The following is a 42,697-nucleotide window of genomic DNA, read 5'->3' as shown; positions in this document are numbered from 1 at the left end:
TACGACGAGCTCACTGGCATCGCAGACCCATCGGCTGACCGGGGCACCCGGGCTGATTTTCCTGTCTCCGAGGTGATCAGCGCAGCGTTTCCGGCGTCCCTGTACGGTCTTCGGCTCTGTCCCGTAATCGGTGGTAGCGCTGTGTGGTCACTGGAGAAGGATGCGGTGGCGGAGCAGGGCGAACCCGGCTCGGCCATGCATCTGCCTCATGATCCTCTTGGTCCGCGTGTTGACGCCTTCGGTGCGGCCGTTGTGGTGGGGAAGGGTGAGGCCGGCGTTGACGGCGGCGCGGTCGAGCTCGAGGCCGCCTGCGAAGCCGTGCAGGTGGGGCAGGTCGCAGGCGCGGACGGCTGCGATCCACTCGGTGAGCCTGGTGTCGTTTCCCTCTGCCGGGGTGAGAAGTTGAGCGAAAGCCCTGATGAGCTGCGAGAGTTCGGTTATCTCGGGGCAAGCGGCCAGCAGTTCCCGAAGGAGCTCGGTGTCCTTGGTCCGCAGGTTGTCGGGGCGGGTGAGGAGGAGGCGGGTGAACCGGCGCGGGGTGGTGACGGGCCGGTCGCCCTCGGCCCGGCCCTGCGTGATGTAGCGGTAGAGCAGGTTGAGGCTGCCGGTGTAGCCCTGCTCCTGGATCTCGCGGAACAACTGGAGCACGGGGACGGCAGGGTCTGCGGCCCGGCGTACGCGCAGATGGTCGCGGTAGGGGTCGACCAGGGTGGGCCGGTAGCGCGGCGCCCTGCGCAGGACCTCGGGCTCGCGGGTCCGGGCATAGCGTTTGACGGTGTTGAGTGCGAGGTTCAGGCGGCGGGCGCATTCGAGCAGGCCGACGCCCTTGCCGAGCAGGTCGTGGACCTGGTGCCAGCGCTCGTGGGTGGTCAGCTCGCGCATTCCCGCGGGTCGGGGCGGGTTGGCAGTCACCCAGCATGCACTGTGGGAGCGGACCTCGGCCAGCGTCTTGTCGCACAGGTTCTTCCACAGGTGCCACCGGTCACTGACCTGCACCGCACCGGGCAGGGCCCGGCGGACGGCCTCGCCGTACGGGCCCGAGCCGTCCCGACAGACGATCTTCACCCCGGGGTGCTCACGCAGCCAGCGCTCAAGCGTGTCGGCGCTACGGCCGGGAAGCACGTCGATCCGCTCGCCGGTCTCGGCGTCGGTCAGGACGATCGCATAGCGGTGGCGGCGCTTGAGCGCGAAGTCGTCCACGCCCAGCACCCGCGGCACCCGCAGCGGGGGAAGCGGCAGCCGCATCAGCAGCCGCAGAGCCGTCGAACGCGACATCCTGGCAGCAAGAGCGCAGGTCAGGCGGGCGCTTGCTCGGCCCGCTAACTCTTTGACGACCATGCCGAGCTGGTCGGTGAGGCGGTTGGTGCGGCGCTGGTAGCGCTCCAGGAGTCCGGGAACCTGCTCGCGGAACGTCTGCCGCCGGCAGTCGAGCACCGAGCAGACCAGGCGCCGCAGCCGCACGAAGACGACGACCCGCCGCCCGTCCACCGGCACGTCCGCGACCGTCCGCTGGTGAAAGCCGTGGACCTTCGCCGTCAGCGCCCCGCACGCCGGACACGACACTGGCCCGCCCTGCGTCCGGACCGTCACCCGGATGGCCCTGCCTTCCTCCGTCACATCCTCGACGACCAGCGCCGATAACCCCGAGAACACCAGGTCCACAAGCTCGTTGACATCTCGCACACCATGCCAACGACGCTCGTCACCGTTCGTTACCACCGATTACGGGACAGAGCCGCTGGCTGTACAGACCCGGCGTACATCGACGCAAACACCGTGCAGCCGGTGACCATGGGCCGGAACCGGATGGGGAGGGTTGCCTGATGCCGAACGAGCGAGGAAGGCGCCGCCGTTTCGGGTCGGTCCGCAAGCTGCCGTCGGGCCGCTGGCAGGTGCGGTTCCCGGATCCGGAGACGGGACTCACCCGCACGGCTGACCGCACCTTCGGCACGAAGAGGGATGCCGAGGTGGCCCTGTCGCAGGTCGAGGCGGACGTGAGCCGGGGCCGGTGGGTGAATCCGGACTCGGGGAAGGTGAATTTCGGCGAGTACGCCGCGGCCTGGCTGCGGGAGCGGGAACTGGCCGTGAGCAGGCGGGAGCGTCACGAGGTGGCCCTGCGGCTGCATGTCCTCCCGGCCCTCGGACGGCTGTCGGTCGACGAGATCACCACGTAGCGGGTGCGGTCCTAGCGGTCCGGTTTGCTGGAGGCCGGGGTGGGTGAGCCGACCGTGGTTCGCTCGTACCAGGTGCTCCGCGCGATCATGCACACCGCAGTCGACGACGAGCTGGTGCAGCGCAACCCCTGCCGGATCAAGGGCGCCGGGACGACGCGGAGCCCGGAACGGCCGGTGCTGACAGTCGACGAGGTGTTCCGGGTGTCCGACGCGATCCCGCACCGGTACCGGGCCCTGGTGCTACTGGCCGGGTTCTCCGGGCTGCGGTTCGGGGAGCTGGCTGCGCTGCAGCGCAGCGACGTGGACCTGGAGCGCCACCGGGTGCAGGTGCGGCGGGCGCAGGTGGAGACGCGGGCCGGCCTGCTGGTGAAGGCGCCCAAGAGTGCGGCGGGCGTCCGGACGGTGGTCTTCCCGGTCTCGCTCGTCGCCGTGCTCGGCGAGCACCTGGGGCGGTACTCGCAGCCGGGGCGGTCGGGGCTGGTCTTCGTCGGGCCCCGGGGCGGCGCACTTCGGCGGAGCAACTTCCGGGACACCTGGACGGCCGCGGTCGCTGCGGCGGGGCTCGATGGGGTGCACTTCCACGACCTGCGGTACACCGGGAACACCCTGGCAGCGTCGAGTGGGGCCAGCACGCGGGAGCTGATGCAACGCATGGGCCACTCGTCGACCCGGGCGGCGCTGGTCTACCAGCACCTCCTGGCCGGCCGTGACGAGGAGATCGCCGCGCACGTCGACGGGCTGATCCGCCGCGTCGGCGACGGGGGCCCCGGGGCGGCATCTGGCACGTGACTGGCACGACGGCCGCCGACCGCTCACGGCGTCCGGAACGGCAAAGGCCCAGCGCCTCGGCGAAACCGCCGGTGGCCTGGGCCTTCGTCGTGATCGGATCGGGTGGGCGCAGACGGTTTCGAACCGCCGACCCCTGCTTTGTAAGAGCAGTGCTCTACCACTGAGCTATGCGCCCGCGCGGACGTGGGCTCCGGGGAGCGGCACGATCGCAGCGAGAGGTCAGCGTACCTGCTCCGGGGGGTGGAGCGCTGCAGTGCCGGGCGGGCGGGACGGGGGCGGCGGGCGGGGTTGACGGGGGGCGGCGGGTGGGAGGATGGGTTCGGCGACAATGGGGAGCCGATCAGCGGACCGACGGCCGAACTGCCGTACGGGCGGGGGCCGCGCCGGGCGTGGGCGAGCTTGGAGTGCGATGTGACGGCGGGAATCACGCGGGGGCGCCGCAGGTCCGTGCTGGGCGGGCTGGTCGCGCCGCTGCCCCTGCTGGCGGGGTTCGCCGCGGTGGCGGTGGCGGCCGCGCCGATGTCGCACCCGGGCGGGGGGACGCGTTCGTGGTGGCGGCGCAACGAGAACATGCGGGCCGACGCGCAGGCCGCCCGGGACGCCGCCGCGCAGGCCTTCTACGAGCTGGACTCGGCCCAGCGCGACGTGCGGATCTCGGTCGAGACCGTGAAGGCCGTCGACACCTCGCCGCTCGCGCGGCGGGCGGTCGGCGAGTTCGACGACCTGTCGCGGCGGGTGGACGAGGTGAGCAGCGCGTACATCGCCGCCCTGGACGCGCACGACCTGGACGCCGACGGCCTGGAGACGGGAGCAGCGGCCCGGGCCCGTCGCGAGCTGGACCAGGCACGGCAGCAGCTGCAGCGGACGAAGGGCGAGCTGGAGGCGTACCACCGCACGCTGGAGCCGCTGCTGGGCCGGGCCGAGAGCGAGCTGGCGCGGGTGGTCCCGGCGGTGGAGCGGGCGAAGCAGGCGCTGCTGGCGGCGACGGCCGCCCTGGACGCGGTCCGGGAGGCCGGGTTGCGGGCGGACGACATGGCGGCGCGGCTGGCGGCGCTGGCCCCGGAGCTGACCCGACTGAACGAGGGCGCGGGCCGGCACGGCGTGCAGGAGACGCTGCGGCGGGCCGACGACGTGCTGCGCCGGGCGGAGGCGGTGCGGGGAGAAGCCGAGCACCTGCCGGAGCGGGCGCGTGAGGTCGACCGCCGGGTGGTGAGCCTGCGGACCCGGATGCAGGCGCTGGAGACCAGGGCGGGCACGCTGGACCCGACGCTGAGCGAGCTGCGGCGCCGGTTCAGCGCGGAGTGCTGGCAGGACCTGCAGCGGGTGCCGCGGCAGACCGCGGAGTCGGTGGCGGCGGCACGGGCCAGGGTGGACGAGGCCGCGGTCGCGCGCGACGAGCAGCGGTGGGCGGACGCGACGGCGGCGCTGGCCACCGCCCGGGCGCTGCTCAACACCTCGGACGGGGCGGTGGCGGCGGTCGGCGAGCGGCTGCGGCAGCTGACCGAGGTGGAGCGGGACCCGAAGGCGGAGATCGAGCGGACCCGGTTCACGGTGCGGGACGCGCAGCGGCTGGCGATGACGGGCCGCAGCGCACCGGACCCGCGGCACGCGGCTCCGCTGGACGCGGCGGTGGAGCGGCTGGACCGGGCGGTGGCCGGGCTCACGGGCCGGCATCCGGACTACTGGCACTTCCTGCAGGAGACGGCGGCGGTGCGGGAGACCGCGGCCCGGGTGGTGCAGCGGATCCGGGAGGACATGGGCACCGGCGGCCGCTGACGCGGACCGGTGGCGGGAACGGGAACGGGAGCGGGAGCCTGCGGGGTCGGGCGTCGGGCTCTGCGGCGGGCGGCGGAGCAGGACCGTGCAGCAGGGGCGGACTGCGGGGCCGTGCCGGTTGCGGGCGGGGCCGTGCGGCGGGCGGGGGACGGATCCCGGTGCGGGTCGGGCGGCGGGGCGGGGGCGTCTGGGTACGCTGTCGCCATGCCTCGCTACGACTTCCGGTGCCGCTCCTGCGGCGCCACCTTCGAGCTCCGCCGTCCCATGTCGCAGTCCGGTGCGCCGGCCGTCTGCCCCGAGGGGCACGAGGACACGGTGAAGCTGCTCTCCACCGTCGCGGTGACCGGCACGGCCTCCGGCGGCGCGGCCGCCGCCCCGTCCGGGGGCGGGGGCGGCTGCTGCGGCGGGGGCTGCTGCGGGTGACGCGCTCCTCGGGCTGAGGAGCGGCGGTCCCGCCCGTGACTGCGGCCGACCCGGGGGCTTCCCGTCCCGCCGGGACCGGCCGGGGCGGCCTCCGGCCCCGCGGTCCGTGCGCGGGTGGTTCCGTGTGCAGCTGGTCCCGCGTGCGGGGGGCCCGCGTGCGGGAGGTCCGCGTGCGGGGGTCCCGTGCGCGGGTGCTGCACGCCTCGGCCCGTTCGGCGGCTGCCGGGCCGTGCCGCCGCCCTGACGGCCCAAGCCGGCTTCCGGTGCCTTCACGGCCTCTGCGCGTCCGCTCGGCGACCGGCCTCAGGCGCAGCGCGGCGAGCGCCCGGCGCTGCGTGCTCCCGGGGACCGGGGCCGCGCTTCCCGGCCGGACGGTGGACGGTGGACGGTGGGCGGATCCGGGCGGCGTTCAGCGCGACGCGTCGGCGGACGGCAGGGGGACGGCGGCCGGGCCGTGGGCACGGCCGGTGGCCGCAGGGCGGCCCGGGGCGGCGAGCCAGTCGTGCCAGCCGCCCGTGAGGACGAGGTCGGCCAGGCGGTCGTAGCCCCGCTCGCCCGGGTGGGCTCCGTCGCCGGCCGCCGCCTCGGCCTGCCAGTCCGGGTCCCCGGCGAGCAGCCGGGCCACGGGGATCCACGGCACGCCGGCCCGGCCGCAGACGTCGCGGAGCCGCTCCTCCAGGTCGAGGAGCCGTCGCAGGTGCGCGGCGCCGCGGTCGTGGACGGGCGGCGGGCCGACGACGAGGACGCCCGTGCCGCGGTCGGCGGCCCCGGCGAGCAGCCGGCCGAGGTGGCCGGCGGTGTCGGCGGTGTCGGCGGGCCGGACACGTGGTGCGCCGCCTTCCTCCACCGCGTCGTTGCTGCCGAAGGAGACGACGAGCCGGTGGTCGGCCCCGGGTGCGGTGCGACGGCGGGTCTCGTCCCAGCAGCGGGCGAGGACGTCGGCCGAGGTGTCGCGGCGGACGCCCAGGTTGAAGCCCGTGACGTCGCGGGCGGGGTCCGCCGCGGCGGTGGCGGCGAGCACCCGGCCCACCCAGCCGCGGTACTGGGGGTCGCCGACGCCCTGGACGAAGGAGTCGCCGAGGAAGCAGATCCGCAGGGGCCCGCCGCCCGGGACCGGCGTCCCGGCGGCGGCCTGCGCCGGTGCGGCGGCCTGCGCCCCGGCGGCGGACGGACCGGTCACCGGCGCCCGGCGGCCGGGGCGAGGCCGCCGTCGCGGACGGGCACGCCCTCCCGCACGTGCTCCAGCAGGCGGCGGACGATCTCCTCGCCGGCCGCGGCGCCCACCTGCGGGAGCGCGGTGACGCCGGGGCCGGTCCAGCCGGTCTCGGCGAGTTCGCCGTGGCCGGGGCGGTAGCCGGCGTCGGCGGCGAGGAGGAGTTCGGCGTCGAGGAGGGAGTCGCCGGCGGTGAGGACGGTGGCGGCGCCGGTGCGGCGCTCCACCTCGGCGAGGGCGGCGCTCTTGGTGAGCGGCGCGGGGACGGCGTAGACCTTGCGCCCCTGGAGGGAGACGGTCCAGCCGCGTTCGGCGGCCCAGGCGGTGAGTTCGCCCAGCCAGTGCTCGGGGAGCTGCTCGCGCTCGACGACGAGGTAGGCGAAGAGGTCCTCGGCGACGCGGCGCTTGAGGGTCCACTCGGGGTCGGCGGTGAGGGCCAGGTGGTGGACGACCTCCTCCAGCGGGGCGGAGGCGTCGGCGAGGCGGCCGCGCATGTCGGCGTGCCAGTCGTGGTCGGTCTCGCCGTCGACGAGGAGGTGGCCGCCGTTGGCGCAGATCGCGTAGCGGGGGGTCCAGCCGGGGTGCGGGCCGGGCAGGTTGATCCGCCCGTACTGGGCGCGGGTGCGGGTGGTCGCGGGGACGAAGACGCAGGAGCGGGCCAGCTCGACGAGGAGTTCCGCCGCGTGCTCGGTCATGAAGGAGAGCGGCCTGCCGTTGTGGACCTCGACGGCGAGCAGCCGGGGGGCCTCCTCGTCGGGGACGCCGAGGGCGAGGGCGCGCGGCGAGTAGACGAGGGTGCGGTCGAGGTCGCTGGCGACCAGGAAGCGGGCGGCGGACTGGCGGGGGGCGGTCACCGGGCGGCGCCTTCCGGGGTGGGGCGGACGGCGGCCGGGGGTGCGGGGGTCGCCCCCCGGGACGGCGCCGCGGCGGGGGTGCGGTCGGGGCCGCCGGCGGACGGCGGGCGGGCGGCCGGGAGGCGGGCGGCGGGGAAGCGGGCGGCGGGGCGTCGACGGGCAGGGGCGGTCACCGGGCGTCACCTGCCGGGGATGGTGCGGGCAGGGCGGTGGCGGTGACGCCGGCGGTGGCGGCGGTGCCGTCGTCGCCGGTGGCGCCGCGGGTGTACCGGGGGTGGATGAGGCCGACGCAGGAGTACGGCAGGTCGTCGACCTCCTCGACCGGGACGCCGCGCTGGGCGGCGAGCAGGCGCACGTGGTCGAGGTCGGACCCGGCTCCGCGGCGGGCGAGGACCCGCCAGGGCACCCGGCGCAGCAGGACGCGGGTGGTCTCGCCGACGCCGGGCTTGACCAGGTTGACGCTGCCGATGCCGTACTCCTCGCTGATCCGCTCGACGGCGGCCCAGCCCTCCCAGGTGGGGGCCCGGTCGGCGGGGTCGGCCTCGACGAGGTCGGCGGCGTCGCGGACGGCGTCGTCGCGGACGGCCGGGAAGTGGTCGGCGACGGTGTCGAGGAAGGCGCGGGAGACGTCGGCGGCGGCGAGTTCGCGGTAGTACTTGGCGCCGTGGAAGTCGTCGGGCCCGATGAGGTCGGTGCGCAGCACGGTGCGGGAGACCAGGCCGGAGACGGTGGAGTTGAGGCAGGCGGAGGGGATGAGGAAGTCCTCGCGGGTGCCGTAGGTGGAGACGCAGCGGCCGGGGTCGGCGAGGACGGCGAGGCCGGGGTCGAAGCCGGTGCCGTCGAGGGCGTCGTGGAGTTCGCGGGTGATGGCGCCCTTGCCGGTCCAGCCGTCGACGAAGACGACGTCGAGCGGGTCGTGGTGGGCGGCGAGGTAGCGCAGGGCGACGGGGTCGATGCCGCGGCCGCGGACGATGGAGACGGCGTAGTGGGGCAGGTCGACCCCGTGGGCGTAGGCGGCCCAGCGCCGCATGAGGACGCCGACCGGGGTGCCCGCGCGGGCGAGGGAGGCGAGGACGACGCCGCCGCTGTCGGAGCGGGTGCCGCGCTCGGCGAGGAGGGTCTCGGTGACGGCGCCGACGGCGCGGGCGATGCGGGGCGCGGAGGCGCGCAGCGCCTGGTGGAAGAGCTCCTGGTAGTCGGGGCTCGGCTGGTACTCCACCGGCAGCATCTCGGCGTAGTGGGCGCCGCCGGACTGGATGGCCTCCTCCCGTTCCTCGGTGGGGGCCTCCAGGGGTACGTCGGAGAGGTCGGTGAGCAGCCAGGAGACCTCGTGGGCGGCGTAGGAGGAGAACCGGGGCCCGTGCAGGGGCCCGGGCAGCACTCCCGCGGCCCGGGACTGGGCCGGGACGGCGGTGCTCGGCATCGTGGTCATGCTCGCCTTCGGTGTGGGCGCCGAATGGTTCGGGCGGGTGGCCGGGGTCGCTGCCGCCGGTGCGTGCGGGGTCGGTGGGCCGGGGGCCGGAGGTCGGGTGCCGGAGGTCGGGGGCTGGGGGCTCGGGGCGGAGGGGGCCCGGCGGGTCAGGTACCGGCGGGCCCGGTACGGGCGGGCCCGGTACGGAGGGGCTCGGGGCCCGGGTGGGTCCGGTGTGTTCCAACGTCCCGGGGGGCCGTTCCGGTTCCCCGCGGGGTGCGGGGGCCGGGCAGGCGGGAGGGGACGACGGCCAGGACGACCTGGTCGGTGACCTGCGTGAGGAGGGCGGCGAGGCCGTCGCCGGAGCGGTGGAGCTCGGCGGTGTCGGCGGTGTCGTCGACGACGAGGACGACGGCGTCGAAGCGCCGGGAGGGGTCGGCGCCGGGCGCCACGTTGTAGGCGTAGCGGGTGCCGGGGCCGTCGGCGGGGCGGTCGTGGGCGGGGAACGCCAGCCGGGTGCGGATGGCGTAGCCGGGGTCGTCGACGGCGAGGACGGGTGAGCGCGTGGTGGTGGAGAAGCGGACCTCGGCGCGGTCGCCGAGGGCGTGGCCGAGGGCCTCGGCGAGGCGCAGCGGGACGTACATCAGCTCCTCGGAGCCGAGGACGAGGACGCGGCGGGGAGTGCCGGTGAGGGCGGCGGCGAGGCGGCGGCCGAGGCCGGGCAGGGCGGCCTCCAGGCGGCGGCGGTGCTCGGGGGTGAAGCCGTGGCGGCCGCCGTCGGGGAGGCCGGCGGGCCAGTCGAGGCCGGCGCGGACGAGGGGGGCGGGGCCGGTGCCGGCGGCGGCCCCGTCACGGGTCCTGCCGTGGGCCCCGCCGTGGGCCTCATCGTGCGCCTCGACCAGCGCCTGGGCGCGGGGCAGGACGTCGGCGGGCAGGTGGACGGTGCCGGAGGCCGCGGCGACCAGGTCGAGGCGGGCGCCGAGTGCGGCGGCGGCCTCGGCGAGGTGCCCGCGCTGCCCGGGGTCGCGCATGTCGACGAGGGACACGACGACGTAGCGGTCGCGGGGGTGCGCGGCGTGCAGGGCGCGGATGGTGTTGAGGACGGTCCGGCCGGTGGAGAACTCGTCGTCGACCAGCACCAGCGGCCCGCCGCCGGAGAGGAGGTGCGGGTCCTCGGGGAGCAGCAGGTGGGAGGTGGCGTGGGAGTGCTCCTCCTCGAACCCGCCCACCGGTTCGACGCCGGCCACGGGGCGGCGGGTGGAGTGCAGGTAGGGCGCGCTGCCGAGGCGGTCGGCGACGCTGTGGCCGAGGGCGGTGGCCGTCTCGGCGTAGCCGAGGACGACGGCGCGGCGGGCCTCGTCCGGTCCGAGGAGGTCGCGGACCCGGGCGCCGAGGGCCAGGCCGGCGCCGTGGACGGCGGCGGGGAGCTGGGGGACGTGCTTGCCGAGGACGGTGGAGACCAGGAGGTGGGCGCGGCGGGGGTTGCGGCGCAGGGCGAGGCCGAGGAGGCCGCGCAGGGCGGGGTCGCCGTCCACGCGCACGCCGAGGCGGTCGGCCACCCACTGGCCGGTCCAGGTGTCCTGGTGGGTCAAGGTCCCTGCTCTCTGTCGTCTCTGTCGTCTCTGCGGTCTCTGTCGTCCCTGCCGTCCGCGGTTCCCCGTCGTCCGCGGCGGGGCGCCGTCCGCGGTGGCGGGGGTGTCCGGCGGTGCGCCCCGGGGTCCGTCCGGGGCCGGGCGGCCCCGCGGGGCGCACGCCGGCCGCGGGCGGCCGGCCGGGAACGCCCGTACGACGGTACGTGCCCCGCCGCGGGGACCGTCACCGAGGTCGGGGCCCAGGTGACCATGCGGCGGTGACGGCGGGGTGTCGCCGGGCCGTCCGGCGGGTGTCCGGAGCGGTGGCGGCCCGGGGGCGTGCGGACGGGGGCGCCCGGCGCGCGGGCGGGGCGTTCAGGAGCACAGGCACGCGGAGAGGAGCTCGGCGAAGGTGACGTCCTCGCGGGCGACGCCGAAGGCGGAGGCGCGCAGCATGACGCGCTGCGCCCAGGCGCGGTGCGGCTTCACCTCGTTCATCTTGTTGGTGTACGCGGACCTCAGGACGCCGCCGCCGGACCGGTCCTCGTGGAGGATGTCGGCGGCGTCGGAGAACTCCTCGTGGGTGACCACGGAGAGGGCGTGCACGGCGGGCACGTGGCTGGGGTGGATGCAGGTCTTGCCGAGCAGGCCGTTGGCGCGGTCGAGTTCGATCTCGCGGATGAGGCCGTCGAGGTCGTGCTCGATGATCCTGCGGCGGACCGCCTCGCCGGGCGGGTCGGTCTGCAGGAGGAAGGGCGAGCGGCGCAGCTGCGGCTTGAACATCCGCTCGTGGACGGGGAAGTACTCCCACACCGGGCCGGTGACGGTGAACCCGGTGCCGTCGGCGCGGCCGAGGACGTTGACCACGTCGCCGATCACGGAGGCGACGAGGGCGACGTCGTAGGCGGTGAGGTCCGGGGAGCGGCGCAGGCCGTAGGCGGAGCACAGGTCGGTGACGCCGAGGCGCACGGCGAGGACCCGGTCGCGGTACTTCTCCAGGACGCGGGCGACGCCGGTCAGCACGTCGCGGCGGGTCTCCAGGTGGGCGAGCTCGGGGGACTCCAGGACCGGCATGGCGAGGAGGCGGTGGCCGGAGGCGGCCTCGGCGGCGGCGAGCGCCTCCAGGAAGGCCGCACCGGAGTCCTCGGTGAACTTCGGCAGCACGAAGCCGGAGAGCACCCGCAGGGCGGGGCCGAGGCGGCGGGTGAGGTCGCCTATCTGCTCGGGGGTGCGGACCCGTATGAAGAGCAGCGGCCAGTCGCCGTCGTCCTCGGGAGTGGCGTCCGCCGGGCCGCCGTGGTGCGGGGTGCCGTCCGCCGGGCCGCCGTGCTCCGCGGCGTCGGCGAGTGCGCGGAGCTGGGCGACGAGGTTGGCCTCGCCGGCGGGGACGTCGCGGTCGTCGATGGCGTCCTCCAGGCAGAGCACCATCGAGACGACGCCGCGGGCGGCCTGCCTGCGGACGTCCTCCAGGAGGCGGGGGCGGGTGGCGGGGCTGTAGAGGGTGGCGCCGAGGGCGGTGGCGAGGACGGCGGGGTCGGCGCCGCGGGTGAAGTGCTCGGGTTCGCGGTGGAAGAGCCTCTGCCGGACGTCGTCGTCCAGGTGCCCGAAGTGGCGCATGTGCTCTCCCTTGGTGGTCCGTCCCGCGGGTCGCGGGGGTGATGGCCGGTGGCGGTCGGTCGGTGTGCGGGCGTGCGGGCGTGCGTCGGTGCGGACGCGCGGAGGGGTGGGACCCGGCGGCCGGGACGGGGCAGGACGGCTGCGGCGGCGCCCTGCGGTGTGCACCACGGCGGCGGCCGCGACCGCACGACTCCCCCGCTACCCCCTGGCAGCCGTTCCATGGGTCCGCCGTGCGCCCCGCGGGCCGGAGGCCGTTGGCCGACCATCGTACGTACCCCGGGTCCGGAATCCAGACCCGCACCATCGAATTATCGGAGCATTGCCTTCCGGTTCACAGGCGGAGCCGTCCCCCGGCCGCCGCGCGGCGTCCCGGGGGCCGCCGGGAGGCCCCTCGGGACGGGGAGGGAGCGCCGACGGGAGGGCGCGTTGTCCGCGGGGCCCCGCACCGGGCAGGATGGTGCGCCATGACGCAGGTCATGGTGAAGGGTTCCAACATCCCGCTGTCCGCCGCCGCGGTGCGCGCCGTGCTGCGCTGGGGCGCGGCGTCCGGCGCGCCCGACGTGGACGCCTCAGCGCTGCTCCTGGGGGCCGACGGCAGCGTCCGCTCCGACGAGGACTTCGTCTTCTACAACCAGCCGCACCACCCGTCAGGCCTGGTGCGCCACCGTGCCAAGCAGCGGGTCGGCGGCGCGGTCGCCGACACCGTCGAGGTGGACCTGGCGCAGCTCCCGGCGGACGTGGACCGGGTGGTGCTCGCCGGCTCCGCCGAGGAGGGCCCCTTCGGCGCCGTGCCGGACCTGCAGGTGCTGCTGTACGACGCCGCGGCGCCCGAGGACGGCGAGCCCCTGGCGCGGTTCGACATCGCGGACGCCGGCGAGGAGACCGCGCTGCTCTGCGCCGAGCTCTACCGGAGGGGCGACGGCTGGAAGTTCCGGGCCATCGGCCAGGGCTACGCCAGCGGACTGGCGGGGCTCGCGACGGACTTCGGGATCGCGGTGGAGGAGGACGGGCCGGTACCGGCGGGGGCGGCCTCGGCCGCCCCCGCGCAGGCGGCCACCGCGCCGGCGCCACCCGGGCCCGCGCCGGCGCCGCCCTCGGAGCGGGAGGACCCGGCGGCCCCGCCGCAGCAGCCCGCCGTGGCCGGGTCCCCCGACGGACCCTCCGCGCCCGCCTGGGAGCCGCCCCGGCCGGATCCGGCCACGGCGTACCCTCCCCCGCCGCCGCGGGCGCCGTCCGCACCCCCGCAGCAGCCGTTCCAGCCCCTCCGGCCCCAGGCGCTGCAGCCGCAGCCGCAGCCGCCGCAGCCCCCGCAGCCCGACCCGGCGGTGTTCACGCTGCCGCCGCAGGGCCCCCAGTTCCAGCCGCGCTGAGCGGGTCCGGCCCGCCCGGCGGCACCGGGCGGCCGCCCCGGGGCAGCCGGGGTGTCCGGGGCAGCCGGGGCGGCTCCCTCACTCGGGTGTGCCCTGCGGCGTCTTGTAGCCCCGCTGCCACTGCATGCCGAAGCCGTACAGCCGGTCCAGTTCGGCCTGGAACCCGTAGACGTAGCGCACCTCGCGGCGGACCGTCAGGTTGCCGTCCTTGTTCTCGATCATGACGACCGCGCACGAGCGTGCCTGGGGGGCGCGCTCGTCGAGCGCCACCTCGATCCGCGGCCCGACGTAGGGGAAGAGCGTCACCACCGCGTGGGTGCGGTCGAAGGCGGGCGTGCCGTCGTAGATGTACACGAAGACCAGCAGGCGCTTGAAGCTGTCCCGCTTGTCCAGGTTGATGTACATGGTCTCGCCGGACGGGGCGCCGTAGCGGTCGTCGCCGCTGATCTTGATGTACGGGGGCCGCCGGAGGTCGCCGAGGAGGTTGCCCAGGGGCTGGACCACCCCCCGGCTGCCGTCGGCCAGTTCGTACATGCAGGCCAGGTCGAGGTCGACGTTGACCATGGGCCGGGTGGAGACCTGGGGCTGCGTCGGGCGGAAGAGCCCGGGCCGCAGCAGGCCGCCGCGCTGCTGCACCAGGTCGGCCTGACGCATCGTCCAGTGCAGGTTGATCTGCAGGTGTCCGGTGACCGCCCCCTGGTCCGTCAGCGAGACCAGGGGCGACGCCTTCGTCAGCGTCACCTTGTGCAGGCCGGCCGCCTCCACGGCCTGCCGAGACCGCCGCAGGTAGTCCCACAGCGCAGTCACCGATGCCACCCCCCACACCCGTAAGCCCGTACAGCCGTCGTCCGTACACGTCGCACCCGCCCCGCCCTGCGGCGGGCCGGCGGTGCGCCGCCACCCAGGGACTACCCGCGCGACGTGCCCGGGGCACCAGCTTTCCGTACTCGGCCGGAAAACGCCCGACCGCCCCCGCCGCCCTCCGCCTCACCGCTTACTATGCGGCCCCCCGGACGCGATATCGTCATGCCGCACAGGTGTCCCCCGCCGCCCCGGGCGGCGCGACCGCACGTCAGGACACCCTCCTCACCTGCCCGTTGCACGGCCGGAAAGCCGAGGCTCACTCCGCACATGACTCTCTCCTCCATACAGTTGGTCTGGGCCGTCGTCGGCGGCGCCGCGCTGCTCTTCACGGCCATCCTCCTCGTCATGCTCCGCACCAAGCGGACTCCCGCCGAGGCGCAGAACCAGGACTCCTGGGAGCGCAGCGAGGAGCGCCGCCGCCGCAAGGAGATGGTGTACGGCATCGCCTCCTACGTGCTGCTGTTCTGCTGTGCGGCGGTGGCCGCGGCGCTCTCCTTCCACGGGCTGGTCGGCTTCGGACGGGAGAACCTCAACCTGTCCGGCGGCTGGGAGTACCTGGTGCCGTTCGGGCTGGACGGCGCCGCGATGTTCTGCTCGGTGCTGGCGGTCCGCGAGGCCAGCCACGGCGACGCCGCCCTGGGCTCCCGGCTGCTGGTGTGGCTCTTCGCCTTCGCCTCGGCCTGGTTCAACTGGGTCCACGCCCCGCGAGGCGGCGGCCACGACGGCGCCCCGCAGTTCTTCTCCGGCATGTCCATCTCGGCCGCGATCCTCTTCGACCGGGCGCTGAAGCAGACCCGCAAGGCCGCCCTGCGCGAGCAGGGCCTGGTGCCGCGCCCGCTCCCCCAGATCCGCATGGTCCGCTGGCTGCGGGCCCCCCGCGAGACCTACGCCGCCTGGTCGCTGATGCTGCTGGAGGGCGTGCGCAGCCTGGACGAGGCCGTCGAGGAGGTCCGCGACGAGCGGCAGCAGAAGCTGGACTCCAAGGTCCGGGCCCGGGCCGCGGACCGGCGCGAGCGCGCCGAGCTCAAGGCCATCGCCCGCCAGGGCCGGGTGTGGAGCGGCCGCCGCGGCGGGCGCCAGGTTCCGGCGCTGACCGCCGGGGAGCAGCAGCCCGTTACGGAGCCTGCCCCAGGAGCGGCGGAGAGCGCGGTCGGCGCGGCCGCCCTGGAGCCGGCCTCGGTGACCGGGCGGCGGGCCGTCACGGCCGCCCCCGAGTCGGCGGCGCTGCCGGCGGGCCGCACGGTGGACCTCACCGCCGACGACGACACCCTGGCGATGCCGCGGCTGGACTCCCTGGAGCGCAAGCTGCGGGCGATCGAGCAGACCCTGGGCTGACGGACGACCCGGGCCTCCCGGCCCAGGCGCCTCCACGCACGCCCCTCCGCCCCCGGGGCGGCCGCGCCCGGCACACGCCGGCCGGCCGCCCCGGGGGCGTTTCCGGGGCCCTCCCGGGGGCCTGCGGTGGCTGCCCGCGTCCGCGGGGGACCCGGGCCGGCTGCGGGGGCGGGCCGGGCGGGCCGCCCCGGACACGGCACCGCCCCGCCGCCCGGTTCGGGCGGCGGGGCGGTGCGCAGGGCGCGGGCGGTGCTCGGGGAGCGGGCGGCGGTCCGGCTGCCGCCGGGCCGCCGGTGCACGCGTCAGACCTCGGAGGTCACCCTCTCGGGCTCCGACGGCCCCCCTGCCGCCTCCAGGCGGCGGTTGCGCAGGATCGAGGAGGCCAGCGACGCCAGGATGAAGGCGACGCCGATCAGGCCGGTGACGATCTCCGGGATCTCGTGCTTGATGGAGACCATCAGGATGATCGCCAGGGCGCCGATCGCGTAGTGCGCGCCGTGCTCCAGGTAGACGTAGTCGTCCAGGGTGCCCTTGCGGACCAGGTACACGGTCAGCGACCGGATGTACATGGCGCCGATGCCGAGGCCGAGCGCGATCTGGAAGATGTCGCTGGTGATGGCGAAGGCGCCGACGACGCCGTCGAAGGAGAACGACGCGTCCAGGACCTCGAGGTAGAGGAAGAGGAAGAAGGCGGCCTTGCCGACCACGCCCGCGACAGACGCGTTGGCGCCCGCGGACGCGGGGGCCTTCTCCGCCGCCTCGCCCTCCTCGGCCTCGTCCTCGCCCTCGTCCTCGTCCTCGTCCTCCAGGGTGCCCTCGAAGACGTTGGCGAGGCCGTTGACCGCGAGGTAGGTGACGAGGCCGAGGAGGCCGGCCAGCAGCACCGTCTCGGCGTGGCCGTCGCCGAAGAAGTTGGCCGACAGGGCCAGCACCACCATGGCGATGAGCACGGAGAGCTGGTCGAGCTTGCCGACCTTCTCCAGGGGGCGCTCGATCCAGCGCAGCCACTGGTAGTCCTTGTCCTCGAAGATGAAGTCGAGGAAGATCATCAGGAGGAACATCCCGCCGAAGGCCGCGATGGCCGGGTGGGCCTCCTGGAGGTGCTGCGCGTAGGTGAGGCCGTCGTAGGTCTTGTCCGAGTGGAGCGCGAGGTCGATCACGGTCCCCGGGCCGATGTGCGCGGTGAGCCCCACCACCAGCAGCGGGAAGACCAGCCTCATGCCGAAGACGGCGATGAGCACGCCGATGGTGAGGAAGATCTTCTGCCAGAAGGGGCTCATCCGCTTGAGCACCGAGGCGTTGACGACTGCGTTGTCGAACGACAGCGAGATCTCGAGGACGGACAGGATCGCCACGACGCCGAACCCGGTGGGGCCCCATACGAGGCCGGCCACGACGAGTCCGACGACCGTGATGGCGAAGGACCATCCGAAAGTGCGGAAGAACACGGGAGTACGTCTACCTTTCGTCGGTGGTCAGGCCAGCGACAGGTCGTCTTTCCCCCGCACTGCCCGCAGTTTTTTACTGAACGTTGACTCCGAAGTCTAGGGCGATACCCCGCAGGCCCGACGCGTACCCCTGTCCGACCGCCCGGAACTTCCACTCGCCCTGGTAGCGGTAGAGCTCGCCGAAGATCATCGCGGTCTCGCTGGAGGCGTCCTCGGTGAGGTCGTAGCGGGCCAGCTCGCTGCCGTCCGCCAGGTTCACGACCCGGATGTAGGCGTTGCGGACGTGGCCGAAGGACTGCATGCGCGCCTCGGCCTCGTAGATCGACACCGGGAACACGATCTTGTCGACCTGCTGCGGCACCAGGTCGAGGTTGACGACGACGACCTCGTCGTCGCCCTCCCCCTCGCCGGTGAGGTTGTCGCCCTGGTGCTCCACCGAGCCCTCGGGGCTCTTGAGGTTGTTGTAGAAGACGAAGTACTCGTCGCCGGGCACCCGGCCGTTGGCGCACAGCAGGGCGCTGGCGTCCAGGTCGAAGGGCGCGCCGGTGGTCGAGCGTGCGTCCCAGCCCAGGCCGATCTGGACCTGGGTGAGGTTGGGTGCGGCCTTGGTGAGGGAGACATTGCCCCCCTTGGCGAGCGTGACGCCCATGTGGTTCTTCCTCCCGTGTCCCGCGCGGCGGCGGGATCTCCCGTGCACACCGGACCGGCTCCTCCGCGCCGCCGCCGCACGGGCGCGCAGGACCGCTGCGCCCCCGCCGGCCCGGACGGCTGGTGCCCGGCCCGCTGGACTTGCCGGACTCGCCGGCCGGCCGCCGCTCCGCACGGGTGTGGGTCCCGTACGGGGCGCGGGGCCGCCGGACCGTTCGCCCGGCGGCCCCGCCGCGGCCGTGGTGCGCCGGACTCAGACGTTGACGCCGAAGTCCTGCGCGATGCCGCGCAGGCCCGAGGCGTAGCCCTGGCCGATGGCCCGGAACTTCCACTCGGCGCCGTTGCGGTAGAGCTCGCCGAAGACCATGGCGGTCTCGGTCGAGGCGTCCTCGGACAGGTCGTAGCGGGCGATCTCCGCACCGCCCGCCTGGTTCACCACGCGGATGAAGGCGTTGCGGACCTGGCCGAAGTTCTGCTGGCGGTTCTCGGCGTCGTAGATGGACACCGGGAACACGATCTTGATGACGTCGGCGGGGACCGCGGCCAGGTTGACCTTGATCTGCTCGTCGTCGCCCTCGCCCTCACCGGTGAGGTTGTCGCCGGTGTGCTCGACGGAGCCGTCGGGGCTCTTGAGGTTGTTGAAGAAGACGAAATTGCCGTCCGCCCCGACCTTGCCGGCCTCGTTGACCAGGAGGGCGCTGGCGTCCAGGTCGAAGTCGGTCCCGGTGGTCGTACGGACGTCCCAGCCCAGGCCGACGATGACGGCGGTCAGGCCGGGCGCCTCCTTGGTGAGCGAGACGTTGCCGCCCTTGCTGAGGCTGACACCCACGAGTCCTCCAATGGTCGGGGAGCACGCCGGTGCCCCCGCGGTGCGGTCTGCCCCGGCCGGTGCGTCCGAAACGGCCGGGGGTCTGTCCGGCCAACGGCCCGATCGTAGTGCCGGGTTCCCCCGGCGGGGATCAGGCGCGGCAGACCGGGAACGGGACGGTCCGGGAGCCCTCGGACCGGGGGCTCCCGGACCGGGGGCGCTCCGGACCGCGGGCGCCGCGGGCCCCGGACGGGGCGGGCCCGCGGCGCGGCGGCCTCGGGGCGCGGCCGGGTCAGAGCGAGGCGAGCACCTTGAGGTACTCCTGCTCGTCGCGCGCGTCGGGCAGCCCGTTGACGACGGACCAGCGGACCACGCCCTCCTTGTCGATGACGAAGGTGCCGCGGACCGCGCAGCCCTTCTCGTCGTCGAAGACGCCGTAGGCGGTGGCGACGCCGCCGTGCGGCCAGAAGTCGGAGAGCAGCGGGTACTCCAGGCCCTCGCGCTCGCCGAAGACGCGCAGGGTGAAGGGCGAGTCCACGGAGACGGCGAGGATCTGCACGTCGTCGTTCTGCAGGCGGGGCAGCTCCTCCTTGATCGCGCAGAGCTCGCCGGTGCAGACGCCGGTGAACGCGAACGGGTAGAAGACCAGGACGACGTTCTTGGCACCGCGGTAGTCGGAGAGCCTGACCGGCTCGCCGTGCTGGTTCTTCAGCTCGAAGTCCGGGGCCTTGCTGCCGACCTCGATCGCCATGGGTGCGACCCTCCTGTTCGACTGCGCCGTCCCGGGCGGGGCGGCCGGGTCACATCCTTGCACTTCGGGCCGGAGTCCGGGGGCGGGGCTTTGCACCCCGGGGCTTCTCGTGCAGCCGCGTTCGCCAAGGGTGAACGGCGGGCGGCTGGGCGGGCGGACGGGCGGGTGCGCGGCCGGCGGAAACGCCGGCCGGCGGGCGGGAGCACCGGCGGCCCGCCGGCACACGGCGGCGGGCCCCGCCGGAGAGGTCTCCGACGGGGCCCGCAGTGCGGCCGGGGAACCGGCCTGCAGATCGGGGTCCGCTCAGCGCTTGGCCGGGCGGGCGGCCTTGGGGGTCGCCAGGCGGGTGCCGGCCCAGTCCTTGGCCACCGTCACCGAGCTGGTCTGCGAGAGACCGGCGGTGCGGGCGGCGTCGGCGATGTCGCTGGCCTCCACGTGGCCGTCGCGGCCGGTCTTCGGGGTCAGCAGCCACACCAGGCCGCCGTCCGCGAGGTACTCCTGCGCATCGACCAGGGCGTCGGTGAGATCACCGTCCTCCTCGCGGAACCACAGCAGCACGGCGTCGGCGACGTCGTCGTAGTCCTCGTCGACGAGATCGGTGCCGGTCAGGCCCTCGATCCCCTCGCGGAGCTCCTGGTCGCAGTCGTCGTCGTACCCGAGCTCCTGGACCACCTGTCCGGGCTCGAAGCCCAACCGGAGTGCCGGGTTGGACCTGTCCTCCGCGGGGTCCGCGGTCGCGCTCACGGGAATGACCTCCTGTATCCGGCCCGGCGTCGGTGCCGGGCTTGTGGCCGTAGTCCACACGGGCGGGGCGGTTCGCGCAAGTACCCGGCGCCCGTTCCCGCCCGAACGTTGACGTGTCGCAGCAAGCCTCGCTGTCGATTGTGGGGCCTGTGCCCCGGTTTTGTCCTGATCCGAACGGGCGTGGCGAAGCCGGATGGCAGCCCGCCGGACACCGCTCGGTCGCCGTCCGCCTACCCGCGGTACATCCGGTGCACGCGCGACGGTGAGGACGCGCGCCGTGCGGCGGCGGTTCGCGACGGCGCCCGGCCCCCTTCGGGGGCGCCCGGGACGGGCGCCGTTCGAAGGCACCGCGCGACGCGGCGTAGAGTCTCCTGTTGGCCCTCACACCAGCCCTCACGGGCACAGGTCGGGCCACCTCGTCGTAACAACCGGCACCGGAGCGGTGCGGGCGCCGAGGGTGCGGGCAGCGCGGCCCGTCACCGGGTGCGGCCGCCGCTGCGGCGCCCGACCGGCCCGCCCCGGTGGCGGAACCGGTTACCCATCGGTAGAGATGACGGATCTCCGAGCGCGGTACACGATGGAGGCGGCGCGACACCACCTCAGTTACGACCGACAGTGAAGGAACAGCGTGGCTTCCGGATCCGATCGCAACCCGATCATCATTGGCGGCCTTCCCAGCCAGGTCCCGGACTTCGATCCGGAGGAGACCGCGGAGTGGCTGGAGTCGCTCGACGCGGCCGTCGACGAGCGCGGCCGCGAGCGCGCCCGTTACCTCATGCTGCGGCTGATCGAGCGCGCCCGCGAGAAGCGTGTCGCCGTGCCCGAGATGCGCAGCACGGACTACATCAACACCATCGCGACCAAGAACGAGCCGTTCTTCCCCGGCAACGAGGAGATCGAGCGCAAGGTCCTCAACGCGACCCGCTGGAACGCGGCCGTGATGGTCTCCCGCGCGCAGCGCCCGGGCATCGGCGTCGGCGGCCACATCGCCACCTTCGCCTCCTCCGCGTCGCTGTACGACGTGGGCTTCAACTACTTCTTCCGCGGCAAGGACGCCGAGGGCGCCTCCGGCGACCAGATCTTCTTCCAGGGCCACGCCTCCCCCGGCATCTACGCCCGCGCCTTCCTGCTGGACCGGCTCTCCGAGCAGCAGCTGGACTCCTTCCGCCAGGAGAAGTCCAAGGCGCCGTACGGCCTGTCCAGCTACCCGCACCCGCGCTCCATGCCGGACTTCTGGGAGTTCCCGACCGTGTCGATGGGCCTGGGCCCGCTCGGCGCGATCTTCCAGGCCCGGATGAACCGCTACATCACCGCCCGCGGGATCAAGGACGTCTCGGACTCGCACGTCTGGGCGTTCCTCGGCGACGGCGAGATGGACGAGCCGGAGTCGCTGGGCCAGCTGAGCCTGGCCGCGCGCGAGGGCCTGGACAACCTCACCTTCGTCGTGAACTGCAACCTGCAGCGCCTGGACGGCCCGGTCCGCGGCAACGGCAAGATCATCCAGGAGCTGGAGTCGGTCTTCCGCGGCGCCGGCTGGAACGTGATCAAGCTGATCTGGGACCGCACCTGGGACCCGCTGCTCGCCCAGGACCGCGACGGCGTCCTGGTCGACAAGCTGAACACCACCCCGGACGGCCAGTTCCAGACCTACGCGACCGAGACCGGCGCGTACATCCGGGAGCACTTCTTCGGCAGCGACCTGCGGCTGCGCAAGATGGTCGAGTCGATGACCGACCAGCAGATCCAGCACCTGGGCCGCGGCGGCCACGACCACCGGAAGGTCTACGCCGCCTTCAAGGCCGCCCGCGAGCACACGGGCCAGCCGACGGTGATCCTGGCGCAGACGGTCAAGGGCTGGACGCTCGGCCCGAACTTCGAGGGCCGCAACGCCACGCACCAGATGAAGAAGCTCACGGTCGAGGACCTCAAGCGCTTCCGCGACCGGCTGCACCTCCCGATCACGGACAAGGAGCTGGAGTCCGGCGCCCCGCCGTACTACCACCCCGGCCGGGACTCCGAGGAGATCCAGTACATGCACGACCGCCGGCGCGAGCTCGGCGGCTACGTGCCGACCCGCAAGGTGCGGCCCACGAAGCTGCAGCTGCCCGGGGACGACACCTACAAGGCCATGAAGAAGGGCTCGGGCAACCAGTCCATCGCCACCACGATGGCCTTCGTCCGGCTGCTCAAGGACCTCATGCGGGACAAGGGCATCGGCAACCGCTTCGTGCCGATCGCCCCGGACGAGTACCGCACCTTCGGCATGGACTCGCTCTTCCCCTCGGCGAAGATCTACAACCCGCTGGGGCAGACCTACGAGTCGGTCGACCGCGAGCTGCTGCTGGCGTACAAGGAGTCGCCGACCGGCCAGATGCTGCACGACGGCATCTCCGAGGCCGGCTGCACCGCCTCGCTGATCGCGGCGGGCTCCTCGTACGCGACCCACGGCGAGCACCTCATCCCGGTGTACGTCTTCTACTCGATGTTCGGCTTCCAGCGGACCGGCGACCAGTTCTGGCAGATGGCGGACCAGCTGTCGCGCGGCTTCGTGCTCGGCGCCACCGCGGGCCGCACCACGCTGACCGGCGAGGGCCTGCAGCACGCCGACGGCCACTCGCAGCTGCTGGCCTCGACCAACCCGGCCGTGGTCGCCTACGACCCGGCGTACGGCTTCGAGATCGCCCACATCGTCAAGGACGGCATCCGGCGGATGTTCGGCTCCGACGAGGCGCACCCGAACGGCGAGGACGTCTTCTACTACCTCACCGTCTACAACGAGCCGATCCAGATGCCGGCCGAGCCCGCCGACGTGGACGTCGACGGGATCCTCAAGGGCCTGCACCGGTACCGGGCCGGCGACGCCGGCCAGATCCCGGCGCAGATCCTCGCCTCGGGCGTGGCCGTGCCGTGGGCGCTGGAGGCCCAGCGGATCCTCGCCGAGGAGTGGAACGTCAAGGCCGACGTCTGGTCCGCCACCTCGTGGAACGAGCTGCGCCGCGAGGCGGTGGAGTGCGAGGAGCACAACCTGCTCCACCCCGAGGAGGAGCAGCGCGTCCCGTACGTGACGCGGAAGCTCGCCGGCGCCGAGGGGCCGTTCGTCGCGGTCTCGGACTGGATGCGGGCCGTGCCGGACCAGATCTCCCGCTGGGTGCCGGGCACCTGGCAGTCGCTGGGTGCGGACGGCTTCGGCTTCGCCGACACCCGGGGTGCGGCGCGCCGCTTCTTCCACATCGACGCGCAGTCCGTCGTACTGGGGGTGCTGACCGAGCTCGCCAAGGAGGGCAAGGTCGACCGCAGCGTGCTGAAGGCGGCCATCGACCGCTACCAGCTGCTGGACGTGTCCGCGGCCGACCCGGGCGCGGCGGGCGGCGACGCCTGACCGTCCCGGTACGCCCCCTCCGCAGGGGCCGGATCCCTCCCCGGGGTCCGGCCCCTGCGGCGTCCCCCGGCCGGGCCCGGCGGCGCTGACGGCGGCGGTGGCACCTGTGGTGGCGGTCGTGGCGACAGTGGCGGTGGCGACGGCAGCAGTGCGGTTCATCGGACGCGTCCTCCCCCGTGAGGGCGCCCGGTGCGGGCGCCGGTCCGGGACCAGGTTCGCCTCCCGGCACACCGCCGCGCCGGGCACTCCGCCCGGAATCACTCGTACGTGTGTACGCACAGCCGCGGAGGTCGGCGGCCGCCGGTCCGGACCGGCGTCCGGAGAGGAGGCGGGTGCGCCCGCGGCCGTGCGGCAGGGCGGGCGCGGACGGCCCTCGCCCGGGGCGGGTCGCTGGAAGCACGCGCCCCCGAGGCGCGACAGAGCGCCTCCTCCGGACCGTCCGCATGTGAGCAAGCCGTAAAAACCGCCTCCCCAAGGAGGCGCTTTGCACATTTTCATCCTGGTTTGCTGGGCCGTCCGTGGTCGGGAGGGATGCCCGCGTCCGCTTAGGGTGGGCCCGGAACTCGGCACTGCGGGCGGCGCACGGCACCACGTGCGGAAAGACGCCGCCGCAGACGGCACACGGCACAGCAGGACCTCCGGGCACGACCGGCTCGACGGTCGGCGAATCAGGGGGGAACCCATCCATGCGGATCGAACTCAGGCGCCTGGGCGTGGCCGTCCTCGCCGCCGTCGCCGTCCTCGCCGACACGGGCGCCGCGGCCGGCGGCGCGGTCGCCGCGGGCGAGCAGGTGCCCGTCACCGCTCCCCCGGCCGGGAGCGACGCCTGGAACCGGCAGCTGTTCGGCGGGCAGGCGCCGCCGGACCCCGCCGACGCGTCACCGGCCTCGGTGGCCGCCTTCTTCGCCCGCCTGCCCCCGGTCGAGCGGCAGCTGCTCGCGGCCCGCTACCCGCTGGTCGTCGGCAACCTCGACGGGGCGCCGCCCGCCCTGCGCTACCGCGCCAACGCGCTCGCCCTGGCCGCCGAGCGGTCCGCCGCCCGGCGCACGGCAGCCGACCCCGCCCGCTCCGCCGCCGACCGCTCCGCCGCCGCGGACCGCGCCGCCGTCTGCGACCGGCTCCTGCGGCCCGGCCGCCGCATCCTCGCCTTCGACCCGCGCGGACGCGGCCTGGTCGCCGAGGTCTACGGGGACCTCGCCTCCGCCCGGCGGGTCTCGGTGCTGGTGCCCGGGGCCGACACCGACCTCGGCCGCTTCGACCGCGAGCCCGCCCCCGGACAGGACGCGGCGCACTCCGCGGCCGGCATGGGCCGGGCCCTCCACGCCGAGCAGCGGCGGCTGGCGCCGGACGTCCGCACCGCGGTGGTCGCCTGGGCCGGGTACACCACCCCCGTCGGCCTCGGCCCCGACACCGCCACCGACCGCCTCGCCCGCGCCGGGGCGCCGAGGCTGCGGCGCCTGCTCGCCGGGCTCGCCGCGACCGCGCCGGACGCGGGGGTGCCGTCCCTGCTCTGCCACTCCTACGGCTCCGTCGTGTGCGGCGCGGCAGCGCCGGGCATCCGGGCCGGCCGGCGCACCGCGGACAATCCGGCCGGTGTCACCGACATGGTCGTCTTCGGCAGCCCGGGCATGTGCGTCGACCACGCCCGCCAGCTGGGCGACGGGGTGCGGCTGTGGGCGGCGCGCGACACCACGGACTGGATCGGCGACGTCCCGTACGTGGAGATCGCCGGCATCGGCCACGGCGCCGACCCCACCGGGCCGGCCTTCGGCGCCCGGGTGGTCTCCGCCGCAGGCGCCGCCGGCCACACCGGCTACCTCTCGCCGGGCACCGCCAGCCTGCACAACTTCGCCGCCATCGCCCTCGGCCGCTACGGCGACGTGCGCTGAGGCCGCGGACGTGCGCGCCGGGCGCCCGGGGGCGGAGGGGGCGGCCCGGCTGCGGCGCGGGGGCGGGCCGGTTGTCGGACCCGGCCCCCAGCCTGGGCGTGTGGTGATGTTCGAGGAGTTCAGGGCCATGGGGCTCGCCCTGCCGCGGGCCGTGGAGCGGCTGACCTGGGAGACGCAGGTGACGCTCAGGGTCGGGGAGCGGATCTTCGCCATGGGCGCGGAGGACGACGGGGCCGTCTCGGTGAAGGCGTCCCGGGAGGAGCAGGCGGAGCTGGTCGCGGAGGCTCCGGAGGTCTTCTCGCCCGCGCCGTACACCGGCCGCTTCGGGTGGGTGCGGGTGGAGCTGGGCCGGGTCGACCCCGACGAGCTGCGCGACCTGCTGGCGGAGGCGTGGCGGCGCACCGCGCCGAGGCGGCTGGTCCGGGAGTCCGACGCGACCGGGCGCGGCTGAGCCCGGGGCGGCCGGCGGGGGGCCGGCCGCCCCGGGCGGGGGCTGCTCGCGGGGGCCGCTCCCGGGGGCTGCCCGAGGGCGGTCACTCCCGGGCGGTCGAGGTGGCGCTCATGTCCGGGTAGCGGTCGCCGGCGACGCGGCCGGCGATCGGCTCCAGCGCGGCCAGCTCCGCCTCGGTGAGGCGCAGCGCGGCGGCGGCGGTGTTCTCCTCCAGGCGGCTGCGGCGGCGGGTGCCGGGGATGGGCACGACGGACAGGCCGTGGACCTCCGCCCGCTGGTGCACCCAGGCGAGCGCGACCTGGGCGGGGGTGGCGCCGCGGTCGGCGGCGATCTTGCGGACCGGCTCGACCAGCGCGGCGTTGGCACGGGCGTTGTCGCCGCTGAACCGGGGCTGGTGCCGGCGGAAGTCGTCCTCGCCCAGCTCCTCGGCGGAGGCGAACGCACCGGTCAGGAAGCCGCGGCCGAGCGGCGAGTACGGGACGAGGGCGACACCGAGCTCGGCGGCGGCCGGCACGGCGGAGCGCTCGGTGTCGCGGGAGAAGAGCGACCACTCCGACTGCAGCGCGGCGATCGGGTGCACGGCGTGCGCCTCGCGCAGCTCGGCACCGGTGACCTCGGACAGGCCGAGGTGGCGGACCTTGCCGGCCTGCACCAGTTCGGCCATGGTGCCGACCGACTCGGCGAGCGGCACGGCGGGGTCGCGGCGGTGCATGTAGTACAGGTCGATGACGTCCACCCCGAGGCGGCGCAGCGAGGCGTCGACGGCCGAGCGGATGTAGGCGGGGCTGTTGTTGACGGCACGGTACGCCGGGTCGTCGGCGCGCCGCTCGATGGCGAACTTGGTGGCCAGGACCACCCGGTCGCGGTTGGCCCGCACGAAGGGCCCGATCAGCTCCTCGTTGTGGCCGGAGCCGTAGACGTCGGCGGTGTCGAAGAGGGTGACGCCGAGCTCCAGGGCCCGGTCGAGGGTGGCGAGCGCCTCGGTGGTGTCGGTGGGGCCGTAGTACTCGCTCATGCCCATGCAGCCGAGGCCCTGCACACCGACGACGGGGCCGCCGGTGCCGAGGGTGGTGGTGGGGAGGGTGCTCATGCGGTGCGGTTCCCTTCCGCCGCGCGTGCGGCGTCCGAGTAGAGGTCGATCTTGTGGTCGAGGACGGCGAGGGTGGCCTGCAGGTCGGAGATGCGCTGCCGGACCTCCTCGCGGTGGGCGCGCAGCAGGTCGAGCCGCTCACCGGAGGTGTGGCCCCCGGCGCGGACGAGCTCCGCGTAGCGGACCATGTCGGCGACGGGCATGCCGGTGAGACGCAGCTTGCCGAGGAAGGCCAGCCAGCCCAGGTCCCGGTCGCTGTAGCGGCGCTGCCCCGAGTAGGAGCGGTCGATGGGGTCCAGCAGGCCGATCCGCTCGTACCAGCGCAGGGTGTGCACGCTGAGGCCGCTGCGGGCGGCCGCCTCGCCGATGGTGTGGCGGGGGGTGGCGTCGGGCTCCGCCGATGCCGGGGGCGGGGTGCGGGCCTCCGCCGCGGCGGAGGCCCGGGGCGCGGCGGCAGGGGCGGTCGGCGTGATCGGCGTGATCGGGCGGGCGACGGCCATGGCGGTACCCCTGGTTCCCTGCGGTCCGGTGCGAGGTGCGACGTCCTCGACGCTAGCGAGTTGGAGTGCGCTCCAGGCAAGCACGTCAGGCTGCTCCCCCGGATCCGGCCCCGCATGCCGGTCCACGGCCCAGGTCCACCGCCCAGCTCCACGGCCCGGATCCACCGTCCTGGTCCACCGCCCCGGCGGCGGGGCCGTCCGGGGCGGGCCCGTAGAGTCGGGGCCATGGAGAGTCTGCGGGTGATCGGGCAGTGGCCGGTGCCGACGGCGGCGGCCGCCGTGGTGCGGGGCCGGGACGGAGCGGTGCTGGGGTCGTACGGGCCGCAGGAGCACGCGTTCCCGCTGGCGTCGGTGACGAAGCCGCTGAGCGCGTACGCCGCGCTGGTCGCGGTGGAGGAGGGGGTCTTCGAGCTGGACGACCCGGCGGGCCCGGAGGGCTCCACCGTGCGGCACCTGCTCGCCCACACCTCGGGCCTGGCCTTCGACGAGCACCGGTCGATGGCGGCGCCCGGGACGCGGCGGCTGTACTCGAACGCCGGTTTCGACGTGCTGGCGGAGGCGCTGGAGAAGGCGTCGGGGATCCCCTTCGCGCAGTACGCGGCGGAGGCCGTGTTCCAGCCGCTCGGGATGACCGCCACCAGGATCGACGCCGGCCACCGGAGCCCGGCGGGCGCGGGCGGGGTGTCGACCGCGGCCGACCTGGCGCGCTTCGCGGCCGAGCTGCAGGCCCCGCGGCTGCTGGACCCCTCCACGGTGGAGGCGGCCACCCGGACGGTGGCGTACCCGGGGCTGAGCGGGGTGCTGCCGGGCTTCGGGCACCAGCGCCCCAACGACTGGGGGCTGGGCTTCGAGATCCGGGACCGGAAGTCCCCGCACTGGACCGGCGCGCACAGCTCGCCGCGGACCTTCGGCCACTTCGGCCAGTCCGGCACCTTCCTGTGGGTCGACCCGGCGGCGGGCGCGGCCTGCGTCTGCCTGACGGACCGGGCCTTCGGCCACTGGGCCGCCGAGGCGTGGCCGCCCTTCACCGACGGCGTCCTCGCCGAACTGGCGCGGTAGCCGAACCGGCGCGGCGGTCGGGCCGGTCGGGCGGTCGGGCCGGTCGGGCAGACGGGCCGGTCGGGCCGGTCGGGCCGGTCGGGCCGCGGCAGCCCCGCCGGGCCGGGTTCAGCCCACCAGCAGGCCCGAGTGCATCTCCCACACCAGCAGCTCGGCGCCGTCCTCCCCGGCCGCGGGGGCGACGAGCGCCGGGCCGGTGATCCGGGCGGTGTCGCCGGGACGCAGGTCGCGCCCGGTGCCGTGGGGCCCGGCCGCGGTGCGGAAGCCCAGCGAGCCGCGCAGCAGGTGGAGGTGGAGGAAGGGCGCCTGCGGCAGTCCGGTCGGCGGCTCCCAGGGGCCGGCCGCGACGTGGTGGAGGGCGGCGTCGGCGCGGCGCAGCCGCAGTGCGTCGCGGCCGGCGTCGCGCGGCATGCCGGAGGCCAGCAGGGTGGTCCCGCCGGTCCCGGGCTCCGGGCGGCGCAGCCCGTAGACGGGCTCGGCGCCGAAGCGGTCGGGCTGGAGCCACATCTGCACGAACCGCACCGGCCCGGAGGCGCCCCCGGCGTTGCGCTCGGTGTGGACGGCGCCGGAGCCGGCCCCCAGGTACTGGACCATGCCCGGCCGGACCACCCCGGCGTGGCCGCGGTCGTCGCGGTGGGCGAGCGCCCCCTCCAGGACCCAGGTGAGGATCTCGACGTCGCGGTGGCGGTGCTCGTCGAAGCCCGCGCCGGGGGCGAGCAGCTCCTCGTTGCAGGCCAGCAGCGCCCCGAAGTGGGTGTTGCGCGGGTCGTAGTGGCCGGAGAAGGAGAAGGAGTGCCGGGTCTCGACACCCTCGGCCGGGGTGGAGCGGTAGCGCTCGGCGGCGCGGCGCACCTCCGCGCGCGGGCGGGGCTGGTCGGTCACGGCACGGTCCCTTCCGGTGGGCCGCCGGGCGGGGACCCGGCACCGGGAAGATATCGGGAATTGCCCCGGCAACCGGATCGACCTGCGGATATGTGACCGTTGCCACCGCTTTCGGACGGGAGGGCGTGCACGAGCACTGCAATGCGTGAGGCACGCTAGTGCTGTGCCAGCCGCCTCAGCGAAGAACGCAGCGACCGATCCGGTGACCGACGTGGCCCCCGCCGCTGCGCGGAGAGCCGCCCCGCCCGCCGCCCGGTCCCGCGCCACCGCCCGCTCGCAGCCCGTCCGCCCCCGGGCCGGCGCGGGGGACGGGACGGCCGACGGCTCCGCCGCGGGGACGGAGGACGCCGCCGCCGGCCCCGGTGACGGCCCCGGTACGGCCGACGGCGCGGACACCGCCGTCTCCGCGGACCGCGGCTCGCGGCGCGGCACCGCACTGGAGCGCAGGCTCGCCGCCGAGCGGCACGCCGAGACGCTCCGCCGCCTGGAGAAGGCCTCGGGCCGGCTCGCCAGCAACGCCATCCAGCGGATGGACGAGACGCTCTCCTGGTACCGGCGCATGCCGCCGGAGCACCGCTCCTGGATCGGCCTGGTCGCACAGGCGGGCATCGCCGCCTTCACCGAGTGGTTCCGCCACCCGGAGGCGCCGCAGGCGATGTCCACCGACGTGTTCGGGACCGCCCCGCGCGAGCTGACCCGGGCGGTGACGCTGCGTCAGACGGTGGAGATGATCCGGATCAGCATCGAGGTGGTCGAGGAGGCCATCGACGAGGTGGCCGCCCCCGGCGACGAGGCGGGGCTGCGCGAGGCGGTGCTGGTGTACGCGCGGGAGCTCGCGTTCGCCACGGCGCAGGTGTACGCGCAGGCCGCCGAGGCCCGCGGCGCGTGGGACGCGCGGCTGGAGGCCCTGGTGGTCAACTCGCTGCTGTCCGGCGACGCCGACGAGGGGGTGCTGTCGCGGGCCGCGGCCCTGGGCTGGGGCTCCCCCGACCAGGTGATGGTGGTGATGGGCAGCGCGCCGGAGGGCGACAGCGAGCTGGTGGTGGAGGCGATCCGGCGGGCCGCCCGACGGGCCCGGCTGCACGTGCTGACCGGCGTGCTGGGCGACCGCCTGGTGGTGGTGGTCGGCGGCTCGATGGATCCGATGCACGCCGCGCGGGCGCTGATCGGCCAGTTCGCGCCCGGCCCGGTGGTGGTGGGCCCGACGGTGGGCGACCTGCTGTCGGCGACCCGGTCGGCGCAGGCCGCGTCGGGGGCGCTGCGCGCCTGCGGCGCGTGGCCGGACGCGCCGCGGCCGGTGCTGGCGGACGACCTGCTGCCGGAACGGGCGCTGGCGGGTGATCCCGCGGCGCGCCGCCAGCTGGTGGAGGAGATCTACATCCCGCTGGAGGAGGCCGGCTCCGCGCTGCTGGAGACGCTCTCGGTCTACCTGGAGCAGGCGTCGTCGCTGGAGGGCGCGGCGCGGATGCTCTTCGTCCATCCCAACACCGTCCGCTACCGGCTGCGACGTGTGACCGACGTCACGGGCTACACGCCCTCGGACGTCCGTTCGGCCTTCACGCTGCGGATCGCCCTCGCGCTGGGCCGCCTCGACGCGCCGGAAGGCCGACGCTGAGGCCGCTGTAGGGAATCCACAAACCGCGTGTAGTTTCTTGGTGACCGCCGTCTACCCGTGCCGGAGTGCCCGGCAGGAGAGGGTTGATTCCGTGCTCGTACTCGTCGCTCCCGGACAGGGCGCCCAGACGCCCGGCTTCCTCGCCCCCTGGCTCGAGGTGGACGGTGTGGCCGACCGGCTGCACTGGTGGTCCGCCGTCGCCGGCCTCGACCTCGTCCGCCACGGCACCGAGGCGTCGGCCGACGAGATCAGGGACACCGCGGTCGCGCAGCCCCTGCTGGTCGCCGCCGGCCTCGCCGCCGTCCACGCCCTGCTGCCCGACGCCGCCGCCCTCGGGCAGGTCGGCGCGGTGGCCGGGCACAGCGTGGGCGAGATCACCGCGGCCGCGGCCGCGGGCGTGCTGAGCGACGAGTCGGCGATGGCCTTCGTCCGGCAGCGCGGCCTGGCCATGGCCGGCGCCGCCGCCACGACCGCCACCGGCATGACCGTCGTCCTCGGCGGGGACGCGGCCGAGGTGGCCGCGAAGCTGGAGGCGCACGGCCTGACCGCGGCGAACAACAACGGCGGCGGCCAGCTCGTCGCCGCCGGGACCCTGGAGCAGCTGGACGCGCTCAAGGCGGACCCGCCGGCAGGCGCCCGGCTCATGCCGCTGAGCGTCGCGGGCGCCTTCCACACGCACCACATGGCCCCCGGCGTCGAGGCCCTGGCCCGGATCGCCCCCGGCATCACGGCCGCCGACCCGCGCCCCGCCTACGTCTCCAACCGGGACGGCGGCGTGGTGGACTCCGGCGCCGAGGTGCTGGCCCGCCTCGTCTCGCAGGTCTCCAGCCCGGTGCGCTGGGACCTGTGCATGGAGGCCCTGGAGAGGCTCGGCGCCACCTGCGTCATCGAGGTGCCGCCCGCCGGCACCCTCACCAACCTGGTCAAGCGCAACCTCAAGGGCGTCGAGACCCTGGCCCTCAAGACCCCCGCCGACCTGGACAGGGCCCGTGGGCTGGTCGCCGAGCACGGCGAGGCCACCCGGCCGACCGCCACGGAAGGCGTGAACGCATGACCGACACCACCGGCGCGGCCCCGCGCATCCGCCCCAGCAGCGGCGCGGCCTTCTCGCGGATCCACGGCGTGGGCGGCTACCGCCCCGTCCGGGTGATCCCGAACGAGGAGGTCCTGGGGTGGATCGACTCCTCCGACGAGTGGATCCGCACCCGCAGCGGCATCACCGAGCGCCGCTGGGCGGGCCCGGAGGAGAGCGTCTCCGAGATGTCGGTGCAGGCGGCCGGCAAGGCGATCGCCCAGGCGGGCATCGCCCCGGAGCAGATCGGCGCGGTGGTGGTCTCCACCGTCTCGCACTTCAAGCAGACGCCGGCGATCGCCACCGAGATCGCGCACCGGCTGGGCTGCGGCACCGCCGCCGCCTTCGACATCTCCGCCGCCTGCGCCGGCTTCGGCTACGGCCTGGGCCTGGCGGACGGCATGGTCCGCGCCGGCAGCGCCGAGTACGTGCTGGTGATCGGCGTGGAGCGGCTGAGCGACCTCACCGACACCTCGGACCGCTCGACCGCCTTCATCTTCGGCGACGGCGCGGGCGCGGCCGTGGTCGGCCCGTCCGACGAGCCCGGCATCGGCAAGGTGATCTGGGGGTCGGACGGCTCCCAGGCCGACGTCATCTCGCAGACCCAGGCGTGGGACACCGCGTTCGCCAAGCAGGACGCGGTCAACGGCGCCGGTGACGAGGTGAAGTGGCCGGCGCTGCGCATGGAGGGCCAGACGGTCTTCCGCTGGGCGGTGTGGGAGATGGCGAAGGTCGCCCAGCAGGCGCTGGACGCCGCCGGGGTGAGGGCCGACCAGCTCGGCGCGTTCATCCCCCACCAGGCCAACATGCGCATCACCGACGCCATGATCAAGGCGCTCAGGCTGCCGGCGTCCGTGCCGGTGGCCCGCGACATCGCCGAGACGGGCAACACCTCCGCGGCGTCCATCCCGCTCGCCATGGAGCGGATGCTCGCCTCCGGCGAGGCGAGGAGCGGCGACCTGGCCCTGGTGATCGGCTTCGGCGCCGGGCTCGTCTACGCCGCCTCGGTCGTCACCCTCCCGTAGGGCGCGGCCCCGGCACCGGGCCTCCCGGCACCGGGGCCTGCCGCCCCTTTCCGCAGACAGCCGTCCGCACCCGCCCGGGACGGACCGGCCCCACAGAGAACACACCCCGAATAGGAGCGCCGCAATGGCTACCAAGGACGAGGTCCTGGAAGGTCTCGCCGAGATCGTCAACGAGATCGCCGGCATCCCCACGGAGGACGTCGAGCTGGGCAAGTCCTTCACGGACGACCTGGACGTCGACTCGCTCTCCATGGTCGAGGTCGTCGTCGCCGCCGAGGAGCGCTTCGACGTCAAGATCCCGGACGACGAGGTGAAGAACCTCCGCACCGTCGGCGACGCCGTCGACTACATCCTCGCCAACAGCTGACCAACAGCACCGGGGGCGGCCGCAGGGCCGCCCCCACCGTCCACGGGGCCGCCTGAGCACCGCTCGGGCCGACGCGCACCTGCCGGCGTCCCCTCGGCACCAGCGCCGCCTCGCACGCTGAACACGTGGGAGTAAGAGACCAGTGACCACTGACAACCGCACCACCGTGGTCGTCACGGGTGTCGGCGCCTTCACGCCGCTGGGCGGCGACGCCGCGTCGACCTGGGAGGCACTCCTCGCCGGACGCTCCGGCGTGGACGTCCTCACGGAGGAGTGGGCCGCCGAGCTGCCCGTGCGGATCGCCGCACGCGCCGCCGTCGACCCCGGCGAGGTCCTGCCGCGCCCGGTGGCGCGCAAGCTGGACCGCTCGGCGCAGTTCGCGCTGATCGCCGCCAAGGAGGCCTGGGCCGACGCGGGCTTCGACGCCCCGGCGACCGACGCCTCCTCCACGGTCGACCCGGACCGCCTGGGCACCGTCGTCGCCTCCGGCATCGGCGGCGTCACCACCCTGCTCGACCAGTACGACGTGCTGAAGGAGAAGGGCGTCCGCCGCGTCTCCCCGCACACCGTGCCCATGCTCATGCCGAACAGCCCGGCGGCCAACGTCGGCCTGGAGATCGGCGCCCGCGCCGGCGTGCACACCCCGGTGAGCGCCTGCGCGTCCGGCGCGGAGGCCATCGGCTACGCCATCGAGATGATCCGCAGCGGCCGCGCCGACATCGTGGTGGCCGGCGGCACCGAGGCGGCCATCCACCCGCTGCCGATCGCGGCCTTCGCCAACATGATGGCGATGTCCAAGAACAACGACGAGCCGCAGCGCGCCTCGCGCCCCTACGACAAGGCCCGGGACGGCTTCGTGCTGGGCGAGGGCGCCGGCGTGGTGGTCCTGGAGTCGGCGGAGCACGCGGCGGCCCGTGGCGCCCGCGTGTACTGCGAGGCGGTCGGCCAGGGCCTGTCCGCGGACAGCCACCACATCGCCCAGCCGGAGCCCTCCGGCCGCGGCGTGGCGGCCGCGCTGACAAACCTGTTCGAGTCCACCGGGCTCGACAGGGCCTCCGTCGTGCACGTGAACGCCCACGCGACCTCCACCCCGCAGGGCGACGTCGCCGAGGTGAAGGCGCTGCGCAAGGTGCTGGGCGACGACCTCGACCACATCGCGGTCTCCGCCACCAAGTCGATGACCGGCCACCTGCTGGGCGGCGCCGGCGGCATCGAGACCGTCGCCACCGTGCTGGCCCTGCACCACCGCACGGCACCGCCGACGGTCAACCTCGACGACCTGGACGACGAGGTGGACGCGGACATCGTCCGCGGCGAGCCCAGGAGCCTGCCGGAGGGGCCGATCACGGCCCTCAACAACTCCTTCGGCTTCGGCGGTCACAACGTGGTGCTGGCCTTCCGCCGCGACTGATCCACGCGACCGCTCCCGACGACCCGTCAGCGAGGACCCCGCCCGGACATCCGGGCGGGGTCCTCGCCGTCTGCGGGCACCCCGCCCGACCTGCTCGAACACTCGCGTTCGAGGCGTCTGAGGGACCGTCGGTTCGGCCGAAAGAATCATCATCTCACCCGATTGCGACTGTCGGCTGGCGCCCGGGACTCCGGTGACGGACGGTGAGCGAGGTGCCTCCGCGATTCCCCTGAGTTGACTTCCTGTCACCGATCGTAGGAGGCGCTGGAAGGTCAACGCCATGCGTGCACGCACGTTCGTCGCCGGCGCCGCACTGAGCGCCGCCGCCCTCGCCCTCGCCGCCCCGGCCGCGCACGCGGACTCCTGGGACCCCGGCAAGTCCGCCGTGCAGGGCAAGGACGACCACGGCAAGGACTGGGGCGGCAAGGACGACAAGGACTGGGGCAAGGACTCCGGCCGCGACTGGGGCAAGGACTGGGGCAACAAGGACGACAACCGCGGCGACGACCACGGCCGGGACGAGGGCCGCGGCGACGACCACGGCAAGGACTGGGGCAACAAGGACGACAACCGCGGCGACGACCACGGCGGCGGCTACGGCGGCGGCTACGGCCGCGGGGGCGACCACGGCGGCGGCTACGGCGGCGGCTACGGCCGCGGCCGCGACAAGGACTGCGACCGCGGCCGCGGCTGGGACAAGGGCTGGGACAAGGGCTGGGGCAAGGACGACAACCGCGACTGCTGCCACAACAACGGCCGCGACTACGGCCGCGACAACGGTGGCGGCTACGGCCGCGGGGAGGGCTACGGCCGCAGGCCCCACGGCGGCGTCCACACCGGCGGTGGCGGCATGGCCTCGACCGGCGGGCTCGCCGCCGGCGGCGTCCTGCTCGCGGGCGGCCTCGGCGCCGGCGCCTGGAGCCTGCGCCGCCGCGGCGGCGTGGGCCGCGCCATCTGACACGGCCGGGAACCGCCGGACGGTCCGGTCCCCCCGGACGGTCCGGTCCTGCTGAACAACCCGGTGTGGCCACCGCCGACTCCCGGCGGTGGCCACACCGCCGCTAACGGAAGGCGGTTGCCAGGATGGGCATCAAGGAACAGCCGAGCAGCGCCGCGGCACCGTCCGCCGGAGGCCGCGACGCCGGCGCCGGCCGGCTGCGGCTGGCCGGCGCCGCGGTGCTGCTCGGCCTCTTCATGATCCACAGCTCGCTGGACGGCGCCACCTCCCCGCCGGCCCCGGCCCCGGCCCCGGCCGCCGCGCCCGCGCCGGCCTCCGGCACCCCGGGCACCCCCGCGGCGTCGGCGCGCGCCCAGGCCGTCCCGCCGTCGGCTCCGGCCGCGGCCCCCGCGCCGCAGGGGCCGGCCATGCCGGCCTCCGCCCCCGTCAGGCTCTCCATCCCCCGCATCGGGGTGAACGCGCCCTTCACCAGGTTGACGCTGGACAAGAAGGGCGTGCTGCAGCCGCCGCCCAACACCGACAGCAACCTGGTCGGCTGGTACGGGGACGGCGCGACGCCGGGCGAGCGGGGCACCGCGCTGGTGCTCGGCCACGTGGACACCAAGCTGGGCCCGGCCGTCTTCTGGGGCCTGGGCGCCCTGAAGAAGGGCAACAAGGCCGAGATCACCCGGGCGGACGGCTCCACCGCCGTCTTCACGGTCGACTCGGTGGAGGTCTTCCGGAAGGACGACTTCCCGGACGAGCGGGTCTACGCGGACACCCCGAGCGCCCAGCTGCGCCTGATCACCTGCGGCGGCTCGTACGACCACAAGCGGCGGGACTACACGGCCAACGTCGTGGTCTTCGCCCACCTGGACTCCTACCGCCGGCACTGACCCGGGGGCGCGGCCGGCAGGCCGCGCCCCCGCCCCGGACGCCCGGCCCGGGATCCACGCAGAAGCGCCGCACCCGACGTCCCCCGTCGGGTGCGGCGCGTTCCGTTCGCGGCGGCGGTCCGGCTGGTGGCGTCCGGCCGGACCGGGCGGCTCAGACGACCTGGTGGAGCCAGCGGACCGGGGCGCCCTCGCCGGCGTAGCGGAAGGGCTCCAGCTCGTCGTCCCAGGGCTTGCCCAGCAGGCGGGAGACCTCGGCCTCCAGGTCGGCCTCGCCGGTGCGGGCGCGGGCCATGGCGGCACGCAGGCGGTCCTCGGGGATGAGGATGTCGCCGTGGATGCCGGTGACGGCGTGGAAGATGCCGAGTTCGGGCGTGCTGCTGTAGCGCTCGCCCTCGGCCGTGGCACAGGGCTCCGCGGTCACCTCGAAGCGCAGCAGGTGCCAGCCGCGCAGGGCGGAGGCGAGCCGCGAGGCGGTACCGGGCTCCCCCTGCCAGGAGAACTCGGCACGCCAGGTGCCCGGCGAGGCGGGCTGGCGGATCCAGTCGAGGTTGACGCGCACGCCGAGCACGCCCGCGACCGCCCACTCGACGTGCGGGCAGAGCGCGCGCGGCGCGGAGTGGACGTACAGAACTCCACGTGTCGTCACCGGGACCTCCAGGCTGTGGACGAGGGTCGCCTTCCCCAGCGTCCTCGTGCCCCTTGCCCGTGCTTCCAGTCCGGCACCGTCATTCTGCACCAACTGCCACTACTGCACCACTACCCGGCGTGACTTTCGGTAAACGTTATCCGATCACTAAATCCACCAAAGCGGACAGATTGTCACCCCAGGTGATCGGATCCAGAGCTGAGTACCCCTCAGCGGCACCGCACCGCTCCACGGGGCCGCTGCTGGAGCACACGTTATCGCGGGGCGGACCGTCGCGGGTGACGGTCCATCGGACCCGGCCGGAATCAGCCACCGCCGGAGGCGCCCGCAGCCCCCCTCCCGACGGTGGCGCCGGCGGTGGCGGGTGGCAGCACGGGCGGCCGGGCGGCCCGAGGAGGAGGCGCCGTGGACGGCGGGTGGCACGTGATGGTGGAGGAGACCGAGCCCGGCTACGGGTCGGGGGTCGCCCTGCGCACTCCCTTCTTCGTGCCGGGCGGCCGCGACCGGCAGGAGGCGTGCCGCCTCGCGGAGCAGGTGGCCCGTACCCACCGGCCCCGGCACCCCTCGCGCCCGCAGGTCCGCCAGGCGTTCCGCCAGGACGACGGCGTCTGGCACGTGCACGTCCGGGGCACCACCCGGGTCTTCTGGTTCCGGGTGACCGTGGTGGAGTGGCTCGTGGACGGGTGACGGCCCCTCCGGCCTCCGGGCGGGGCCCCGGGTACGGCCCGCCGGCTGCGGGCCGCCGGACGCACATCCGGCGTACGGCGCGGTCTCACGCACACGACGGCCGGCGTTCACCCGGACCGCCCAGCATCGGCCTCGCACCCGTACGGCATCCCGGCGAGCGAGGAGTCCCCCATGGGGCACCGACAGTCCACCCCGGCCACCCCCGGCGCCCCCTGCGGCACCGCCGCGGCCCGGCCCCGGCCGGCATGACGGCGCCCGCGCCCGCACCCGCGGTCCGGGCCGCCGCTCCGAGGTCCGTGCTGGGGCTGGACACCGGCACCGCCGACCTGCCCGCCGCCGACGCGCTCCTGCACGCCCTGGCCGGGCTGCCCGCGGACACGGTGGCCTGCACGCACCGGATCCTGGGCGAGCACCCGCACGTGGCCGTCACCGTGGAGGTGTCCGCCGCCGACGCCCCGTCGGTCTGGCCGCTGCTGCGGGCCGCCGCGGACGCCGTGCCCGGCGGCGGCGCGTCCTGGGGGCACCGGCGGCACGGCGCCGCCCCGGCCGCCGAGGCGGCGAACGCCGCGGCGGCGGCCCACGCGCTGGGCCGCGGCCGGGCCGTCCGCTACCCCGGCGCGGCGTCGCTCACCGGGACCCTCGCCGCGGGGGAGCTGCTGGACCGGTCGGCGATCGAGCGGGTGTCCCTCCGCGGCGGCGGGACCGCCTGCGCCGCCGACCGGGTGGCCACCCGCGGCCATGTGCGGCCCGAGCGGCGGGGCGGGGCGCTGGTCCTGCTCGTGGCGGCGGACGCCGGGGGGCGCCTCGCGCCGCTGGAGGAGCCCCCCGCGGGGCCCCGCGGCGCCGCTGTGCCGCCTCCCCGGGACGGGAGCGCGGCGGACGGCGGTTCCTGACGGCCCCCCGGCAGGCCGGAGGCCGCCCCCGGGCGGGGACGGCCTCCGGTCCGTGCGGCGCAGGTCACCCGGCCAGGCGGACGACCATCTTGCCGGTGTTGGCGCCGCGCAGCATGCCGAGGAAGGCGTCCACGGCGCCGTCGATCCCGTCCACGACGGTCTCGTCGTAGCGGAGGCGGCCGTCGCGCAGCCAGCCGGCGACCTCCTCGGTGAACTGCTGCTGCAGTCCGGCGTGGTCGGCGACCAGCATGCCCTGCAGGCGCAGCCGCTTGCCGATCACCTGGACCAGGTTGCGCGGGGCGGCGGGCGGCTCGGTGTCGTTGTACTGGGCGATGGCGCCGCAGAGGACGGCGCGGCCGTGCACGTTCATCGCGCCGATGGCGGCCTCCAGGTGCTCGCCGCCGACGTTGTCGAAGTACACGTCGACACCGTCGGGGGCGGCCTTGGCGAGCTGCTCGGCGACCGGGCCGTCCTTGTAGTTGAAGGCGTCGTCGAAGCCGTACTCGTCGACCAGCTTCGCGACCTTCTCCGCGGAGCCGGCGCTGCCGACGACCCGCGAGGCGCCCTTGAGGCGGGCGATCTGGCCGACCAGGCCGCCGACCGCGCCGGCCGCGCCGGAGACGAAGACGGCGTCGCCCTCCTTGAAGGAGCCGACCTCCAGCAGGCCCGCGTAGGCGGTGAGGCCCGGCATGCCGAGCACGCCGAGGAAGTACGAGAGCGGCGCCGCGTCGGCGTCCACCTTCACCGCACGCTCGGCGTCGAGGAGGGCGTACTCCCGCCAGCCGAGCCCGTGGAGGACGGCGTCGCCGACGGCGAAGCCCTCGGCCCGCGAGGCCACCACGCGGCCGACGGCGCCGCCGTCCATGGGCCGGTCCAGCTGGAACGGGGGGACGTAGGACTTGACGTCGTTCATCCGGCCGCGCATGTAGGGGTCGACCGACATGTACGCGTTGCGCACCAGGATCTGGCCGGGTCCGGGCTGCTGCACGGGGGCCTCGCGGAGTGCGAAGTCCTCCGGGGTCGGCCAGCCCTGGGGCCGGGCGGTCAGGTGCCACTCGCGGCCGGTGGCGGGGATTGCCTGGTCTGCCATGGTGTCGCGTCCCTTCCGAAAAGATCGAGGTACTGAAGCAACCATGGAGATGAAAAGTTCACCTTGTCAAATATTCAGCTAGGCTGTGTCGCATGTCGCGACAGTCGGATCCCCTCACCCTCGAGGTCGTCGACCTCATGGCGAAGCTGGTCTCCCTCTTCCACAAGGAGTACGAGGAGGCGGCCGCCGCCCGCTCGCTGACCGGCGCCCAGGCCAAGGTGCTGGCGCTGCTGCGCCGCGGTCCGATGCCGATGCGGCACATAGCGCAGACGCTGAGCTGCGAGCCCTCCAACATCACCGGCATCGTCGACCGGCTGGAGGCACGGGGGTTCGTCACCCGGGAGGCCGACCCCCAGGACCGCCGGGTGAAGCTGGTCGCGGTCACCGACTCCGGACGGAGCGCCTCCGAGGAGCTGCGCGAGTCGCTCAACTTCGCCCGCGAGCCGCTCGCCGCCCTCTCCGGTGACGAGCGCACCGTGCTGCGCGACCTGCTGCGCCGCATGCTGGACGGCGCCGGCTCCTGACGCCCGCGGGCGGCCGGACCCCGCGGCCGCGGGGACGCGGGGACGGCGCGGGTTCACGCCCCGGGGACCTGCGGCAAGTGGCCGTACGGGTCCGCCGGCTCGGCACCGGGGGCCTCCCCGTCCTGGTCGGCGTCCGGGACCGGCCCGCCCGGGGCGGGGGCGTCCGGCACCAGGTCGCGGACCATCAGCGTGGCGCCCGCCACCGCGCCCGGCATCGCGAACACGGCGACCAGCGGCAGCAGGAAGAGCAGCACCAGCGGCACGCCGAAGCCCAGCGCCAGCATCCTGCGTCCGCGGAGCAGCGCCAGCCGCTCGCGCACCGGCACGGCGCGGCGCTGCATCGCCACCCCGGTCAGCTCCACGGCGAGGAAGAAGCCGGAGACGCAGAAGCCCAGCACGGGCACCACCGTCTGGCCGAGCACCGGGACGAAGCCCAGGACGAAGAGCAGCAGGCCCAGGCCCACCGCGCGCACCAGGACGTACAGGCTGTCGCGGGCGGAGTTCCACAGCGCGCGCCACAGCGGCAGGTCGGGCCCCTCCGGACAGCCGCCCTCGGACTCCTCCAGCCGCTCCGACAGCGCCTCGTAGAACGGGTCGCCCACCAGGAGCGTCACCGCCGTGAAGGTCACCACGGCCAGCAGCAGACCGGCGCCGAAGAGCAGCGCGGTGAAGAGGCCGCGCAGGAGCGACCGCAGCGCCGGGGCCCACCCGTCCGCGAACGGGGTCGCCCACGCCGCCAGGTCGCCGCCCCAGACGCCGAGCGCCGTCAGCGCCCCGGCGTACAGCACCAGGGTGACGAGCGCGGGCAGCAGGCCGAAGCCCCACCAGCGGCCGTGCCGCCCCACCCAGCGCTGGCCCTCGCCCAGATACCGCAGCCCCGCCGCAAGATCACGCATGGCCCCAGCCTAGAGGCACCGCCCCGCGGACGGCAGGGGCCCGTCCCCGCCCGCCGCGGGGCGGTCCGGGGCTCCGGACGGGCCCCCGGCGGGACGCACCGTCGGGACGCACGGCGGGGACGCCTGCTCGGGACACCACGGGGGTCGTGCGGGCGGCGGCGGTGCGCACGGGACGAGGGGGCGGGGCGCCCTCCACGGGCGCGGGACGGTCCGCGCGCCCTCCCCGGCGCCTCCCCGAACGGGTGAAACCCGCAGGGCGCACCCCGGGAAAAGCAGAAGCAGGCCCTACCGTATCGACTGGTAGTGCCTGCTTTGCCAGGGTGGGGCGGGTGGGACTCGAACCCACGACCAAGGGATTATGAGTCCCCTGCTCTAACCGGCTGAGCTACCGCCCCGTGCCGGCAGGACGCCCCCCAGCACGAGCGGCCCGCGTCGGGCCGCCTGCCGCAGCATAGCTGCTCAGCCGCCCCCTCCGCGCGCCGGGTCCCGGCACGGCGAAGGCCCCCCGGATCACCGGGGGGCCTCCACTGCGACGCTCCCGCCATTGGACTCGAACCAATAACCTGCCGGTTAACAGCCGGCTGCTCTGCCAATTGAGCTAGGCGGGACGGGTGCGATCACGCACGGCGCTGCAGGGCGTCGCGGCCCTGCACAGCTCCCGCCATTGGACTCGAACCAATAACCTGCCGGTTAACAGCCGGCTGCTCTGCCAATTGAGCTAGGCGGGATTGCTCTCGGATCGCCTCCGGTCCCGGTCGTCCGGGTCCTCGGCGCTCGCTGCGGGACATACATTAGCGCACGTAGGGGGGTGCTCCGCCAATCCGCGGCGGACGGCACGGCCGTGACCCGCGCGCCGCGTCCGGCGCGCGGGTGGACGGGCGCCCGGCGATGCTGGTGGGGGCGGCCGTACGGTGCCCCGCCCGCGGGCGGTCCGCCGCCGGACACCGGTGGTTCACGGACGGGCACCGGGGGTAGGGGCGTGCCGACAGGCACGGGCACCGACGGAGAGCGAGCGCGGGCGGGCCCGCGCGGAGGAGTGGAGCCGAAGATGGGGAAACTGACGTTCCTCGCAGGACTGGCAACCGGCTACGTACTGGGGGCCAAGGCCGGCCGTGAGCGCTACGAGCAGATCACCAAGTCCGCACGCGGCGTGACGCAGAACCCGAAGTTCCAGGACGCGGCCCGGCAGGCCAGGGAGACGGCGGGCAAGGTCGGCGGGAAGGCGGCTGGCAAGGTGGGCGACAGGCTTCCGCCGTCGGTCACCGACCGGGTCCCCTACCTGCGCGACAAGGCGGCGGGCGAGGACGGCTGGGGTACCGGCCGTCCCTGACCGCTCCGGACGGCTCCGCCCGACGGGCGGACCGGCCGGGCCACCGGGACCGGGACCGGGGAAGCAGGCACACATCGGACCGGGCGCGGCAGAGCGGGCGCCCGTCCGTACCCGCCGCGGGGGGGGGCCCCCCGCGGGGGCGCCCCCCCCGGGGGGGCCCCGGGGGGGCCCCGCGGCCCCCCCCCGCGCCCCCGGGCCCCCCCCCCGGGGGGCGGTTCACGCCCCCCGCCCCGTTCGCCCGCCAAGTCATCTCGCCCCCGGA

The 42,697-nt window shown here is 75.2% G+C and carries 37 protein-coding genes, 4 tRNA genes and 1 pseudogene; 21 read left to right on the top strand and 21 right to left on the bottom strand.

The genetic code is table 11. The features are described from left to right. Positions 1-147: 147 nt before the first annotated feature. On the bottom strand, positions 148-1,653 hold the full coding sequence (locus ACFY07_RS19010) for an ISL3 family transposase (RefSeq protein ID WP_390869856.1): 1,506 nt from the start codon (positions 1,651-1,653) through the stop codon (positions 148-150). A 170-nt stretch (positions 1,654-1,823) separates the two neighbouring features. Between ACFY07_RS19010 and ACFY07_RS19005 the strand changes: the two genes are divergently transcribed. Together ACFY07_RS19005 and ACFY07_RS19000 are read left to right on the top strand one after the other, a co-directional pair. Continuing rightward, positions 1,824-2,174: a hypothetical protein gene (locus ACFY07_RS19005; protein ID WP_390869854.1), complete on the top strand. Its 351-nt coding sequence runs from the start codon at positions 1,824-1,826 to the stop codon at positions 2,172-2,174. Positions 2,175-2,213: 39 nt separating this feature from the next. After that, positions 2,214-2,963: a tyrosine-type recombinase/integrase gene (locus tag ACFY07_RS19000; RefSeq protein ID WP_390869852.1), complete on the top strand. Its 750-nt coding sequence runs from the start codon at positions 2,214-2,216 to the stop codon at positions 2,961-2,963. Between the two features lie 103 nt (positions 2,964-3,066). Here ACFY07_RS19000 and ACFY07_RS18995 read toward each other — a convergent pair. Then, a tRNA-Val gene (locus tag ACFY07_RS18995) sits at positions 3,067-3,138 on the bottom strand. 236 nt (positions 3,139-3,374) lie between these two features. Between ACFY07_RS18995 and ACFY07_RS18990 the strand changes: the two genes are divergently transcribed. Together ACFY07_RS18990 and ACFY07_RS18985 are read left to right on the top strand one after the other, a co-directional pair. Then, positions 3,375-4,739, top strand: coding sequence for a hypothetical protein (locus ACFY07_RS18990; protein ID WP_390869851.1), 1,365 nt, complete (start codon positions 3,375-3,377; stop codon positions 4,737-4,739). A gap of 204 nt (positions 4,740-4,943) precedes the next feature. After that, complete coding sequence (locus ACFY07_RS18985; protein ID WP_390869850.1) at positions 4,944-5,162, top strand: zinc ribbon domain-containing protein; 219 nt, start codon at positions 4,944-4,946, stop codon at positions 5,160-5,162. A gap of 409 nt (positions 5,163-5,571) precedes the next feature. Here the strand turns inward: ACFY07_RS18985 and ACFY07_RS18980 are convergent, their stop codons facing one another. The 4 genes and pseudogenes from ACFY07_RS18980 to ACFY07_RS18965 all read right to left on the bottom strand — a co-directional run bounded on the left by ACFY07_RS18980 (position 5,572) and on the right by ACFY07_RS18965 (position 11,828). Next, entirely contained in the window at positions 5,572-6,342 is a 771-nt protein-coding gene (locus ACFY07_RS18980; protein WP_390869848.1) for a GDSL-type esterase/lipase family protein, read from the bottom strand. After that, positions 6,339-7,229: an HAD family hydrolase gene (locus tag ACFY07_RS18975; protein ID WP_230649730.1), complete on the bottom strand. Its 891-nt coding sequence runs from the start codon at positions 7,227-7,229 to the stop codon at positions 6,339-6,341. Before ACFY07_RS18975 ends, ACFY07_RS18980 begins: the two co-directional genes overlap by 4 nt. Positions 7,230-7,452: 223 nt before the next feature. Beyond that, positions 7,453-10,232 (bottom strand): annotated as a pseudogene (locus ACFY07_RS18970) (phosphoribosyltransferase); the annotation flags it as partial. 354 nt (positions 10,233-10,586) lie between these two features. Next, a complete protein-coding gene (locus ACFY07_RS18965) occupies positions 10,587-11,828 on the bottom strand; it encodes an HpcH/HpaI aldolase/citrate lyase family protein (protein ID WP_390869846.1) in 1,242 nt (413 codons plus the stop codon). 464 nt (positions 11,829-12,292) lie between these two features. Here ACFY07_RS18965 and ACFY07_RS18960 point away from each other — a divergent pair, with 464 nt between their 5' ends. After that, positions 12,293-13,198 (top strand): TerD family protein, encoded by a 906-nt coding sequence (locus tag ACFY07_RS18960; protein ID WP_390869844.1) that lies wholly within the window; start codon positions 12,293-12,295, stop codon positions 13,196-13,198. A gap of 78 nt (positions 13,199-13,276) precedes the next feature. Here ACFY07_RS18960 and ACFY07_RS18955 read toward each other — a convergent pair whose 3' ends face one another. Then, positions 13,277-13,996, bottom strand: coding sequence for a Tellurium resistance (locus ACFY07_RS18955; protein WP_390869873.1), 720 nt, complete (start codon positions 13,994-13,996; stop codon positions 13,277-13,279). Between the two features lie 333 nt (positions 13,997-14,329). Here ACFY07_RS18955 and ACFY07_RS18950 point away from each other — a divergent pair, with 333 nt between their 5' ends. Then, positions 14,330-15,397: a DUF2637 domain-containing protein gene (locus ACFY07_RS18950; protein WP_390869842.1), complete on the top strand. Its 1,068-nt coding sequence runs from the start codon at positions 14,330-14,332 to the stop codon at positions 15,395-15,397. Positions 15,398-15,699: 302 nt separating this feature from the next. Here the strand turns inward: ACFY07_RS18950 and ACFY07_RS18945 are convergent, their stop codons facing one another. The 5 genes from ACFY07_RS18945 to ACFY07_RS18925 form a co-directional block, all read right to left on the bottom strand. Further along, entirely contained in the window at positions 15,700-16,845 is a 1,146-nt protein-coding gene (locus tag ACFY07_RS18945; protein WP_390869840.1) for a DUF475 domain-containing protein, read from the bottom strand. Between the two features lie 73 nt (positions 16,846-16,918). Next, the gene (locus tag ACFY07_RS18940) at positions 16,919-17,494 is read right to left on the bottom strand and encodes a TerD family protein (protein WP_390869839.1); all 576 of its coding nucleotides are present in this window, start codon (positions 17,492-17,494) and stop codon (positions 16,919-16,921) included. A 252-nt stretch (positions 17,495-17,746) separates the two neighbouring features. After that, positions 17,747-18,322 carry a TerD family protein gene (locus ACFY07_RS18935; RefSeq protein ID WP_390869837.1) on the bottom strand — a complete coding sequence of 192 codons (576 nt, stop codon included), beginning with the start codon at positions 18,320-18,322 and terminating at the stop codon, positions 17,747-17,749. A 271-nt stretch (positions 18,323-18,593) separates the two neighbouring features. Continuing rightward, on the bottom strand, positions 18,594-19,052 hold the full coding sequence (locus ACFY07_RS18930; RefSeq protein ID WP_390869835.1) for a peroxiredoxin: 459 nt from the start codon (positions 19,050-19,052) through the stop codon (positions 18,594-18,596). Between the two features lie 303 nt (positions 19,053-19,355). After that, positions 19,356-19,796: a DUF3052 domain-containing protein gene (locus ACFY07_RS18925; protein ID WP_230649746.1), complete on the bottom strand. Its 441-nt coding sequence runs from the start codon at positions 19,794-19,796 to the stop codon at positions 19,356-19,358. Between the two features lie 628 nt (positions 19,797-20,424). Here ACFY07_RS18925 and aceE point away from each other — a divergent pair. The 3 genes from aceE to ACFY07_RS18910 all read left to right on the top strand — a co-directional run bounded on the left by aceE (position 20,425) and on the right by ACFY07_RS18910 (position 25,515). Beyond that, positions 20,425-23,175, top strand: coding sequence for a pyruvate dehydrogenase (acetyl-transferring), homodimeric type (aceE, locus tag ACFY07_RS18920; protein WP_230649747.1), 2,751 nt, complete (start codon positions 20,425-20,427; stop codon positions 23,173-23,175). A 686-nt stretch (positions 23,176-23,861) separates the two neighbouring features. After that, a complete protein-coding gene (locus tag ACFY07_RS18915) occupies positions 23,862-25,064 on the top strand; it encodes an alpha/beta hydrolase (protein ID WP_390869833.1) in 1,203 nt (400 codons plus the stop codon). A 106-nt stretch (positions 25,065-25,170) separates the two neighbouring features. Next, positions 25,171-25,515 carry an MmcQ/YjbR family DNA-binding protein gene (locus ACFY07_RS18910; protein WP_390869871.1) on the top strand — a complete coding sequence of 115 codons (345 nt, stop codon included), beginning with the start codon at positions 25,171-25,173 and terminating at the stop codon, positions 25,513-25,515. A gap of 82 nt (positions 25,516-25,597) precedes the next feature. Here the strand turns inward: ACFY07_RS18910 and ACFY07_RS18905 are convergent, their stop codons facing one another. Both ACFY07_RS18905 and ACFY07_RS18900 read right to left on the bottom strand, forming a co-directional pair. Next, positions 25,598-26,605: an aldo/keto reductase gene (locus tag ACFY07_RS18905; RefSeq protein ID WP_390869831.1), complete on the bottom strand. Its 1,008-nt coding sequence runs from the start codon at positions 26,603-26,605 to the stop codon at positions 25,598-25,600. Further along, on the bottom strand, positions 26,602-27,105 hold the full coding sequence (locus ACFY07_RS18900) for a MerR family transcriptional regulator (protein WP_390869829.1): 504 nt from the start codon (positions 27,103-27,105) through the stop codon (positions 26,602-26,604). Before ACFY07_RS18900 ends, ACFY07_RS18905 begins: the two co-directional genes overlap by 4 nt. A 225-nt stretch (positions 27,106-27,330) precedes the next feature. Between ACFY07_RS18900 and ACFY07_RS18895 the strand changes: the two genes are divergently transcribed. After that, positions 27,331-28,164 (top strand): serine hydrolase domain-containing protein, encoded by an 834-nt coding sequence (locus ACFY07_RS18895; protein WP_390869827.1) that lies wholly within the window; start codon positions 27,331-27,333, stop codon positions 28,162-28,164. 108 nt (positions 28,165-28,272) lie between these two features. On the opposite strand, the gene ACFY07_RS18890 is transcribed toward ACFY07_RS18895, so the two are convergent. Continuing rightward, a complete protein-coding gene (locus ACFY07_RS18890; protein ID WP_390869825.1) occupies positions 28,273-29,046 on the bottom strand; it encodes a pirin family protein in 774 nt (257 codons plus the stop codon). A gap of 436 nt (positions 29,047-29,482) precedes the next feature. Here ACFY07_RS18890 and ACFY07_RS18885 point away from each other — a divergent pair, with 436 nt between their 5' ends. From ACFY07_RS18885 to ACFY07_RS18855, 7 genes are all read left to right on the top strand, one after another. Further along, the gene (locus ACFY07_RS18885) at positions 29,483-30,661 is read left to right on the top strand and encodes a CdaR family transcriptional regulator (protein WP_230650224.1); all 1,179 of its coding nucleotides are present in this window, start codon (positions 29,483-29,485) and stop codon (positions 30,659-30,661) included. A 91-nt stretch (positions 30,662-30,752) separates the two neighbouring features. After that, positions 30,753-31,715 carry an ACP S-malonyltransferase gene (locus ACFY07_RS18880; RefSeq protein WP_390869823.1) on the top strand — a complete coding sequence of 321 codons (963 nt, stop codon included), beginning with the start codon at positions 30,753-30,755 and terminating at the stop codon, positions 31,713-31,715. After that, positions 31,712-32,758, top strand: a complete 1,047-nt coding sequence (locus ACFY07_RS18875; RefSeq protein WP_390869821.1) for a beta-ketoacyl-ACP synthase III — start codon at positions 31,712-31,714, stop codon at positions 32,756-32,758. Before ACFY07_RS18880 ends, ACFY07_RS18875 begins: the two co-directional genes overlap by 4 nt. 124 nt (positions 32,759-32,882) lie before the next feature. Then, complete coding sequence (locus ACFY07_RS18870; protein WP_230649762.1) at positions 32,883-33,125, top strand: acyl carrier protein; 243 nt, start codon at positions 32,883-32,885, stop codon at positions 33,123-33,125. A 142-nt stretch (positions 33,126-33,267) separates the two neighbouring features. After that, positions 33,268-34,536, top strand: coding sequence for a beta-ketoacyl-ACP synthase II (fabF, locus tag ACFY07_RS18865; RefSeq protein WP_390869819.1), 1,269 nt, complete (start codon positions 33,268-33,270; stop codon positions 34,534-34,536). Between the two features lie 280 nt (positions 34,537-34,816). Next, a complete protein-coding gene (locus tag ACFY07_RS18860; protein ID WP_390869817.1) occupies positions 34,817-35,494 on the top strand; it encodes a hypothetical protein in 678 nt (225 codons plus the stop codon). A gap of 125 nt (positions 35,495-35,619) precedes the next feature. Next, a complete protein-coding gene (locus tag ACFY07_RS18855) occupies positions 35,620-36,369 on the top strand; it encodes a class F sortase (protein WP_390869814.1) in 750 nt (249 codons plus the stop codon). A gap of 151 nt (positions 36,370-36,520) precedes the next feature. Here ACFY07_RS18855 and ACFY07_RS18850 read toward each other — a convergent pair whose 3' ends face one another. Then, positions 36,521-37,015, bottom strand: a complete 495-nt coding sequence (locus tag ACFY07_RS18850; protein WP_390869812.1) for a DUF3145 domain-containing protein — start codon at positions 37,013-37,015, stop codon at positions 36,521-36,523. Between the two features lie 405 nt (positions 37,016-37,420). Here ACFY07_RS18850 and ACFY07_RS18845 point away from each other — a divergent pair, with 405 nt between their 5' ends. Both ACFY07_RS18845 and ACFY07_RS18840 read left to right on the top strand, forming a co-directional pair. Further along, positions 37,421-37,702 (top strand): hypothetical protein, encoded by a 282-nt coding sequence (locus ACFY07_RS18845; protein ID WP_390869811.1) that lies wholly within the window; start codon positions 37,421-37,423, stop codon positions 37,700-37,702. A gap of 245 nt (positions 37,703-37,947) precedes the next feature. Continuing rightward, the gene (locus tag ACFY07_RS18840; RefSeq protein ID WP_390869809.1) at positions 37,948-38,595 is read left to right on the top strand and encodes a hypothetical protein; all 648 of its coding nucleotides are present in this window, start codon (positions 37,948-37,950) and stop codon (positions 38,593-38,595) included. 64 nt (positions 38,596-38,659) lie between these two features. On the opposite strand, the gene ACFY07_RS18835 is transcribed toward ACFY07_RS18840, so the two are convergent. Then, entirely contained in the window at positions 38,660-39,685 is a 1,026-nt protein-coding gene (locus tag ACFY07_RS18835; protein WP_390869807.1) for an NADP-dependent oxidoreductase, read from the bottom strand. Between the two features lie 92 nt (positions 39,686-39,777). Here ACFY07_RS18835 and ACFY07_RS18830 point away from each other — a divergent pair, with 92 nt between their 5' ends. Continuing rightward, positions 39,778-40,209 carry a MarR family winged helix-turn-helix transcriptional regulator gene (locus tag ACFY07_RS18830; protein ID WP_230649778.1) on the top strand — a complete coding sequence of 144 codons (432 nt, stop codon included), beginning with the start codon at positions 39,778-39,780 and terminating at the stop codon, positions 40,207-40,209. A 53-nt stretch (positions 40,210-40,262) separates the two neighbouring features. Here the strand turns inward: ACFY07_RS18830 and ACFY07_RS18825 are convergent, their stop codons facing one another. The 4 genes from ACFY07_RS18825 to ACFY07_RS18810 all read right to left on the bottom strand — a co-directional run bounded on the left by ACFY07_RS18825 (position 40,263) and on the right by ACFY07_RS18810 (position 41,833). Further along, a complete protein-coding gene (locus tag ACFY07_RS18825; protein WP_390869806.1) occupies positions 40,263-41,105 on the bottom strand; it encodes an EI24 domain-containing protein in 843 nt (280 codons plus the stop codon). 321 nt (positions 41,106-41,426) lie between these two features. Continuing rightward, positions 41,427-41,500: transfer RNA gene (locus ACFY07_RS18820), tRNA-Ile, on the bottom strand. A gap of 140 nt (positions 41,501-41,640) precedes the next feature. Then, a tRNA-Asn gene (locus ACFY07_RS18815) sits at positions 41,641-41,713 on the bottom strand. Positions 41,714-41,760: 47 nt separating this feature from the next. Beyond that, positions 41,761-41,833 (bottom strand) — tRNA-Asn (locus ACFY07_RS18810). Positions 41,834-42,153: 320 nt separating this feature from the next. On the opposite strand from ACFY07_RS18810, the gene ACFY07_RS18805 reads away from it, so the two are divergent. After that, complete coding sequence (locus ACFY07_RS18805; RefSeq protein ID WP_390869804.1) at positions 42,154-42,435, top strand: hypothetical protein; 282 nt, start codon at positions 42,154-42,156, stop codon at positions 42,433-42,435. Positions 42,436-42,697: the final 262 nt, after the last annotated feature.

Source organism: Streptomyces sp. NPDC001380, assembly GCF_042895785.1.
GTDB lineage: Bacteria > Actinomycetota > Actinomycetes > Streptomycetales > Streptomycetaceae > Peterkaempfera.
This window is presented reverse-complemented; position numbering and strand designations above follow the sequence as displayed.

Coding starts and splice junctions, on each gene's coding strand:
- ACFY07_RS19005 (WP_390869854.1), top strand. CDS start 1,824: ATGCCGAACGAGCGAGGAAGGCGCCGCCGTTTCGGGTCGGTCCGCAAG.
- ACFY07_RS18985 (WP_390869850.1), top strand. CDS start 4,944: ATGCCTCGCTACGACTTCCGGTGCCGCTCCTGCGGCGCCACCTTCGAG.
- ACFY07_RS18965 (WP_390869846.1), bottom strand. CDS start 11,828: ATGCGCCACTTCGGGCACCTGGACGACGACGTCCGGCAGAGGCTCTTC.
- ACFY07_RS18960 (WP_390869844.1), top strand. CDS start 12,293: ATGACGCAGGTCATGGTGAAGGGTTCCAACATCCCGCTGTCCGCCGCC.
- ACFY07_RS18950 (WP_390869842.1), top strand. CDS start 14,330: ATGACTCTCTCCTCCATACAGTTGGTCTGGGCCGTCGTCGGCGGCGCC.
- ACFY07_RS18940 (WP_390869839.1), bottom strand. CDS start 17,494: ATGGGCGTCACGCTCGCCAAGGGGGGCAATGTCTCCCTCACCAAGGCC.
- ACFY07_RS18930 (WP_390869835.1), bottom strand. CDS start 19,052: ATGGCGATCGAGGTCGGCAGCAAGGCCCCGGACTTCGAGCTGAAGAAC.
- ACFY07_RS18915 (WP_390869833.1), top strand. CDS start 23,862: ATGCGGATCGAACTCAGGCGCCTGGGCGTGGCCGTCCTCGCCGCCGTC.
- ACFY07_RS18910 (WP_390869871.1), top strand. CDS start 25,171: ATGTTCGAGGAGTTCAGGGCCATGGGGCTCGCCCTGCCGCGGGCCGTG.
- ACFY07_RS18905 (WP_390869831.1), bottom strand. CDS start 26,605: ATGAGCACCCTCCCCACCACCACCCTCGGCACCGGCGGCCCCGTCGTC.
- ACFY07_RS18900 (WP_390869829.1), bottom strand. CDS start 27,105: ATGGCCGTCGCCCGCCCGATCACGCCGATCACGCCGACCGCCCCTGCC.
- ACFY07_RS18895 (WP_390869827.1), top strand. CDS start 27,331: ATGGAGAGTCTGCGGGTGATCGGGCAGTGGCCGGTGCCGACGGCGGCG.
- ACFY07_RS18875 (WP_390869821.1), top strand. CDS start 31,712: ATGACCGACACCACCGGCGCGGCCCCGCGCATCCGCCCCAGCAGCGGC.
- ACFY07_RS18870 (WP_230649762.1), top strand. CDS start 32,883: ATGGCTACCAAGGACGAGGTCCTGGAAGGTCTCGCCGAGATCGTCAAC.
- ACFY07_RS18860 (WP_390869817.1), top strand. CDS start 34,817: ATGCGTGCACGCACGTTCGTCGCCGGCGCCGCACTGAGCGCCGCCGCC.
- ACFY07_RS18855 (WP_390869814.1), top strand. CDS start 35,620: ATGGGCATCAAGGAACAGCCGAGCAGCGCCGCGGCACCGTCCGCCGGA.
- ACFY07_RS18840 (WP_390869809.1), top strand. CDS start 37,948: ATGACGGCGCCCGCGCCCGCACCCGCGGTCCGGGCCGCCGCTCCGAGG.
- ACFY07_RS18835 (WP_390869807.1), bottom strand. CDS start 39,685: ATGGCAGACCAGGCAATCCCCGCCACCGGCCGCGAGTGGCACCTGACC.
- ACFY07_RS18830 (WP_230649778.1), top strand. CDS start 39,778: ATGTCGCGACAGTCGGATCCCCTCACCCTCGAGGTCGTCGACCTCATG.
- ACFY07_RS18825 (WP_390869806.1), bottom strand. CDS start 41,105: ATGCGTGATCTTGCGGCGGGGCTGCGGTATCTGGGCGAGGGCCAGCGC.
- ACFY07_RS18805 (WP_390869804.1), top strand. CDS start 42,154: ATGGGGAAACTGACGTTCCTCGCAGGACTGGCAACCGGCTACGTACTG.